This is a genomic window from Arthrobacter sp. 9V (assembly GCF_902506065.1).
In the GTDB taxonomy this organism is placed as follows: Bacteria; Actinomycetota; Actinomycetes; order Actinomycetales; family Micrococcaceae; genus Arthrobacter.
This window is the reverse complement of the sequence record NZ_LR732912.1, coordinates 3144198-3201427: the sequence shown is the minus strand read 5'-3', so window position 1 is coordinate 3201427 and position 57230 is coordinate 3144198. Positions and strand designations below refer to the sequence as shown.

Genomic DNA, 57230 nt, shown 5'->3' with positions numbered 1-57230 from the left:
AGTCCGGAAACACCGTCGGAAACCAGCTCATGGGCATCCGCAGTGCGGATGCTGATGGCTATGCACCAGGGGCCGGCGTCGTTTTCGTCCGGGGGATCCTCACAGGTGGACTCTTGCTGCTGGGCTCCATTGTTGCTGTCATCCTCTCAGCCCTCGGATTGATCGGGCTGGTCCTGTGGATTGCCCTGCCGCTGATGTTCCTCGGTGTTGTTTGGGCTGTCCTCGTGGTGATCTCCAACGCCTGGGACAAGGAGGGCAAGCTGCGGGGCTGGCAGGACATAGCGGCAAAGGCCTTGGTGTTCGACGTCAACGCGGGTCGCAATCCGGTGACTACCGGCGGCATACAAGGTCCGTACAGTTTCGCTCCCATGGATCTCCCGCCGGTCCAACCTGTGGCGTCGCCGGTACCATCCGGCCCGGCGACGGGTACGCGGCATAACACGAAGGTTCAAGCGGCTCCCGGGCAGGCCGCTCCGGCCCGGATTGCTTCCGGTCCAACGGCGCCCGCCCAGGCAACCCCCGTCGCGTCCCCTGCGGCGCCGGCCGTTCAGCCTTCGCATGATCCCAACCAATGGCGTCCGCCGTCGGCCTCATTCCCACCAGTACCGCGCACCACCGCAACGCCGCAAAACCCGGCGGAACAAGCCCCGGCCGTGCAGGCGCCGGCAGTTCCACAGGCAGTAACGCGCACGCCTCAAGATACCCTTGCTGTCACCGCCCACCCGGACGACGACGTAGAGCGCACCCAGATGCGCCCGGGTGCTGCCCGCGCCCAAGCCGTCTTGCGGATCCGCATTGACGATGGCCAGGACATCCAGTTGGGCGGCTCAGTTCTTCTCGGCCGTAACCCGGCACCGCAGCCCGGGGAATCGGTGGAGCAACTGTTGCCCGTTACTGACCCTGGCAGGTCCATTTCCAAAACACATCTGCATCTGCGCGTTGATGGCGACGGTGTGTGGGTCACAGACCGTCATTCCACCAACGGCAGTGCCGTCACCACACCCGACGGGTTGCAGACCAGGCTCCACCCGGGCGAAGCAAGCTTTGTCCGTCCCGGTTCCACCGTTCACTTTGGGGACCGTTCCTTCCACCTAGGACAAGCATGAACTCACAGCCGGCCACCCCCGCCAATGCCGAAGCGGGACCCGCTTCAGGGGGATCTGCTTTCCGACTCAGCTACGGGTATGGAACGGACCGCGGTCTGCGGCGTGAATTGAACGAAGACTCGTTCATAGCCTCAGACCCGGTGTTCGCCGTTGCGGACGGCATGGGCGGGCACGAAGCCGGGGAGATCGCAAGCGGCATGTGTGTCCGGGCACTGGGCAGCGCCCCTGAATTGTCCACAGGCGTGCGTACCGCGACAGCAGCGGACCTCCAGTCCTGCCTGTTGAAGGCCGACGCTGCCATCCGGGACGCCACAGGTGCCCGCGCAGGGACCACCCTGTCCGGAGTGGTGGTGGTGGAACAGATGGGCTTGCCTTATTGGCTGGTCATGAACATCGGCGATTCCAGGACGTACCGCCTCAGCCAGGGGGAATTCGCACAGGTAAGCGTTGATCATTCCGAGGTGCAGGAGTTGGTGGACTCGGGGGATATCACCGCCGAGCAAGCAACTGTCCACCCCCGCCGCCACGTGGTGACGCGTGCCCTGGGAACCGGCGATGAGACAGAGGCCGATTTCTGGTTGCTTCCCATCCAGGAAGGCGACCGGATCATGATCTGCTCAGATGGCCTTAACGGCGAATTGGGCGATGATCATATGTTCCGCATACTCAGCACCGTTGCCCATCCACAGGATGCTGTGGACGCGCTGATTCAGGCTGCTCTGAGGAGCGGCGGCAGGGACAACGTCACCGTCATCGTGGTGGACGCAAAGAACGTTTTGAACGACGCCGGGATCGCCATCACTGCGCCCCGTCCTGAAGTTTCCTCCGAGGTTGAAGAAGACACCCTTCCCCGGGCGTGGGTGAACGGCACCGATGAGGTTTCCGGGGCTGATCAGGAGGAAGGCATCGATGGCAAGCAGTAACGGCCTTTCACTGACCCGATACCAGCAGGGTGAGTGGTTTGGTGTTGTGCGGAATGGAACGGTGGTGCTTCTTGGCCCCGACACACCGCACGCTTTGATCGACACCGTCTGGGAGTTGCTGGCATCCGCACCGGAGGCCCACGAAGTCCTCCATGAGGTGACGGAGGCCTTTGGTGTTTCCCTGAGCCGTATCCCGCCCTTCGGGATTATTGATTCCAAAGACGCTCTCCGGGTGTTTCTCCGGGGAGACCTGGAACTCGTGGTGCAGTTGGGCGGAGGCGCCCAGCAGGGCGGCAGCGAGGAACGAGTCTCGGGGCGCGACGTCACCACGTGGACCGAACGCCGGCTCGCGGATGCCACCGCCTATAGCGTGCGGATCGGGGACGGCGCTGCCGTGAACAGCTCCGCCCTGAACAGCTCCACCCTGAACAGTCTCCCCGTGGGGGAGGGAGTGGTCCTCCTTTCATCCCTGGACGCCTCGGGCGGAACCTCAGGCCGTGCGGAAAGCGCGCCCGTAGTACAGCCCGCGACGGTGTCCGACGAGACCATGATCGGTTTCACGGAGGCGGACCTCGGCCTGACGATCGCACCCGGCCACACACCGCCGGAGGAGCCCTCAATGCCTGTGGAACCCACAGCGGCTGTGGAACCCGCAGCGCCTGTGGAACCTACAGCGGCTGTGGAACCTGCAGCGGCTGTGGAACCTACAGCGCCTGAGGAACCCGCAGCGCCTGAAGAACTGCCTGCATCTGAAGACCAGAGCGCATCTGAAGACGAGCCTGTGGCGGAGCGGGAGTCAGCTTCAGGGACGGATTCGGATACATCCGGCGTCCCGGTCCACACCAGTACCACGGATCCTTTACTTCCCTCGCTGGAAAACACCACCAACTATGACCATTTGTGGGACAAGACGGTGATGCGGAACATCGAGGATGCCGCTGTCCGCACGGATGAGGGGTCTGAGGATCACGGCTCGCCTGCTTCGACGGCACAGGAAGCCCAGACACCCCAAGCCCCAACACCCCCGGCTCTGAACCCGTCAGCCGAAGCAACAGGTGATCATGGTTCGCAAGGAGGGTCCGCCGTCGGGCCTGTTCCTGTTGCGCCGGCTTCTGCACCGCGGGTTCACGAGGAAAGTGTGTCCGCAGCAGCGCCGTCCAGTGGGCTGATTGACTCGGTTCCGTGGCTGCGCAGTGGTTCTTCCACTCCAGGATCCGCCAGTGAGCAGCAGGCTGCCCAGCCAGGCCCCGCAGCCCCGCCCGCGCCACAAGTACCAACAGCTTGGAATCCGGCCCCCCAGGACACCCCGCCGGATGAGGACTCGGATCATGACGGCCAGACCATCATGAAGAGCAGCCTTCCTACGGCAGTTGACGGAGGCGCCAAAGATGCTCCTGGCGGCACGGATGCGCCGGCGGTCGCAGGGCCCAGCGTTTTGGCACGAATGTGCTCCAAAGGGCACGCCAACCCGCCCACGTATCCGCAGTGTTCGGTATGCGGAATACCCGTAACGGGAGACGCGGTTCATGTACCACGTCCACGCCTGGGCAGGATGCGCCTTTCAACAGGTGAGCTGATTGACCTGGACCAGTCGCTCATCATTGGCCGGCAGCCCTCTGTGTCCCGTGTTCAGGGCGGCACCATGCCGCGTCTGGTCCAAGTGGACAGCCCGGGAGGTGACATTTCCCGCTCCCACGTTGAAGTCCGGCTGGAAGGTTGGCACGTCATGCTGTGCGATCTGAAGGCAACCAACGGAACCGTGCTCATCCGGGAGGGCCAGGCACCACGTCGGCTTGCCCAAAATGAGATGGCTATCCTGCTGGACGGCGACATCGCCGAGTTGGGTGACAACATTTCATTGCGTTTCGAGGAGATTCTTTGAGTTCCAAGAGGCCCCCTGCGCCGCCTCCACCCATTCCGGGTTTCAAGTACATCAGCCTGCTCGGCTCCGGTGGCTTTTCGGATGTTTACCTTTATGAGCAGGATCGCCCGCGCCGAAAAGTAGCGGTTAAGGTGCTGTTGTCCGATCTGAAGACCGAAGGGGCACGCCGCCGTTTCGAGTCCGAAGCGAACCTCATGGCCCAGTTGTCGTCACATCCTTACATCGTGACGATTTTCGAAGCCGAGATCACCGAAAACGGACACTCATACCTCGCCATGGAGTACTGCTCCAGGCCGAGCCTGGACGTCCGCTATCGTCGTCAGAGATTCAGCGTTGACGAGGTTTTGGCCGTCGGCATCCAAGTGGCTTCCGCCGTCGAGACCGCTCACAGGGCCGGTATTGTGCACCGCGACATCAAGCCTGCCAACATCCTGGTGACCGACTACAACCGGCCTGCCCTGACGGACTTTGGCATCTCCGGAACCATTGGCGCCGATACCGAGGATGACGCAGGAATGTCCATCCCGTGGTCCCCGCCGGAGCAGTTCCGCGGCGGCGCCGTAGATGGCGTTCCCGTAGATGTTTGGGCACTGGGCGCAACGTTGTACACGCTCCTGGCGGGTCGCTCGCCGTTTGTCCTCCCGGGACAGGACAACTCGCAGCGGGAACTGATCTCCCGCATTACCAACTCACCGTTGCCCAGGCTGGGACGTGCCGACGTTCCGGAGTCCCTGGAGCTGGTACTGGCCACGTCCATGGCCAAGTCGCCGGAATCCCGCTATTCATCCGCGCACGCTTTCGCGCTGGCACTCCAACGGATCCAGGCTGAATTGAACCTGTCCGTGACGCCTTTCGAGGTGCTGGAAGAACCCGGGCATGGCGACGAGCAGCATCCGGATGACAACTTCGAGGAAACCCGTGTCCGGAGCATCGCGTCGATCGATCCCGACGCTTCGGGAACAGCTACCACGGGCTCGGCACCTACGTTCCCGGCGCGAACCTTCCCGTCCACAGCTCCGGGCGGCACCCAGCGGCCCGCGCAGCCGGCTCAGCGGCCCGCCCAACCTTCCCAGCGGCCCGCCCAACCTTCCAGCACCGCGCAACCTGTCCAGCAGGCCGGTGCCACCGCTCCGCCGGTGTTCCACGCGCCGGCGTCGCCCGGATATACGGCACCGGGAGCGTACACAGCCCCCGGTGCCCAGTACGGCCCAGCCGAGCCGGACACTGCAGAATCCACGGTTCTGCGCGGCTGGCAGCCCTCGCAACCGCAGGATGATCCCGGGGCAACAGTCAGCCGTTCCACTGTTCCTGCCGGGGCCTCACCGGTAGGCCAGGAAGATGCTCCGCCGGCAGACCACAGCAAGCGCAACCTCTGGCTTGCTGCCTCCGGTGCCGCGGTGCTGGTAGTGGCAATCGTGGTTGGCGTGGTGTTGGGTGCGCAGGCGCAGCCCAAGGTGGCGCCGACGGAAACGTCCAGCAAACCACCGGCCGACGCTTTGAGCGACGGCAGTGTTCCGGAGGTCGCGGGAATGTCGGCAGCACGCGATGCCAAGGACCGCAATATCATCGTCTTCTCCTGGACGAACCCGCAGCCGATGCCGGGAGATGTTTTCAAATGGCGCGTCAAATCTGCGAAATCTGAAGGCGTCTACGAGAACAGCTCCACCGGCAAAGCGTTCCTCTCCGGGCTGGAGGAACCACCCATTTGCGTGCAGGCCATCATTGTCCGCGCTGACGGCTCCGCGTCACCCGGCGGGCCGGATTCCATCGCCTGCCTGGACGAGTAGCCGGCATATGCGAACAACTTTCCGCCAACCAAGGAGGCACAGATCATGGGGGATCTAGCAATAGATTTCTGTGGTGAATGGTACGAACCATCCGACGAGGACATCTTCGATATTGGACGCGAAGGTGACCTTGAAGTTGATGACAACCCGTACCTGCACCGGCGCTTCCTGCAGATAGCCCGTTACGACGGCATGTGGTGGCTCAGTAACGTGGGCAGCATGTTGTCCGCAACTGTGGCTGACGGTTCCGGCGGCATGCAGGCCTGGCTGGCTCCCGGTGCGAGGATCCCGTTGGTGTTCAGTCACACCAACGTGATTTTCACTGCCGGACCCACCACGTACGAATTTGCCGTGCACTTGAAGACGCCCTCCTTCCGGCATGAAGCCCGCGATGAGGATCAGGCGGGGGACACCACCATTGGACCGGTGGTCTTCACCGATTCGCAGAAGGCGCTCATTGTTGCCCTGGCCGAGCCCATGTTGCGTCGCGACGGCACCGGGTTCAGTGCCATCCCCTCATCTGCCGAGGCAGCCAAACGACTTGGCTGGGCGCTGACCCGTTTCAACAGGAAACTGGACAACGTTTGCGACAAACTGGACCGGGTAGGCGTAGTGGGCTTGCGCGGCGGCGTTGGAAAACTTGCCACCAACCGCCGCGCGCGACTGGTGGAACACGCCGTGACCTCGCACCTTGTGACCCCGGCTGACCTGCATCTTCTTGAAAAAATGAGTGGAGTCGACGAAGGATGAAGTTCCGCCTGACCTTGCGGCGTGACCCTGCGGAAGCAAAGGACCTCGCCGTAACGGTGGATGGTCGCGCCACCGTGGCTGACATTGCCACCGAACTGTGGGCGGCCGACCCCGCACGAAAGGGGACCGAACCGCCGTCGAACCTTTCCATCAGTGTGGACGAGGCTTTTGTTGGCGGCGGCCTCTCCGGCCACGTTCTGCGGCCCACGGACAACCTGCTGGAGTCCGGCCTGCGGCCCGGGTCCAAGGTCTCCCTGGCACAGGTGAGCGAGCAGTTCGCCTCCAACGGACACGCCAACGGCATTAGCCGGGGACCTGCGGCGGCGACGTTGCGCGTCATGTCAGGGCCCGACGTCGGACGCGAGTTTTCGCTGCCGTTCGGCACCAGCTACATCGGCCGGGACCGGGACGCCGACATCCGGTTGTCGGACCCTCTGACCTCCAAGCGCCATGCCCGCATCACGGTGGGCGAAACCGTGGAAATCGTGGATACGAACTCCGCCAACGGACTCCTCATGGATGGATTGCCGGTCACGCGGGCAACGCTGGAGTCCTCGGACACCGTGACCTTGGGCGATACCTCAGTGGGCGTTGTGGCCTTGTCCCGCAACCACGGCGGCGGCCCGTCGTCACCGCTGGTGGATTTCAACCGTTCGCCGCGTGTGCTGCCCAGATTCGAGTCGCCCAAGCGTGTACCGCCTGCCGGTCCCAAGCGCCCGGAACACCAGCCCTTCCCGTACATCATGCTGATTGCGCCGCTCCTGATGGGCGGCGTGCTGTTCGCGTTCACGCAGAACCTGCTGTCCGTGATTTTTATGGCCATGATGCCGCTGTTCATTGTGGGGCACTATGTGGACCACAAGATGCAAAGCAAGCGGCAGGCCAAGGAAGGCCACAAACAGTTCAAAGCCGCCATGCTGGCCTTCCGCGAGGACATAGACAAGCAGCAGAATATTGAGCGCGCTGTCAGGCTCCAGGAAGCGCCGTCCGTGAGCGATACGGTTGATGCCATCTACAAGCTCGGTCCCTTGCTTTGGACCCACCGGCCCGAGCATCAGCACTTCCTGGGGGTCCGCTTCGGGCTGGGCTCGGCACCCTCGCGCATCCAGTTCGAGGAACCCGGTGCCAACGAAACCGAGCCGCAGTACATGCGGGAGATCCAAGAGTGCCTCACACAGGTCCGTGTCATTGAGGGCGTTCCGATTGTCTCGCAACTGCGCACCTCGGGCTCGTTCGGCGTGGCCGGCGACCGCAGCGTGGTGGATGACGTAGCCCGCGGCATGGTCCTGCAACTGGTGGGGCTTCATTCGCCCGCTGAAGTCGTCCTCACAGCACTGACCTCGGCGCGTTCCCGTGAAAGGTGGGACTGGCTGCAATGGCTCCCGCATGTTGGTTCAGGCCACAGCCCCATTACCGGCGATCACCTGGCTGCCGGCCCCGGTGCCGGTGCTGCCTTGTTGTCCAGGCTCGAAAGCCTTATTGAAGAGCGCGAGTCCCTGGCCAAGGAGCCCGGACCGCACCCGCGCCCCGGACTCAAGAATGAGCACGAAGAGATTCCGGGGCCGGTGGTTCCGGCCGTCCTGGTGATCGTTGAGGACGACGCCCCCGTGGACCGCGGACGGCTGACGCGCTTGGTGGAACGCGGCCCCGACTACGGCGTGCACATCATGTGGGTGGCCGCCAACGTGCAGTCCCTCCCGGCCGCATGCCGTGACTTCCTGTCAGTGGACGGCGATCACGGCACCACCACGGGCCAAGTCCGCTTGGGCCGCCACACGTACCCGGTGAGTTGCGAAAGCCTCGATGCCGACCTCGCCACCCAGTTGGCGCGCATGATGTCGCCTCTGGTGGATGTTGGAAACCCGCTCGACGACGACTCCGACCTCCCGCGCGCCGTCTCCTACGCCACGTTGATCGGCAAGGAACTGATGGACAACCCCCAGGCTGTGGCCGAGCGCTGGCAGGAGAACAACTCCGTCCACGCAACGGCCGTGCCCAACCGGAAGGACAACGGCAGCCTCCGTGCGCTGGTTGGTTCCAAAGGTGTGGAACCGTTCTACCTGGACCTCAAGAATGAAGGGCCGCACGCACTGGTGGGTGGTACCACGGGTGCCGGCAAGTCCGAGTTCCTTCAGTCCTGGGTGATGGGCATGGCCGCCGCGTACAGCCCGGACCGCGTCAGCTTCCTGTTCGTGGACTACAAGGGCGGTGCTGCATTCGCCGACTGCCTGCATCTGCCGCACACGGTCGGACTGGTCACAGACTTGTCCCCGCACCTGGTGCGCCGGGCGCTGACCTCGCTCCGCGCTGAGCTTCACTACCGGGAGCGGCTCCTGAACCGCAAGAAAGCCAAGGACCTTCTGGCGCTGCAACGCGAAGCCGATCCTGAGGCGCCCCCGTACCTGATCATCATCGTGGATGAATTCGCCGCTCTGGCTACCGAAGTGCCCGAGTTCGTTGATGGTGTGGTGGATGTGGCCGCCCGTGGCCGTTCCCTGGGCTTGCACTTGATTCTGGCCACGCAACGTCCTGCCGGTGTGATCAAGGACAATCTGCGCGCCAACACCAACCTTCGCGTCGCCTTGCGAATGGCCGACGAAGTGGACGCAACAGACATTTTGGGTGTTCCCACCGCAGCCTACTTTGACCCGTCCATCCCGGGCCGTGGCGCTGCGAAGACCGGTCCCGGCCGCATCCAGGGCTTCCAAACCGGGTACGCCGGCGGCTGGACCACCGAAAAGCCGCAGCGTCCCAGGATCGACATCGTGGAGATGGCGTTCGGATCCGGCCCCACGTGGGAACCTCCTCTGGAGTCACAGGTGGAAGAAGAACCAGCCGGGCCCAACGACATTGCAAGGATGACCGGAAACATCATCCGGGCAGCTGACGTCCTGTCGATCGAACCTCCCCGGAAGCCATGGCTCAACGAGCTCGCCACCACCTACGACTTCTCCAAGCTTCCCAATCCGCGGACCGATGAACGCCTCCTGCTGGGTGTGGCAGATGACCCCGCCCACCAGGACCAGCCCACAGTGTTCTACGAGCCGGACAAGGACGGCAACATGGCCGTCTACGGCACGGGTGGATCCGGTAAGTCAGCGGCGCTGCGCGGGATTGCCATCGCAGCCGCTGTCACCCCGCGTGGCGGGCCCGTGCACGTCTACGGTGTGGACTGTGGTTCATCAGGGCTCAAAATGCTTGATGGCCTTCCCCATGTTGGTGAGATCATCAACGGCGACGACGTAGAGCGTGTTGGGCGACTCCTGCGCTGGCTCAAGGAAGTGGCGGATGACCGCGCTGCACGGTTTGCCGAGGTCCGGGCCTCCACCATCGTCGAATACCGGCAGCTGGCAAACCGGCCCGAAGAGAAGCGCATCTTCATCCTGGTGGACGGCATGTCCTCTTTCCGTGAGTCCTACGAGTACAGCAACTTGTCCGCGCTATGGGACATCTTCCTGACACTGGCCACTGACGGACGTCCCCTGGGCATCCACCTGGTAGTCAGCGGCGACCGCACCAACTCCGTTCCGGCGTCGCTCCTTGCTTCAATCCAGAAGCGGCTGGTCCTGCGTCTGAGTTCCGAAGACGACTACATGACCCTTGACGTTCCCAAGGATGTGCTCACCGCAGCCTCGCCTCCCGGACGTGGCTTGTTGGACGGGCTCGAAGTTCAGCTCGCCGTGCTGGGGGGCAACTCCAACCTTGCGCTCCAAGCCCGTGAAGTGGCCAAGCTCAGCCAGGCGATGCTCCGCCAAGGCCTCGAGCAGGCGCCTCAGATCCAGCGGCTCCCGGAGCTGGTGGACCTGGACATCCTCCCCGGCGGCGCTCCGGACAACCCCGTCATTGGTGTGGACGACGAAACACTGGGTTCGGCGGCCATCGCCGCCAAGGGATCCCTCCTGCTGGCCGGACCTCCCGGTGCAGGACGCACAGTGGCACTGGTCACCCTGGCCTACGCTTTGCGGCGTTCGAACCCGCGAACCGACCTGATCTACATTGGTTCCCGGCGCTCCGCAGTGGCATCCCTGAACATCTGGAGCAGGTCTCTGGTGGGTCCGGATGAGGTCTCGGACGTGGTGGATGACCTGATCGATAAAGCCGCGGACAACCCTGGAACCATGGCCATCTTCATCGAAGGCCTGACAGAGTTCACGGATACACTGGCGGAATCCGGCGTGGGACGTCTGGTAACGGCGGCCATCAAGGCTGATCAGTGGGTGGTAGGCGAGTCCGAAACCTCCACCTGGTCTCAGGCCTGGTCCCTTGCGCAGCCGTTCAAATCCGGACGCCGAGGGCTCCTGCTCAACCCCGGTGACGTGGAGGGCGATACACTGCTCAACACCTCCCTGGGCCGGATCAGCAAGGACTTCATCCCGGGTCGCGGGTACATCGTGGGACGTGGAAAGGTACGCAAGCTCCAAATCGCCATGCCGCCTGAAAACCGTAGCTAGGAGGCTACTACATGCGACACCCCCTCATTCCAGCCACGCTGCTTGCCGTTGGATTGCTGCTCGCGCCCGTTGCAGCCGCTGAAGCTGCCCCTTGCAACGGAAAATTCTCCTGCGCGCCCACTGAGGGTTCCGACGACCCAAAACCCACGCAACCCGGGCTGGCTCCGGAGGAGGATACAAAACCGCTGCCCCAACCGGAGCCGACCAGGGAGCGGGAGACGCATCAAGCTCCTGCACCCCCCGTGCAAGCACCTCCTCTTCAGGCGCCGCCTGTGCAAGCGCCTCCCGTTCAGGTTCCGCAGCAACCCGCGGTGCCCCAAGTGGTAACGGTGGCACCACAGGTGGCCGATCCGGCGTCGAACTCCGCCGATCCCGGCGCAAGCGCGGGGACCGCGTCAGCGTCAGCAACGCCATCGGATACGCCCTCCGCAACCCCCTCGGGGAGTACGGGGTCCGCGAGCGCAAGCCCGACTGTTTCCTCCAACTGGAACACACCGGTAGGCAAGGACAAGCAGACGCAGGCGGCTGCTATGGCGTCGAGCTCCTTCTCGGGTCCGAACATGCTGGGCCTCTTCGGGCTTCTGGGGGCTGTTCTCTTGGTGGGCTTGGGAGGGCTCGCTTTCGCACTGTGGAGCAAGAACCGGCTCTCCTCGCACTAACGGCTCTTTAATTGTCGGCGGGTTACGGCAAGATAGACCTGTGAGCACACCAGAGAATCCGGATCCGGTAGAGACCACAAGCCAGGAAGCCGCCGAGGCTCTCGTCGCGGAGGAGGGGACTCCGCCGTCGGAGACCCTGCGGGATGAGTACGAGCAATTGGCGGACCTCGTCCGTAAGTACCGTTACGCCTATTACCAAGAGGATGCGCCAACGGTTTCCGACGCAGAGTTTGATGAACTCTATCGCCGGCTGGAGGAACTGGAAGCGCTGCATCCGGAGCTTGTCTCCAATGACTCGCCCACCCAGGAAGTTGGTGGCGAGGTCTCTTCTGCTTTCGCAGCGGTGGAGCACCTGCAGCGGATGTACAGTCTTGACGACGTCTTCTCCTTGGACGAGCTCGAAGCCTGGGTCCGCAAGGCCGAAGCATCGGTGGCGAAGCTCGGCGATTCGGTCCCGCCCATCGCCTGGCTGACAGAGCTGAAGATCGACGGCCTTGCCGTCAATCTGCTGTACCGGGACGGGAAACTGGTCCGTGCTGCAACCCGCGGCGACGGCACCACGGGCGAAGACATCACGCATAACGTCCTCACCATCAAGGAGATCCCACGGCAGCTCAGTGGGTCCGGGTACCCCTCCGAGGTGGAAATCCGTGGCGAAGTTTTCATCCCTTCCAAGGCCTTCGTGGCGTTCAACGAAACGCTGGTTGCTGCCGGTAAGGCGCCGCTCGCGAACCCCCGCAACGCTGCCGCGGGTTCACTCCGGCAAAAGGACCCTGCGGAGACCGCAAAGCGCCCCCTCAGCATGTTTGTCCACGGCATCGGCGCCCGGGAAGGGTTGGATGCCAAGAGCCAATCAGAAACATACAAGCTCCTCGAAGAGTGGGGGCTCCCCGTCAGCCCGTACCTCAAGGTGCTGGATACGTTCGATGACGTCCTGAAGTACATTGCCGATTACGGGGAGCGCAGGCATAAGCTCCTGCACGAGATCGATGGCATTGTGGTCAAGATTGACGACTTCGCCACCCAGCGGGCGCTTGGTTACACGTCCCGGGTGCCCAGATGGGCTGCCGCGTACAAGTACCCGCCTGAGGAAGTCCACACCAAGCTCCTGGACATCGCAGTCAACGTGGGCCGCACGGGGCGTGTCACTCCCTTCGGCCTGATGGAGCCGGTGAAGGTTGCCGGATCCACCGTTGGGATGGCCACCCTGCACAATCAGGACGTAGTCAAGGCCAAGGGTGTCATGATCGGCGACATCGTGATTCTCCGCAAGGCGGGGGACGTCATTCCCGAGATCGTTGGGCCCGTGTTGGCGCTGCGTGACAAGCAGGATCCGCCGGTGCGCGAATTCGTGATGCCCACCGAATGTCCGTCGTGCGGCACTCCGCTGGCGCCGTCGAAGGAAGGCGATGTGGACATTCGTTGCCCCAACGCCAAGTCCTGCCCCTCGCAGTTGCGGGAGCGGGTGTTCCACCTCGCGGGCCGTGGTGCGTTCGATATCGAAGCGCTCGGGTGGGAAGCAGCCATTGCCCTTACCCAACCTGCGGAGCCGGAAACACCCCCGCTGACCAGCGAAGCCCGGCTGTTCAGCCTGACGCGCGATGACCTGAAGGACGTCCTGATCCGCAGGGAGAAGCGTTCCAAGGGCGTGGGTACAGGTGAGTATGAGCTGGTCCCGTACTTCTACACCAAGGGAACAGCAAAGTCTCCGTCCAAGCCCACAGCCACCACGGAAAAACTGTTTGTGGAACTGGAGAAAGCGAAGAAGCAGCCACTTTGGCGAGTCCTGGTGGCGCTCTCCATCCGGCACGTGGGGCCCACAGCCTCACGCGCCCTTGCCACCGCGTTCGGCAGTATGGACGCCATCCGCAACGCCACCGAAGAGCAGATGGCTCACGTCGATGGCGTAGGTCCCACCATTGCCGTGGCGCTCAAGGAATGGTTCGCCGTGGACTGGCACAACGAAATTGTGGACAGTTGGGCCGCTGCCGGGGTGCGTATGGAGGACGAACGGGACACATCCATGCCGCGGACGCTTGAGGGGCTCACTGTGGTAGTCACGGGCACCTTGCCCAACTTCAGCCGTGACGAAGCCAAGGAAGCCATCATCATCCGGGGCGGCAAGGCCTCCGGGTCCGTCTCCAAGAACACCAGCTATTTGGTGGCTGGTGAAAGTGCCGGCACCAAGCTGGACAAGGCCGAACAGCTTGGCGTCCCGGTGCTGGACGAGGACGGTTTCCGGGAGCTCCTGGCGAACGGACCGGCTCAGGCCGGAACTGTATCCGAAGGAGCAACTGAGGAAGCTGCTTTGGACGAAGCTGCCCTTGCGGAGGAAGCAACTGTGGTGGACGAAACAATTCCTGTGGACGAGCCATCAGCGGAAGCGGCGTCGCAATGACCGACGCAAAGGAACTGCTTGACGTAGCCAAGCGTGCAGCGGCTGCGGGTGCAGCCGTACTCGCTCAGCGCTCTGCCACCGGCACGGGCGGCAAGGGCCTGGAAACCAGCAACAAGGGTGAGGCGGGGGACTGGGTCACGGCTTTCGACGTCGCGGCAGAGAACGCGGTCCGCGAAGCGATCCTTGCCGAGCGTCCGCATGACACCATCACGGGGGAGGAACACGGAACTACCCGGCCCGAGCAGCCCTCGGGGTACCGATGGTCCATAGATCCCTTGGACGGGACCACCAACTTCATCCGAAACATTGTCTACTACGCCACCTCCGTTGCGGTGGCGGACTCCGACGGCGTCTGGCAGGCCGGCGTTGTTCACGCACCGGCGTTGGGCCGCATCTACTTCGCAGCCCGCGGGCTGGGCGCATGGATGGAGGCCGGGGGAGTAGTGACGCCTCTGGCCGGTCCGGTCCCAGGGCGGACGGGGCTCATTTTGGCAACGGGCTTCAGTTATGACCCCGCAACACGGGCCAGTCAGTCGGAGGGCCTCGCCGGGCTCATGGACGGTTTTGCCGATGTCCGGCGTCTCGGGTCGGCCGCCCTGGACCTTTGCCTGGTGGCAGACGGCACCTTTGACGCGTACGGGGAACGCGGCCTCAACGAACACGACTTTGCTGCAGGGGCCTTGATAGCGGAAGAAGCAGGGTGCTGGGTTCGCCGTCCACGCCTGGAAAGTCCACTAGCTGGTGGGCCAAGCACGGAGGACCGTTTGGCATCGTGGATGTGCGCCGGGGCCTTGGAGCTGTCCGGGAAGTTTCCACTATGACAATCCACCGGCAGTGATCCTCAACAGGTGACCCTCAATCGATGATCAAAGCACTCGCCATTGCCAACTACCGTTCCATCCGCGATCTTGCCATGGAGTTGCACGGCTTGGACATCGTTACAGGGGCCAACGGCAGCGGGAAGTCCTCCCTCTACCGGGCGCTGCGGCTGTTGGCCGAGTGCGCCGGAGGAGACTCCGGAAACGTAGTGGGCTCCTTGGCCCGGGATGGTGGGTTGGCTTCCACACTGTGGGCCGGCCCTGAGTCCATCAGCGAAGCCATGCGACGTGGCGAAGTACCCGTCCAAGGGACAGTCCGCCGCGAATCGGTCAACCTCAAACTGGGTTACTCCGGCGACGACTTCGGCTACTTGGTGGACCTCGGTATGCCGGTGTCCAGCGGCGCCGGTTTTGACCCGGAAACCGGCCGTTCCCGCCCCTCGGCTTTCAGCCTGGATCCTGAAATCAAACGGGAACAGATCTTCTCCGGCCCCGTTGCACGGCCGGGATCGCTGTTGGTGGACCGCAAGGGGAGCTTGGCCAAGCTACGCGGACCGGACGGCGAGTGGACTGAACTGTCCCGGCGGTTGGACACTTTCCAGAGCCTGCTGACGGAGGTCTCGGACCAGGACAGGGCACCGGAAGTCCTGCGTGTCCGTGACTCCGTCCGTTCCTGGCGGTTTTACGATCACTTCCGCACGGACGCCGAGGCTCCCGCGAGGCAGGCACAGCTCGGAACCCGCACACCCGTGCTCCATCACAGTGGCAAGGACCTCGCGGCTGCTCTGCAAACACTTCGCGAGGTGGGCTTCGAGCGGCAGCTGGATGCCGCCGTCGATCACGCCTTTCCCGGAAGCCGGCTGGAAATCGCCGTCACGGACGGACGGTTCAGCGTGGAGCTCCGTCAACCCGGAATGCTGCGGCCCATGAAAGCCGCCGAACTCTCCGACGGAACCCTGCGCTTCCTCCTCCTCACCGCAGCCTTGCTGACTCCAAGGCCACCGGAGCTCATGGTCCTGAACGAACCAGAGACCAGCCTCCACGTTGACCTGATGCCGGCTCTGGCCGGGCTGATCGTCCAGGCCAGTGCCAACAGCCAAATGATTGTGGTGACCCACTCCGAGGCCCTGCTCAAAGCCCTCCGTGAGAGCGGCGCCGCCCATGAGCATGAGCTCTACAAGGACCTCGGCGAGACCAGGATCAAGGGCCTGGGTGCGCTGGAAGGTCCTATGTGGAGCTGGCCGAAGCGATAAAACTGCGAGCCTTTGGCGCAGCTAGAACGCTGAACCGATGGACGTGAGCTCCTGCGGGGCGTTCCCGGCGTACTGGTTCTGCGGGCGTGCCAAGCCGTAGTGCCCGCGAAGGGTGGATGCGGTGTATTCCGTGCGGAACAGGCCGCGCTGCTGGAGGATGGGCACCACGTGGTCCACGAAGATCTCCAAACCGGAAGGAAGGACCGGCGGCATGATGTTGAAGCCGTCGGCAGCGCGTGCAATGAACCAGTCCTGGATGGCATCGGCCACCTGTTCCGGTGTCCCGGAGAAGGTCCGGTGTCCGCGTCCGCCACCGAGTCGGCCGATCAGCTGGCGGACTGTGAGCTGTTCGCGCCTGGCCAGCTCCACAATCAGCGTGTAGCGGCTCTTTGAACCTTCAATGTCGTCCTCGGTGGGCAGGTCCGCCGGCAGTTGCCGATCCAAAGGAAGATCCTCAGGGGCAACGCGCAGGGTCTTGGCCAGCTGCTCCCGGGCATACTCCGGTTTGATGAGCTGGTCCAGTTCACGCTCGAGCTTGAGGGCCTCAGCTTCGGTGGAGCCGATCACCGGGACAATTCCGGGCAGGATCTTGATCCCTTCCGGGTCACGGCCCGCCGCTGCGGTGCGTGCCTTCAGGTCTGCGTAGAAAGCCTGTGCGTCGGCGAGGGTCTGGTGCGCGGTAAACACGGCTTCCGCGTACTGTGCTGCCAGGTTTTTGCCGTTTTCCGAGGACCCGGCCTGGACGATCAGCGGATGGCCCTGCGGGGAGCGAGGGACGTTCAGCGGGCCACGGACGCGGAAGTGTTTGCCTTCGTGGTCCACCGTGCGGATCTTTGTATCGTCGCCCCAGACGCCATCAGCTTTGTCAGCCAGAACGGCGTCATCTTCCCAGCTGTCCCACAGCTTTTGGGCGACCTCAATGAATTCGGCGGCCCGTTCATAACGGACTGCGTGGGCCGGCTGGTCATCCACGCCGAAGTTCCGGGCGGCATCAGGACCGGCAGTGGTCACAACGTTCCAGCCGGCGCGGCCTCCGCTGACCCAGTCAACGGAGGCGAAGCGGCGGGCAAGATTGAAGGGATCGTTGTAAGTGGTGGACGCCGTGGCGATCAGTCCAATCTTTTGGGTCGCCGCGGCGAGGGCCGTCAACAGCACGGTGGGCTCCAGCTTCCCGGCGGGGCGCCGTCCCACTTCACCGAAAAGGACAGGGGAGTCGGCGAAGAAGATGGAGTCCAGCTTTCCTCGTTCGGCTGTACGGGCCAGATGCTGGTAATGCTCCACCTTGGTAGAGGCAAGGGGATCGCTCTCAGGCAGACGCCACGATGCTTCGTGGTGTCCGGTGCTCATCAGGAACGCGTTCAGGTGGAGTTGGCGGTCTGGCAAGGTCATGGTTGCTCCTCGAGTCAGGACGGTTTTGCGGCTGGTGTGTGGCAACTCAAGCACGGGTCCGGAGACGTCCGCCAGCGGCCCGACATGTCTTCGCAACAGCAGGAAACCGGGGTTCACTGCACGCAACGCAACTCAATTCGACGCCACGGGAGGCAACACAAAAAGCAGCCCATCCGGGACCGGGCGGCATAGCGCCCGGCAACCATTCCGACGTCGCGCGTTCTCAACGTGACTGATAGTTCCATCACCAAAAGGGGCTTTTGGAGCCTTTGGTGCATCAAGCCCCACTACCATTGGTAGGTGCTTTCCCCGATTACCGTCCGTCCCGCCCTGCCCGAAGACTACGACGCCGTTGCCCGGATTACGCAGGAGTCCTACGTCACTGCGGGGTACTACGGCGACGCTGATCACCCGTACCTGCAGAAGCTTCAGGACGTGGCCGGACGCGCGGAGCACGCCGAGATCCTGGTGGCGGAGCGCAACGGCGAGGTTATCGGCTCGGTAACGGCGGCACCGGCCGGGGGCGGCTTTTCCGATATCGGCCTCGAGGACGAACTGGAACTCCGTACCCTCGTGGTGGATCCGGCAGTCCAACGGTCGGGGGCCGGCCGCGCGTTGGTGCAGGCCGTCGTGGAGCAGGCAAAGTCCATGGACGGAATCAACGCAGTCTCCCTGACCACAGGTGCCACGTGGGAAAGTGCCAACGCTCTGTATGCGCGAACGGGCTTTGACCGTGCCCCGCACCGCGACTGGTTCGTCCCCGGGACCGACATAAAGCTGTTCGTTTACCGGCTGGACCTCCCGCAGTCATAAAGTTTCCTTCGTAAACGCCGGTCACCGGACCGTGCGAAGCGACAGGAAAGGCGCGGCATGCGCAAGACATTCGGCACGGGTTCGGTTTGGGAACAGACCCTTGGATATTCCCGTGCAGTCCAGGTGGACAACACCCTCTTCATTTCGGCCACGGCTGCTTCCGGACCTGACGGGATCGTTGGCGACGACTTCTATTCCCAGACCAAGTACATCCTGGAAAAGCTCGGCGCTGTTCTGGAAGATGCCGGCTTCTCCTACCAGGACGTTGTGCAGTCCAAGCTGTACCTGACGGACATCAGCAAGTGGGAAGATGCCGGCCGCGCGCACGGCGAAGTCTTCGGGGAGATCCGCCCCACCCTGGCCCTGGTGCACGTCCTGCCGTTCCTCGACCCGGAAATGTTGGTGGAGATCGAGCTGGTGGCGCAAAAGTCCGCCTAACCCACCCAACTGGGGGACAGTAAACGCTCCATTGGGCCTTCATAAGAGCGTTTGCTGTCCCTTACTTGGGTCAGCCGGGGATGCCGTAGCGGTGTTCCGGGCGGCCCGTGGTTCCATAGCGCAGTTGAATTTCGACGGCGCCGTCGTCGGCGAGCGAGGACAGGTACCTTTGCGCCGTGGCCCTGGACACGCCCACCCTCTCGGCCACCTCGGCAGCTGAATATTGCTCGCCGGGAAGCAACGACTCCAGGACCGCCGCTTCCGTGGCTGAGCGGGGTTTGGCTGACGGTGTGACGTCGCCTGGAATCAGGGAGCGTTTGGCGCGTTCTATGGTGACCTGGTCAACGGCTGTTTGCTGCCCAAGGATGCGGCGATACCGTGCATAGGATCTCAGCTGTTGGGAGAGGGATTCGGCGGTGAAGGGCTTCAGCATGTAGCCCAACGCTCCGCGCCGCAGGGCAACCTTGATGGATTGGGCATCAGAGGCGGCCGTCAGCATCACGGCGTCCACATCCAACTGACCCAACAGGTCCAAGCCGGAGCCGTCCGGCAGATAGACGTCCAACAGCACAAGATCGGGACGAAGACTGTGAATTGCCTGCAATGCCTGGGACACGGACCCGGCAGGCGCCAATGCCATGAAACCGGCCACGGAATCCACAAAGGCTGCGTGGAGCCTTGCTACATGGAAGTCGTCGTCCACAATCAACACGCGCAAATCCTCAGCCATTGTTGTCCTCCCTCAACGTTGCGTCCGCTCCAGTGCCCACAGGCCCCGCGCCCATCTGCTCCGTGCCCATCTGCTCCGTGCCCATCTGCTCCGCGGAATCCATGACGCCGGGGATAGTGGCCATGAACACGGCGCCCGGACCACCCTGTGTGCCGGGCTCCAGGACGCGGACATCACCGCCACGCCGCCGCGCAAGCTGCCGCACCAGTGCCAGCCCCAAACCGTGTCCAGCCCCCGAGCGTACCGGGTGTTCCGACGTCGTAAATCCTTCCGCGAAAATCTCCTCCGGTTCCAGGCTCCGCAAACCGTCTCCTGAATCGCCCACCACAATGTGCAATGTCCCGCCGGTTTGGGCGGCGTCGTCCAGCAGTTCAACCTCCACCCAACGCTCGGTTGAAGAGCCGGCGACGGCGGCGCTCACCGCGTTGTCGATCAGGTTGCCGAGCACTGTGGTGACGTCCTGCGGATCGGCCACGTGTCCACGGACCAGTGTTTCGGGTCCGACGCGGAGGGTCACGCCGCGCTCTGATGCCTCCACACCTTTCGCGCCAACGAACGCCTGAAGGTAGGTGTCCTGGAGCAGCTCAGCCTGTTCCACCGGGAACTTCAGCGGCCCGGTTGCCGAGATCCTGGCCAGGTACTCCTTGGCGGCATCGTGCTGGCCGATGCTCATGAAGCCGGCAATGGTGTGAAGTTGGTTGGCAAACTCGTGCCGTTGGGCCCGGAGTGCCGTGGACATGGTCCCTACGGCGTCGAGCTGGCGGGTGAGTTGCTGCAATTCAGTGCGGTCCCGCAACATGACCACCCAACCGAGGTCCTCCTGCCGGTGCCAGGCTTTACGGGCGCTGGCTACCAAAACGCGTCCGCCGGCCACTACTTCCACGGCTTCCGCATCACGTGCTGCCGGTCGGGTGAGCTGCTTGAGCTTTTCAGGGACCGGAGTGGATGACCAGTCCTGGCCAGTGGCGTCCGGCATGTCCAGGAGTCGTGCCGCGGCGGCGTTGAACACCGAGATGCGTCCGTCAGCGGCGATGCCAATGACGCCATCATCCACGCCTTGGAGTACGGCAACTTGATCGTGAACCAGGGTGCTGATCTCCTCCGGCTCCAGGCCTAGCGTGAGCCGCTGCAGCCTGCGCCGGAGCAGGAATGATGCCAGCACACCGGCAAGGAGGGCGCCGCCGGCGGTGAGGGCAATGGGTACGATGTCGCGGGCCAGGCTGTTGCTCAACGACTCCACGGAATAGCCCACACTGACTTCGCCCACAATCGTCGCAGAGCTATCCGGCGCGTAGACCGGCACCTTTGCCCCGGCCGAGGGTCCCAACGTTCCGGTGTTGCGAGTGGTGATTTCCTGCCCTCCAAGGGCAACTGTCGGGTCCGTACTGACGCGTTCACCCAGCCGTGCAGTCTCAGGATGGGCAAGCCTCAACCCGGTTTCATCGGTGATGACCACGAACAAGGCGCCGGTCCGGATCCGAACTGCCTCAGCGGCAGTTTGAAGGCTGCCGGCGGCGAGGACCTCCGGGGGAGGCGTTCCTTCTTCTTTGCTGATGGCTTGGACGCCGGATCGGATATCAGGATCCGCGGCGACGGTCCTGGCGAGGGTAAGTGCTTGATTTTCGGCTTCGGTACCGATGCGTTCGTACACGAGCCAAGCGTGGACGGTGCCGCTGAGCAGAACCACCAATAGGACAACACCCAGCTGGAGGAGAAGGGTTTGGGTGGAGAAACGCATACTGACTCGGCTGTTGCGCGGCACCTTTGCTCCTTTCCTCCTGATCCATTGAATCACTGAGCACAATGCGCAAAACGTTCGCAACGAGCAGTATTCCCAACAATTCCCCGAAACCCCCACCCGTGACGACCGCCACCATATCGTCTGTAGTGCGCATCACACCGACGTGGCGCCATTCACAGTAGTAAGGAGCCGGCCGTGCTGGTTTTGCTTGGATTCGCAATGATTGCGGTATTCATGGTCCTGATCATGACCAAAAAATTGACGCCCGTCCTGGCGCTGATCATCGTCCCCACCATCTTCGGCCTTTTCGCCGGAGCGGGCCTCGGCATCGGACCCATGGTCATGGATTCAATGAAGTCCATGACGTCCACGGCCGCGCTCCTCATGTTCGCCATCATCTACTTCGGTTTGATGATCGACGTCGGGCTCTTCGACCCCCTGGTGAAGTTCATCCTGCGCAAGCTGGGTAACGACCCCGCAAAGGTGGTCCTGGGCACCGCCATACTGGCAGCCGCAGTCTCCCTGGACGGCGACGGCTCCACCACCTTCATCCTCACCACAGCCGCCATGCTCCCGGTGTACCTGCGGCTCAAGATGAGTCCCGTGGTCCTCACCTGCGTGGCGGGCCTGGCCAACGGCACCATGAACATCCTGCCCTGGGGTGGCCCCACCGCCCGCGCAGCAACCGCGCTCAAGCTCGACGTCAACGACGTCTTCGTGCCCATGGTCCCTTCACTCATCGTCGGCCTGATCGTGGTTCTGGTCTTCGCCTGGTTGCTCGGCCTGCAGGAACGCAACCGCCTCCGCACCACCGCTCCCGAGATCTGGGGCGACGTCGCCGATCCTTCTGAAGCGTTCGACGGCGGCACTGGCCGCGGCGGTTCCGTCGCCGCCGGTTCGGGCTCAGGTTCAGGCTTTGGTGCAGGCCGCTTCGGCTTTGGCCGCAACGGCTCAACTGCCACTACACGCAAGCCGGGCACTGGCGGAGGCGCCGGCGTCGTGGTTCTCGAAGACCCGGCCACGCTGGTTGACGACCACGACACCGCCATGGCGGACACGGCACTGGACCCCAACCGCTCCACTCTGCGACCCAAGCTGTTCTGGTTCAACCTCGCCTTGACCGTGGCGGTCATGGTGGTCCTGGTGGCCAACATTGTTCCGCTGCCGTTCGTGTTCATGGTTGGCTCGGCGATCGCCCTGTTGGTCAACTTCCCCAAGGTCAAGGACCAGGGCGCACAACTGATTGCCCACGCACCGTCCATCGTTGCGGTTGTCAGCATGGTCATGGCTGCCGCAGTCCTCACCGGTGTCCTCAATGGCACGGGCATGGTCAAAGCAATGTCCGAGTGGCTCGTCCAGATCATCCCCGCAGACATGGGCCCGTTCATGGCAGTCATTACCGGCCTGCTGAGCATCCCCATGACGTTCTTCATGAGCAATGACGCCTTCTACTTCGGCGTCCTGCCGGTCCTCTCCGAAACCGCCGCCCACTACGGGGTGGATGCAGTGGATATGGCCCGTGCTTCCATCACCGGGCAGCCGTTCCACCTGCAGAGCCCCCTGGTTCCGGCTATCCTCTTGCTGGTCTCCCTCGCCAAAGTGGACTTGGGCGATCACCACAAGAAGGTTCTCTGGCGCACGGCAGTCATCTCGGTGGTCATGCTGGTTGTCGGGGTCCTGACCGGAGCAATCGGCATCGGCTGACCTGCCAACTTCCCGGGTGTCGAATTCGCGGGTCCGCTACCAATTCGCCGTTCAGCAACGGCGTATTGGGCAGCGGACCCGCGATTTGGCGTTAGGGCCTGTCTGCGGCCGAAGGGGCGGGGGCGGGACAAGCCAGCCATTCAGGTGGTCTTCTTTCGGGCAGCCGGATCCAAAGTGCATTCGCCCATCACCATGATGAAGCTGACATGCTTGGACGGCGTGAAGATCAAGACCTTGCCCCGAGGCGTCGACGCAGTGATCTCGATACCTGTGGTGTTGGCGCCCATGTTGTCGAAGATGTTTCCGATCGTGTAGCCCTTGGATTCCCAGTGAGCTTTCATCCGGCCCACAGCCGCCGACGGATCGTCCACGGGACCGCCTTTGATCTGGCGCTGATACAGTCGGCCGTCGGCCCGCGCGTGCACCCCGCAAGGCTCCGACACGTAATCTACTGTGTCATTGCGGTCCCACCCCGGCCACGTCGTGCCCGACTGCTGGACGGTGTCCTCCATGGCATCCATGAAGTCTGTGAACACCTCCTCGGCGCTCCGCTCTCCAGGTCCCGGCTCGTCGGGTTGTCCGCTATTTGGTGAACTCATGCCGCACCCCGTCATCATCAAGAACCCCACAACGAGTAGCGCGATCAAAAACTGCTGCGGGCCGAGCAGACGACCACGACCACGCGGGCGGAGTGGGGATGTCGTAGCCACTCAGGTGGTCTTCTTCCTGGCGGCCGGGTCCAAGGTGCACTCGCCAACCACTTTGATGAGACTCCCATTGCGTGTGGGTGAGAACTGGACCAGCATGCCCCTGGGCGTTCGTGCGTTGATCTGCATTCCGGTTGCGGGATTCACGTCATCGAAGATGTTTCCTATCGTGTAGCCCTTTGACTTCCAGTGGGCTTTCATGTGGTCCACCGCTGCTTGTGGATCATCAATAGGCCCGCCTTCGATCTGTGTCTGGTAGGCGCGGCCGTCGTCCCGGGTGCGAACTGAGCACGGGGGAGGGAAATAGCCGGATGTGTCCTGGCGGTCCCAGCTGGGCCAGTAAGCCCCTGAGTGCTGCACTGTGTCCTCCATCGCGTCCATAAACTCCGTGAACACCTCCTCGGCGCTCCGCTCTCCAGGACCCGGCTCGTCGGGTTGTCCGCTATTCGTTGAGTTCATGCCACACCCCGTCATCATCAAACACCCCACCGTGAGTAGCGCCATCAAAAAGCGCAACGGGCTTCGCAGGTTTTTCGGGCCGAATGGGCGGGGGCGGGACAAACCAGTCATTTAGGTGGTCTTCTTTCTCGCGGCCGGGTCTAAGGTGCATTCACCCATCACCTTGACGAAACTGACATGCTTCGATGGCGTGAAGATCAAGACCATGCCCCGGGGAGTCGAGGCGATGATCTCTATCCCGGTAGTGTTCGCGCCCATATTGTCGAAGATGTTTCCGATCGTGTAGCCCTGGAATTTCCAGTGAGCCTTCATTCGTTCCACAGCGGCCTGCGGATCATCGATGGGACCGCCTTCTATCTGGCGCTGATACAGTCGGCCGTCGGCCCGTGCGTGCACACCACAAGGTTCTGACACGTGATCCACTGTGTCGCTGCGGTCCCACCCCGGCCACGTCGTGCCCGACTGCTGGACAGTGTCCTCCATGGCATCCATGAATTCCGTAAACACTTCCTCGGCGGTACGCTCTCCGGGCCCCGGCTCGTCGGGTCGTCCACTATTCGTTGAATTCATGCCGCACCCGTTCATCATCAAACACCCTAGCGTCATCGATACGAACCATAGTTTGTTGCCGGGCTTTGTCTTTGTCATCTGTTCCGCACTTCCTCGAGTTCCTCCGGTGTGAGGTCGTCTTCTATTAGGGGCCCAATTCGAACCAGCTCGCCGTGGACTGCCATTACTTTCCTCTGGAGGGGCAAAAGCTTCTTGATTAGTTCACCGCGGCCGGTGGAGGTCAGGGCAATGTTCCGCGCTGACTCCGTCTCCGGGTCCAGGTAGCCGTGGCCACCGGTGGCTGCCAACACCGAATCCTCGCTGCCCTCGGCAGCCCAGCCCTTAGCATCATGGCCGGTGGTTCGTTTGTAGACCTTGCCGGTCTCGGGGTCGTAGCCGCCCTCAGAGGAGAAATTCTTGCCCCCGAACCACTCATCAGACGGACTCCACCGGCCCTCCCGTCCCCGCAACCCGCTACCGACGATTCCCAACGGTGCTACCCGGTCATCACCTGCCGCAGTCACATACACCTCCGGTTCCCCGGTCGCGTCCTTGGCCACGTGAAGGTCCGCCGCCGAGCCGATCTCCCGCCAGGCGATCCCCGCGGAACCGAAAAACGTCGCCGTCGCTACCTCGTGCTTGAGTGCCTTGAGCGCGTAGGAAGCCGTGGTGGTCCCGAAGGAGTGGGCCAGCACATTCAACCGGGGACGGGTGACGCCGTCAGATTCGCTCGCCCGAGTTTCGGTAAATCCATCCAACGCGACGGCCAGCTTAGCCCCACCCGTCTGGGCCAACGCCGTGGACAACACCTCAGTACTGGGCGGCGCGTCCGGGCTGTCATACCCAACCCAAGAAACCACCGCATTCGACCCTTTGTCCCCATTGATGAGATCAGCAAACACCTGCCCGTCGTACAAATCCTGGGCTGATTTCGTCCAGGATTCGAGCCCGTCTGCCACTGTGGTCCGCATGCCCGGTACGTTCCAAGTCACGTTGGTTGCCGTGTCCAAATCCCCGATCGCAACGGCCACGAACGGCTTGCCGTTCTCCTCCGGAGTGAAGGACATGATGCTCCGTTCCGGCGCCGCGCTCCGCCTGTCAGCAGGCTCCAGTGCGTCGTAGATCACCTGCAACGCGGCCTTGTCCGTCTCGCTGGTCCGGGGGTCCTTGAACACCGAATCCAGGTTCACCCGGTTCGCTCTCGCGCGGGCCTTGTACGGGACACCGTTCAGATTCCCGATCACCCCCGGCGCGGCCACCAGCAACGCCGCCTGCTGCTCGGCGGACAACCCCGCCCACCAGTCCCGAACTTGGACCACCAGCGGAGGCGAAGTAAAGCCCGAACGCAGGAAATCGGACTCGGCCATCCCGTAATCAAGCAACTGCCCAGGCGTCAACGTCCGCCATAACTCCAGCATCTCCAACGCCCCGGCAGCATCGCCTACTTCAGCGGTTTCCAAGTCCTTCAACCGCGAACGGGTCCGCTCCACCGCGGCATCGGTGACCATCCCGCCGTCGTAATACACCGGCACCGGCCCATCAACCGGGCGCACGCCATCAATCAGCCTGGCGCAATCGTGCTCGGCCTGCTCATGCCCGGCCGCCAGCGAAGAAACCCGCTGCCTTAACTCTCCGAGCTCCAGCGCCACCGACGCGCCGGAGCTGCCTCCCAAGGATTGCCGTTCCGGAAGCGCGTCAAAGGCTACAGCTTCCCCCAGATGCAGTTGTGTTCGCCGACGGAAATCAGCGATGTCCTCCAGCAGCACCCCCCGACGCCGGTTCAACTCCCGCACCGTATCCGCATACCCCATCAACGCCCGATACACGACAGCCAAACCCGCCCGAAGCCCCTCACTCACCCGGGCAGGCGTCCCGAAAGCAGCCAACAGCTCCGCCGCCTCCGGAGCCCGGTACGCATCACCCAGACCCGACCACTCCGACGCCGCAGCCTGCATCACATTTACAATCCCCTGAGCCTGCTCCAACAAAGGAACCGCAGCTTCCTCCAACAACCCAGGATCCGGCCACCCCTCCAACACCGACGCATCAATCCCATACACGGCTGGCCCCTAACCCACCGGAACCGAACGAAACCGGTCCACCCGAAAACCCGCGCCGGGCCAGCCATCCAAGCTTTTGGTTTGAGCCAAGGACGTCGTGATCATCTGCTCATCCCCGGCAACATAGGCGGCAATAGCAGCCTGTGCTCCACCAAAAACGTTGGCCGTCCGTTGCGCCAACGCCAGCAGACCAGGCATCAGTACTATCTCCGCGCAGAGCTGCACGGACACATAAACAGGGCCTTCACGGAGAACCCCGCTGACTTCATCACAGACCTGCCGAAGCCTTGCCTGCACCTGACCAAGCCCACTAGTGCGCTGCCTCGATGCAGCCACCGCGGCAAGCGCCCCGCCGGTATCAACGTCGTACACCAAAACAACAGCCTCCAAGATGTCGCCCCAAAACCCCGTAAATCGATCGAAATGACAAATTCGGGCAAGAACATATATCTAGGAGTGAACCTGAGGGCTCAAACGTGACGAAGAATCAGAAAGTCGGGGGCACCACCCCGTCGTCTGACCGGCACACCCAACCCAAGTAGACTGGTTCGGAAAACCATTTGAACTTTGCAGGGGAGATCCATGGCTGCGATCAACCGTGACGACGTCGCGCATCTTGCGCGTCTGGCTCACATTGAAATGAGTGCCGAAGAACTGGACAGGATGGCTGTTGAGCTTGCTGTCATCGTGGATTCGGTGAAAAGCGTGAGCGAAGCTGCGGGAGAGGACGTCCCCGCGACGTCGCACCCGATTCCGCTGACCAACGTGTTCCGCGAGGATGTTGTGGGCCATACGTTCACGGCCGAAGAAGCCCTGTCCGGCGCTCCGGATGCATTCGAGAACCGTTTCAAGGTCCCGGCAATCCTGGATGAGGACTAATCACTATGACTGAGCTGAACAACGAACTCATCCGCCACTCCGCCGCCGATCTCGCTGCGAAGCTGGCCACCCGCGAGGTTACCGCCGTCGAAGTGACGCAGGCGCACCTTGACCGCATCGCCCTTGTTGATGGTCAAGTTAACGCCTTCCTGCACGTTAATACTGAAGAGGCCTTGGCCGTCGCGGCCGAGGTTGACGCTGCCCGCGCTGCTGGCGGTTCTGCTGCCGAAGAGCTGCACGCCCTCGCCGGTGTGCCCATCGCCGTCAAGGACCTCATCGTGACGATTGGCCAGCCGACGACGGCTGGTTCGAAGATCCTTGAGGGCTGGCACAGCCCGTATGACGCCACCGTGGTGAAGAAGCTGCGCGCGGCCAAGATGCCCATCCTTGGCAAGACCAACCTGGACGAATTTGCCATGGGTTCCTCCACGGAGCACTCGGCTTACGGCCCCACCCGCAACCCGTGGGATCTGGACCGCATTCCCGGTGGTTCGGGCGGTGGCTCCGCTGCCGCCGTCGCTGCTTTCGAAGCGCCGCTGGCGCTCGGCACGGACACCGGCGGTTCCATCCGCCAGCCCGGCGCCGTCACCGGAACCGTTGGCGTGAAGCCGACATACGGCGCTGTCTCCCGTTACGGTGCCATTGCCATGGCATCGTCGTTGGATCAGATCGGCCCGGTTTCCCGTACGGTGCTGGACTCGGCGCTCCTGCAGGAAGTCATCGGCGGTCACGACCCCTTCGATTCCACGTCGCTGACGGATCCTTTCAATGATCTTGTTGCTGCCGCCCGCGTCGGCAATGTTGCGGGCATGAAGATCGGAATCGTCAAGGAACTTCACGGCGAGGGCTACCAGGCCGGCGTCGAGAACCGTTTCAACGAGTCCCTTCAGCTACTGAAGGACGCCGGTGCTGAAATCGTTGAGGTTTCCTGCCCCAACCTGAAGTACGCCCTGGGTGCGTACTACCTCATCATGCCGTCCGAGGTCTCCAGCAACCTGGCCAAGTTCGACGGCGTTCGTTTCGGCATGCGCGTCCTGCCCAAGGATGGTCCCATGACCATCGAGCGCGTTATGGGTGCCACGCGTGCCGCTGGCTTCGGCGACGAAGTGAAGCGACGCATCATCCTTGGTACGTATGCGCTGAGCGCCGGCTACTACGACGCCTACTACGGCTCTGCACAGAAGGTCCGTACGCTGATTCAGCGTGACTTCGACGCCGCGTTCGCGAAGGCCGATGTCTTGATCTCCCCGACGGCGCCCACCACGGCGTTCAAGCTGGGGGAGAAGCTGGACGATCCGCTGGCAATGTACCTGAACGACGTCGCCACCATCCCGGCAAACCTTGCCGGCATCCCGGGTCTGTCCCTGCCCGGCGGTCTGGCTGACGAAGACGGGCTGCCCGTCGGCATCCAGCTGTTGGCTCCTGCCCGCCAGGACGCCCGCCTTTACCGCGTGGGTGCGGTCCTCGAATCCATGCTTGAAGAGAAGTGGGGCGGCCCGATGCTTGCGCAGGCCCCTGAGCTTAGTTCAGCTTCAACCACCGCCGGAGGTTCCAACTAATGTCCGTCGACGCAACCCTGAGCTTCGAAGAGGCCATGGAGAAGTACGATCCCGTCCTGGGGTTCGAGGTCCACGTGGAACTCAACACCAAGACCAAGATGTTCTCCTCAGCGCCCAACGTCTTCGGTGACGAGCCGAACACCAACGTCAACGAGGTTGACTTGGGCATGCCCGGCGTCCTGCCCGTGGTGAACAAGGCTGCGGTGGAATCCTCCATCAAGATCGGCCTTGCCCTGAACTGCAAGATCGCCGAGTCCTGCCGCTTCGCCCGGAAGAACTACTTCTACCCGGACACTCCCAAGAACTTCCAGACGTCCCAGTACGACGAGCCGATCGCCTACGACGGCTACCTCGACATTGAGCTTGAGGACGGCACGGTGTTCCGCGTGGAGATCGAGCGCGCCCACATGGAAGAAGACGCCGGTAAGCTGACCCACATGGGTGGTGCTGCGGGCCGTATCCAAGGTGCCGACTACTCGCTGGTGGACTACAACCGTTCCGGCGTTCCGCTGGTTGAAATCGTCACCAAGCCCATTGAGGGAGCCGGTAGCCGTGCGCCCGAGCTGGCCAAAGCGTACGTGGCAGCAGTCCGCGAGATCGTGAAGAACCTTGGCGTTTCCGATGCCAAGATGGAGCGCGGCAACGTCCGTTGCGACGCCAACGTTTCCTTGCGCCCGCACGGCAGGGAAAGGTTCGGTATCCGTTCGGAGACCAAGAACGTGAACTCGCTGCGCGCTGTGGAGCACGCGGTCCGTTACGAGATTCAGCGCCACGCTGCCGTCCTGGATTCCGGCGAGCCGGTGATTCAGGAGACGCGCCACTGGCACGAGGACACGCGTTCGACGACGTCGGGCCGGCCTAAGTCCGATGCCGACGATTACCGCTACTTCCCGGAGCCGGACCTGGTTCCCGTTGTCGCCTCCCGTGAGTGGGTGGAGGAACTCCGCGCCACCCTTCCCGAGCCGCCGGCGGAGCGTCGCAAGCGCCTTAAGGAAGCCTGGGGTTACTCGGATCTGGAATTCCGCGATGTGGTGAACGCCGGAGTCATGGATTCCATCGAGGAGACAATCGCCGCAGGTGCGTCCGCCGATGTTGCCCGCAAGTGGTGGATGGGTGAGATCGTCGGCCGAGCCAAGGTTGCAGACGTCGACCCCTCCGAACTCGGTGTCACCCCGCAGGTCATCGTCGAGCTGAACAAGCTCGTTGAAGACGGCAAGATCAACAACAAGATGGCCACCCAGGTGCTGGACGGCGTGCTCGCCGGCGAAGGTACTCCGGCGGAAATTGTTGAGAAGCGTGGCCTCGCAGTAGTGTCCGACGACGGTCCGCTCCTTGAAGCCATCGATGCTGCACTGGCGGCGCAGCCGGATGTCGCGGAGAAGATCCGCGGCGGCAAAGTCCAGGCCATTGGCGCAATTGTTGGCGGTGTCATGAAGGCCACTCGTGGCCAAGCAGACGCTGGACGCGTGCGCGAACTGATCCTCGAGAAGCTCGGCGTTCAGGGCTAAGCCCCTCCGCTTCCCATCAAAGTAGGCCGCAGTAATTACTGCGGCCTACTTTGCTTTGGCCATGCATTCTTTGGGCGCACAATGGATGCATGGCCACTCTTTCACCGGGCATTCGTAAGACCCTTCTCGCCGGCGGAATCACCGTCGCCCTGACAGCTGGCGGTGCCGCCACAGTCTGGGCTGGCACCCAACCCAGCCCGTCGCCGTCGAGCCTTTCTGCTTCACCAAGCCCGTCCTCGTCCGCGTTCGCAAAGTCTGCAGAGGGCCGCGGGCAGGCAATCCACGGCGAACACGTGGTGAAGCAGCAGGACGGGAGCTATCGTACGGTTCTTACGCAAACCGGAACCCTTGAGTCCGTGAGCGATACAGAGATGACCGTGAAGAGCGAGGATGGCTTCACGCAACGCTATGCGATCAACACGGAAACGCGGATCAGCAAACTACCGGCCGATTTGTCAGAGCTTCGGAACGGCAGGGGCAAACCATCGCTGCCGTCGGCTACGGCTGCTGATCTCACGTCAGGTGATACAGTGCGGGTCAGCGGCACAAAGAACGGTGAAACCGTGACGGCAATGCGAGTTGTGTCCGGCGAACTGCCTGCCGGTCTCAAGGGCCACGGACATCAGCGCGGGCACGGGCCCAAGTAACCGGGCGTGCCGGTACCTACAGCGCAACAGTTCTGAAGCCCAGGTTGCCGCTTGCTGAGTCGGGTGTGTTTGAGCTGCGCGCTGCGAGGCGGTAACGGTTGCAGTAGGAATCGTGGCAGAGGTACGAGCCGCCCCGCATCACCCTGCCGCGGCCGATGGACGGGCCCTTGGGGTTCTCCACTGTTCCCTGCGTGAGGCACGTTTTGTAGTACTTGGGCAGGAACCAATCGCTGCACCACTCCCAGACGTTCCCGCTGGTTTGATACAACCCATAGCCGTTGGGGTGGAAGGACTTGGCAGGTGCGGTGGTGAGGTAGCCGTCGTTGATCGTGTTGCGGGAAGGGAATTCGCCTTGCCAGATGTTGCAGTTGTGAGCGTCTTGGCCCGGAGCATCGTTATGCAGGTCATTGCCCCACGGATAACGATGCCCGGCCAACCCGCCACGTGCCGCGTATTCCCACTCAGCTTCCGTGGGTAGCCGACGGCCCGCCCATTCGCAGTAGGCCAAGGCGTCGTTGTGCGAGACGTGGGTGACGGGGTGATCGGGGATCTCGGACCAACTTGAGAGTGGCCCAGCCGGGTGCGACCAGTCCGCCCCGCGGACGTTGAGCCACCACGGAACATTGTTGACCCGGTTGAGGATGTCCTGGGTCTCGGCTTTCACGGCCAGATGGAACACCGCCGACGTTCCGAAGATTTCCGACTCCGTACGATGCCCGGTGGCATTGACGAACTCAGCGAACTCTTCATTGGTCACAGTGGCGGCGCTAATCCGAAATTGTGCGACGAACACTTCGTGCACGGGTGACTCGCCGTCGTCGTCGTAGCCCTCGTTGAAGGGATCGCCCATTGCGAAGGTTCCTGCGGGGATGACGACGTCGGATGCTTCCTTTGAGGGCCGGGCACTTTGAGCTGAGGTGCCGGGTATCGGTCGATCGGCAATCGCCCGAAGGGGGAGGGACTTCCCCGAGCCGGAATGTGCCCGGGTGCCGGCCCCTGGGCTACAGCAATCTGCCATCTCAACCTCCTGCCTTAATTTCACCTGCTAGTACTTTAGCGGGCGCCCCCGTTTCCGCCCCTCGCACCACTTGTACGGCGGGGCCGCACCCGTTTCCGCCGGGCGCGCCGGTTCGTACGGGTGCGCCAGGCGCGAAAGGGGCGCGAGGGCAGAGCGTCCGAGGCGCCGCTGAACTCCGTGCGTAGTGATTAAACGTGATTTCCACGAGCAGTTTCGATCATGATCTTGCAAAAGGAGACGCGGGTCACTTATGGTTTGTTAAACGGTTAACGAGCGTGGCCTGAATCACAGAAGTGGCGCAGGCTCAGCACTTGAGGAGACAACATGAACTCGACGACGGAACAGGCTCGGGCAGTGCCCGAAGCTCGCCGAGTCCCGGGCCCGCCAGGTGGAATCGCCTCCGGATCCGGTCCGAAGAAGCGGAAGAGAAGCAAGGTCCCGCAGCAGAGTTTCCGGTCCCGCCTACGACGCGACAAGCAGATGCTGCTCATGATGCTGCCTGGGGTGGCCTTCCTGCTTCTCTTCTTCTACATCCCCATCCTTGGCAACGTCATCGCCTTCCAGGACTACCAGCCGTATCTGGGCATCGGTGACAGCCTCTGGGTGGGCTGGCAGAACTTCGTGGACTTGTTCGGCAATCCGGATTTTGTGCACGCTTTCTGGAACACGCTCTACTTGGCTGCCTGGCAGCTGGTGTTCCTCTTCCCTGTGCCGCTGGTCCTGGCGCTGATTGTGGATTCACTCGTCAGCACCAGGGTCCGCCGGATCTTCCAAAGCATCGCCTACCTGCCGCACTTCCTGTCCTGGGTGCTGGTGATCGCGTTCTTCCAGCAGATGCTGGGCGGTGCAGGCTTCGTCAACAACCTGCTTCGGGACTGGGGGATGGACCCCATTCCCTTCATGACCAACCCGGAAACCTTCCCGGTCATGGTGGTGGTCCAGATGATCTGGAAGGACGCCGGCTGGGCCATGATCATCTTCCTGGCAGCCCTTGCAAGCATTGACAACTCGCTTTATGAAGCTGCAGCGGCTGACGGTGCCGGACGTTGGCGCCGAATGTGGCACATCACGCTTCCAGGGCTGAGGCCTGTGATTGTCCTGCTGCTGATCCTGCGCATCGGCGACATCCTCTCGGTGGGCTTTGAGCAGTTCATCCTGCAACGGGATGCAGTGGGAGCAGGCGCCGCGGAAGTGCTGGACACCTTCACCTACTACACCGGCGTAGTGGGAGGCGGCTGGAGCTCAGGCGCGGCAGCAGGCCTTGCCAAGGGCGTGGTCAGCGCGTTGTTGATCTACGGCGCCAACAAACTTGCCCACCGTTTCGGCGAAGACGGAATCTTCGCAAAACAAGTGCGCTGAAAGCCACGCTGACCCGCGCGCCCGCCGCACAAGGAGAACCCCATGGCAACAACACTCTTCACCAAGAAACCCCGGGAACTTACGTACAATGCCAAGCGCCCGGTGTGGAAGGAAAAGCCTTCCGCGCTGTATCAAACGGTCAAGGCGGTAGTCCTGATCGTGTTCAGCTTGTCCATCCTCACTCCAATACTGCTGGTGGTTTCAACCTCCCTTGCCGACACGGAACAACTGGTGAAAGCCGGCGGGTTTGTGCTCTGGCCGGAACGTCCAACATTTGAGGCCTACGCCACCATCTTCAAAGGCCCCATGGTTCTGCAATCGCTTGGGGTCAGCATGCTGATCACGGCAGTGGGAACCATCCTCGCGCTCTTCGTCACCATCACCATGGCCTATGCCACCAGCCGTACGGTGCTCTTTGGACGGCCGGTGATCCTCGCAGTCCTGTTCACGCTCCTGTTTGCGCCAGGCCTCATCCCGTCCTTCCTCATGATCCGCCAACTCGGCCTGCTGGACTCGTTGTGGTCGCTGATCCTTCCGGGCATTTTCGGAGCTTTCAACTTTGTGGTCATGCGGTCGTTCTTCATGAACATCCCGGCCGAACTCATCGAAAGTGCCAGGATCGACGGCGCCAACGACTGGCAAATTCTGTGGCGCATCGTGATGCCGCTGTCCAAAGCCGTGATCGCCGTCGTCGGTCTCTTCTATGCGGTGGGTTTTTGGAACTCTTTCTTCAACGCACTTCTCTACATCAACGATCACAGCAAGTGGCCCATTCAGCTGCTCCTTCGCAACTTCGTGGTCCAGGGCAGTGGTGCAGCGGATCAGCTGGGAATCACCACCACCCCGCCGCCGCAGTCCATTCAGATGGCAGTGGTGGTGGTAGCGCTGGTCCCGATCCTGATGGTTTACCCATTCCTCCAAAAGCACTTCGCCAAGGGCGTCATCACCGGCGCCGTCAAGGGCTAGGCCCACCAAAAGCACAATCAAAAGCACGCCAACCAAAAGCACTCAAACCTTCTAGAAACGCATGTAACCAGAAAGGGTTATGCCATGACGCGCACTACCTCTCAGGCTGGGTTCAGCCGCCGCGGTTTCCTTGGCCTGGCAGGCCTGGCCGTGACCGCTGCAGGCTTGTCCGCCTGCGGTGGCGGCGGGGCCGCGGGCAATGGAGGCGCCGCAGCCTCCGCCTCGGTCAAGTTGCCCACGTACAAGGAATTCACCGGCGTCACTCCTGACATTGCCGGCAACGCCAAGGGCCTCCAAGCCGGCTACTTCAGACTGCCCAATGCTGTGCAGTCCGTAAAGACGCCGCCGCTCAAGGGCAAGGTGACCGGCTTGACTGAAACCTTCGACACCATGAGCCCGGGCCTGAAGGACAACCCCTTCTGGCAGCGCCTCAACGCCAAACTCGGTGGTGATTTGGAGCTGCAAATCGCCGAAGACATCGGAGACGGCTACCCGGCGAAGTTCGCCACCGTTCTAGCCAGTAACGATCTCCCGGACATGATGTGGGTTCCGCCCAACCAGGGCATCCCCAACGTCGGTCCCATGCTGGAAGCCAAGTTCCAGGACCTGACGCCCTACCTCTCCGGTGACGCCGTCCTTGAGTACCCCAATCTGGCCGCACTTAAACCTGATTCCTGGAAGACCGCCGTCGTGAACGGGAAGATCTGGGGTGCGCCCATCCCGAGCACCCCGTTCGGACAGGTGTACTTGGGCAACCACGATATGTGGGCGAAGGTGGGTGGCTTTGAAGCAGCCAGCGCCGACGAGTTCCTCGAGAAGGCCAAGGAGTTGACCCGGCCGGCCGATCAGCAGTACGCGCTGGAACCGGCCTACATCAACGCCCTCCACATGGTCACCGAATGGTTTGGTGCTCCGAACAGCTGGGCGGTCAACAAGGACCGCACCCTCACCCATCTTTACGAAACCGATGAGTACCTGGCCGGTGTGGAGTTCACGGCCAAGATGTTCGCAGCAGGTGTCTTCTACCCGGATTCCAAAGCAACTGACATCCGTTCACGCGTAGCCAACGGCAGCGTGGGGGCCCAGGTTGTGGTGGGCCCCCACGACATCCGCAGCTACCGTGCATTGAACAAGGACACCCGGTTCGACATTCTCATCCCGTTCAGCGCCGACGGCAAGGTCAAGCCCGTCTACGACATGGGCTATGGAACCGTAGGCTTCACGCCGTTCAAGAAGGCCGAGGAGGGCAAGATCCGCGAATTGCTCTCGCTCATCAACTACTTGTCCGCCCCGTTCGGAACTGTGGAGTACATGCAGAAGAACTTCGGCGAACTGGGCGAGGACTACACCATTGACGGCTCCGGTAATCCGGTACGCACTGAGACAGGGACAACCAACGCTCCGGGCCTGGTCTCGGCATTGAACATCATGTCCAGCCCCGAAAACGTCATCTTCAACCCGGGATTCGACGACGACACCCGGTACGTCAGCCAGCAGGAAGAAAAACTCCTCGAATTTGCGTGGCGCAACCCCACCAACGGTTCCTACTCGGACACCAACGCCAAGGTGGGTGCCAAGATCACCAAGCAACTGCGCGACAAGGTTGTGGACATCATCACCGGCCGCGCCAAGATCGACGAACTCAAGGACGCGGTGAAGCGCTGGAAGAGCGAAGGAGGGGACAAAATGCGCGACGAGTACCAGGCCGCGTTGGACCCTGACGCTCCCGTCTTCAGGAGCTAGCCTCAAAACAACAACGAACCACCGCGATCCAAAGAACACAGCAGGGGGAACCATGGCAAAAACGAGCAACACCGGAGTCAGGCCAACCATCCGTATGGTGGCCGAACTGGCCGGCGTCTCCACCGCCACGGTCTCCTATGTCTTGTCAGGCCGCCGGGGCGATGGCGGCCCCGGGGTTTCGGATCCGACGGCGGAGAAGGTCAAGGCAGCTGCTGAGCGGCTTGGCTACCGCCCCAACCAGGCGGCCCGGGCCATCCGCACCGGCCGGACCAACACCGTGATCCTGTCGCTGACCATGCTTTCGGATCCTTGGTCCTTGTCCGTCATTGAGGCAGTGCAGAAGGCGGCGGGTCCGCTGGGGATCACGCCGATGATCCTGGGTGACGCCGATTGGGTCAAGGTGCTCGGCACGCACAATGCCGATGCTGTGTTCGTGGATGCAGTCCGTCCTGAACAGCGGGATGCCCTTCGTCAGCTTGCGCAGCACGGAACAACGTTGGTGGTTTTTGACGAGGAAGTACAAGCCGAGGGTTTTGACGTCATCCGTTCCATTGCCGGGCCGGGCTGCCGGATGGCCGTGGAGCACCTGCTCCACGGCCATCGCAGGATCGCTTGTTTGACTCCTGCCACGCCGGACGGCACATCCGGCGGCACCAGGTACCGTGCCTATGCCCAGGCGCTGGAACACGCGGGCGTCGAAGAACGCGAAGATTTTGTGGGCCTCTTCGATGGCACCAGTGCCGGGGCGTACGCTGCGGCAACCCGGCTGCTCACCATGCCGGACCGCCCCACGGCCATCTACGCCACCACGGATTACGCAGCGGTCAGTGCCATCAATGCCGCCCAGCGCTTGGGCCTGGCGGTAGGTGCGGACGTGGACATCATCGGCGTGGGCAACACCGTGGAGGGCGAACGGATGTCGCCGTCCCTGAGCACCGTGGGCCCGGTTGACTTCTTCGACAAACTCGCACGGCTGCTCCTGCAGCGGGCAACGGGCCCGGCTGACCCCGCAGCTGCTACGGCTGAGACCCCCGGTGTCCTCGACTTCCCCTGGCACTTGTTCGTGCGCGAATCCGCGCCGCACCGCAGTGCCGCAACCAGACTTTACTAAGAACAGCAGAAGGATATTGCACACCATGGAAAAGGATTTGAAGGTCGGCATCGTAGGTTTTGGCCTGCGGTCAGGGCTGTGGAAGCACGCCCATAAGCCGGGCCAAGGCTCGGAGGTTACCGTTGTGTGTGACCTGAGCGAACGTGGCCGGGCGGACGCGGCTGAACGCATCCCATCGGCGCGCGTCACGGAAGACCTTGAAGAACTGCTGGGCAGCGGGATCGACGCTGTCCTGGTCCTGACCCCCGATAACCAGCACGCTGCCGTCGCCGTTCGCACGCTCAAGGCCGGCATTCCCACCTTCTGCGAGAAGCCCCTGGATATCACGGTTGAGGCGGCGGACCGGATCCTGGCAACGGCCTACGAAACCGGAACCCGCCTGTACGTTGGCCACAACATGCGCCATATGCCGGTTGTTGTGCAGATGCGCGAACTCATTGAAGAAGGCCGCATTGGCGAGGTCAAGGCGGTCTGGTGCCGGCACTTTGTAGGGCATGGCGGTGACTATTACTTCAAGGATTGGCATGCCCAACGTGCCAACGTAACCTCGCTCCTGCTCCAAAAAGGCGCCCACGACATCGATGTGATCCACTGGCTTGCCGGCGGCTACACCAAGCGGGTTGCCGCCGTCGGGGATCTCGCCGTCTACGGCGACGTCACCAACCGGAGCAATAACGCCGGTAAGCGCATGGGGGATTGGTTCTCCATGGACAATTGGCCGCCCACGGAGCAGAAGGACCTGGCGGAGGTGATTGATGTGGAGGACATCTCCATGATGAACATGGTGCTGGATAACGGCGTGCTGGCCAGCTACCAGCAGTGCCATTTCACTCCGGACTATTGGCGTAACTACACCGTGATCGGTACCAAAGGCCGCATTGAGAACCTCGGCGACGGGCCCGGCGAGAGCATCAACGTCTGGACCAGCCGTTCGTCCGGTTACGCCGCTCCTGATGAAGTCATCACCATCAAGGACGGCGAAGGCGGCCACGGCGGAGCGGATCCACGCTTGATCGAGGAGTTCCTGCATTTCGCGTCCCGGGGCGGCCGGACCACCACTAGCCCGATTGCCGCGCGGCAGGCAGTAGTGGCCGGTATCCTCGCGGCGGAATCTCTCCGCGGTGACGGCTCTGCCCGCGAGGTACCGGAGCTCCCTGCCGAACTGGTGGAGTATTTCGACGCCGGTCAGCCCGCCTTGGTCCGCGACTGACGCCACGACCCGGGGGTCAGCTCGGGCTGGAGAGCTCCACAAGCTCGGTCATGACGGTTTGAAGTGACTCGCAAACCGTCATGACCGATTTCCGTTTGAGCGTCTCGGGCCGGGCAAGGATGTCGATCTTGCGCACCGAGTTCACTCCGGACAGCGGACGCAGCACCACACCGGCATCCAGTACGCGGCGCGCGGTGAAGCGCGGAAGCAGCCCGATCGCGCCACCGGCGGACACCAGCGCCGCGACGGTGGAGTAGTCGTTGATGCGGTGCAGTACCTCGGCCGGCCTGCCACTCACGGCAACGACGGCGGCCAGCACGTCAGCGGGCGAGTACCCATCGCGGCTGGTCACCCATGGTTCATCCACGACGTCGGAGGGCTCCAGTTCGCGCCGGGCCGCCAGCGGGTGATCTGCCGGGAGGGCAATATCCAACGGCTCGTCAGCCAAGGGAATCATCGCTACTTTGTCCTCGGGCCAGGACGGGCTGTTATCCATCCTGTGCGCCAAAACCAGGTCATACCGGGCGGCCAACCCGGGGAAGTCCTCCTGGGCCACGTCCTCATCCGAGAGTCGCAGGCGTGGTGACTTGCCGCCGTCGGACGCTGTCCCGGACGCCAAATGCGCTGCCAACGGAGCGAACAGTGCCTGGCCCGCGCTGTGAAAAGCGCTCACACTCACCGGCGCATCAGGAGCGTCGTGATACGCGCCGATCGCAGCGCGCGCATCGGCCATGGCGTTGACGACGGCGGCACCCGCCTCGGCGAGCACGCGGCCTGCGTCGGTGAGGACCAAGGCCCTGCCTTCTTTGCGTGTCAACGGCACGTCCACGGACTTCTGGAGCAGCGCGAGCTGTTGCGAAACTGCAGAAGGAGTCACCATAAGGGTCTCCGCGACGGCCTTGACGCTGCCAAGGTCTCCAAGCTCACGAAGCATCTGCAACTGGTGAATTTCCATTAGCAAATCCTAAATCGTTGATTGAGAAGAATCTAGTTGTGCTAAATCGTTACCGGCGCTCTAATGGACTCAGCAGCAGCGAAGCAGCCCAGGCAGTGAGGAATCCCATGAAGGCTCTCTACAAATCCGGACCCCACGCAGGGTTCGAACTCGTCGAACGTCCCGAGCCCGAAGCGGGCCCCGGCGACGTCAAGATCCGTGTGATGACCACCGGCATCTGCGGCACCGACCTCCACATTCAAAGTTGGGACGCCTGGGCGCAAAGCATCATAGAAACGCCGCTCATCGCCGGGCACGAGTTCTATGGCGAAGTCGTGGAAATCGGCGAGGACGTGCGGGACGTCAAGGTGGGGGACAGGGTCTCCGGCGAGGGCCACGTTGTCTGCGGTATCTGCCGTAACTGCCGTGCCGGACGCCGCCAGATGTGCATCCACACCGTCTCGGTGGGAGTGCAGCGCGATGGTGCATTTGCTGAATACGTCGTGATTCCGGAGACCAACGTCTGGGTGCACCATGACGAGTCCGTCACCCCTGAACTCGGTGCCATCTTCGACCCCTTCGGCAACGCTGTCCACACCGCATTGAGCTTCCCGTTGGTGGGCGAAGACGTCCTCATCACCGGCGCCGGACCCATTGGCCTGATGGCAATCGCCGTCGCCCGCCACGCCGGTGCCCGCAAGATCGCCATCACTGACGTCTCAGCCCCGCGGCTGGAACTGGCCCGGCAGATGGGCGTGGACCTCGCCGTGGACGTCTCCAAGATGCGCGTCCGCGAGGCGCAGCAGGAACTGGGCATGCGTGAAGGCTTCGACATCGGGCTGGAAATGTCGGGACACCCCACGGCCCTGCCTGAGATGATCGACAACATGAACCACGGCGGACGCATCGCCATGCTCGGCCTTCCCAGCCAGTCCATCGACATCGACTGGGGCAAGGTAGTCACCCACATGCTCACGCTCAAGGGCATCTACGGCCGCGAAATGTTCGAGACCTGGTACGCCATGAGCGCCATGTTGTCCTCCAACCCGGTGCTGCACCGCAGTATCTCGGCAGTGGTCACCGACAAGCTGTCCGCCTCGGATTGGGAAAAGGGTTTCGAGATCGCCCGCAACGGCACCGGCGGAAAAGTTGTCCTCGACTGGACCGAACTGTAACCGGACCGAACCGTAGCCTGGCCCACCGGCACCCGGACCCAACCAAGACTTTAGGAGCACCATGTATTCAGCCATCAAAGACCAGCTGCAGGGCGAATTGGACGAGATCCGCAGCGCCGGACTCTTCAAGACCGAACGCCACATCGATTCCCCCCAAGCCAGCCACATCGCCGCCGGCCAACTGGGCCAGCCGGCCAACAAAGTCCTGAACTTCTGCGCCAACAACTACCTCGGCCTGGCAGATCATCCGGACATCATTTCCGCAGCCAAGTCCGCCATGGACGAGCGCGGCTTCGGCATGGCCTCTGTGCGCTTCATTTGCGGCACTCAGGACTTGCACCTAGAACTCGAGACCCGCGTCTCCAAGTTCTTGGGAACCGAAGACACCATCCTCTTCTCAAGTTGCTTCGACGCCAACGGCGGCGTCTTCGAGTCGCTGTTCGGCCCCGAAGACGCCATCATTTCGGACTCGCTGAACCACGCGTCCATCATTGACGGGATCCGCCTGAGCAAGGCCAAGCGCTTCCGCTACGCCAATCAGGATATGGCCGATCTCGAAGCCAAGCTGGTTGAAGCCGAGGGCTCCCGCCGGAAGATCATCGTCACGGACGGCGTGTTCTCCATGGACGGCTACCTGGCACCCCTTGAAGCCATTTGCGATCTCGCCGAGAAACACGACGCCCTGGTCATGGTGGACGACTCCCACGCCGTCGGCTTCATGGGCCCCACCGGCGCCGGCACCCCTGAGCATGCAGGTGTTTCCGAGCGCGTGGACATCTATACCGGCACCTTCGGCAAGGCCCTTGGCGGCGCCTCCGGCGGATATGTTTCCGGCCGCGGCGAGATCGTGGCGATGCTCCGTCAGAAGGCCCGGCCCTACCTGTTCTCCAACTCCCTTGCCCCGGCAATTGTTGCGGCCACCATCAAGGCGATCGAGCTCGTGCAGGAATCCGGCGAACTCCGGACCCGCCTGTTCGAGAACGCGTCACTGTTCCGTCGCCGCATGAGCGAGGAAGGCTTCGAGCTCCTCGACGGCGAGCACGCCATCATCCCCGTCATGTTCGGTGACGCCGTCATGGCTGCCAAGGTGGCTGACGAGATGCTCAACAACGGCGTCTTCGTCACGGCCTTCAGCTTCCCTGTGGTGCCCAGGGGCGCAGCGCGGATCCGCGTTCAGCTCTCCGCTGCGCACAGCACGGACGACGTCGAAGCGTGCGTTCAGGCGTTCGTCAAGAGTCGCGCCGCAGTCGCCTAAGCCAACGCTCACTCACATCCCCAGGGCTTAAACCCAACGGTCTCTCACTTGCTTGACGAAAGTGAGAGACCGTTCGGCTGAAGGGCTAGGGATGTGAGAGAGGATCGGGTCTGACAGGATGGACCCATGGCTTCGAATTATGACGTGGTAATCGTTGGCGGCGGTATTGCGGGTCTGTCCTTGGCAGCGGCTCTGGTGGGCCGATGCACTGTTGCACTCGTCGAAGCTGAACAGTCCCTGGCTTTCCACACGTCCTCCCGCTCCGCCAGGCAACTGATACCGAGCTACGGTCCGGCTGTAGTGCAGGAGCTGACCCGGCGGACGCTCCACCTGCTGGGGGAGCGGGATGCGCGGGCCGCCGAACCCATCCTCACACCCCGTGGCTTCATGCTGGTGGGAGACGAATCGACGGTACAGGCCGAGGCCAGCGGCAACATGCACGCCATCACCCACGACGAAGCGATGCAGCTCTGCCCCGCCCTCAAGCCGGATTCCTTCACGGCGGCCGGCCTCGATGACGGCTCCTTCGGCTGCAACGCACCCCTGTTGCTGGAGGAACACCGCAGGACGGCCGAAGCTGCAGGTGTGGACATCATCACCGGTGCCAAAGTGCACTCCGCCCAGCGCTTGGGGAGCGGCTGGCAAGTGGGGGCAGGCACCGAAGGGTTCCAGTCCGGCGTCGTGGTTAATGCGGCAGGTGCTTGGGCGGACGAGCTGGCCGTCATCAGCGGCGTGGAAAAGCTGGGATTGCAGCCCTATAGGCGTACCGCTGCGATCGTCAACGTCCAGACCCCATTGGCGCCGGAAACACCCATGGTCTGCGCCGCCGATGACACCTTTTACTTCCGCGCCGAGGGCAATCAGGTGCTCATTTCTCCGTCTGAAACCGTGCCGAGCGGAGCCGAGGACGCCAAGCCCTACCCCGGGGACGTGGAAACGTTGATAGCCAAACTCAACACTGTCACATCCTTGGGCATCGGCTCAGTGGAGCGTGCCTGGACGGGCCTCCGGACGGAAGCTGCCGACGGAATTCCCGTAGTGGGTTTCGACGCCGAAGCGCCCGGCTTCTTCTGGCTCGCCGGCCAAGGGGGCTACGGTTTCCAAACGTCCTCAGCGATTGCCGAACTGGCGGCGGCACTGATTCTTGGCGAAGTACAGGATGACAGTCCGGAATCCCGGACAGCGGAGCAGCTGGCAGCCGTACGCTGGTCCATCCGGCGCTGAACAATAGGCTCATGAGCGGAAACACGAACGGGCAAAGCAGCGCCGGGCCTGCCACATTGATCACCAACATCGGCGAATTGATGACCCAGGACCTCGAATGCAGGGTCCTGAAGGATGCAGCCGTGGTGATCGAGGGCGAGCGCATTGCCTGGGTGGGGTCAAGCAAGGATGCCCCGCCAGCCGATCAACGCGTTGACGCCGAGGGCCGCGCCGTCCTGCCCGGCTGGGTGGATTCGCACTCTCATCTGGTCTTCGCAGGGGACCGCACAGCTGAATTTGAAGCCCGCATGGCCGGCCAAAGCTACAGTGCCGGGGGAATCGCCGTGACCACAGACGCCACCCGTAGCGTCAGTGACCAGGAACTCACCTGCCTTGTGCGGGAGCGTGTGGCTGAAGCAGTCTCCCAGGGAACCACATACCTGGAGAGCAAGACGGGCTACGGACTCGATGTCAAGAATGAGGCTCGCAGCGCCCGCATCGCTGCAGCTGAAGTGGACGAGGTCACCTATCTTGGGGCTCATTTGGTGCCCGCAGGTTCTGATCCCGAGGAATACACGGATCTGGTGTGCGGCCCCATGCTCGATGCCGTCCTGCCGCATGTCCGCTGGGCTGATGTGTTCTGCGAGCGCGGCGCGTTCACCGAAGACCAGTCGCGGCGTGTTCTCTTGGCTGCCCGGGACGCCGGCCTGGGGTTGAGGGTGCACGGTAACCAGTTGGGTGAGGGGCCGGGCGTGGCATTGGCTGTTGAGTTCGCGGCTGCAAGCGTGGACCACGTGAATTACCTCTCGGACAAGGACATCTCCGCGCTCGCAGGAACGTGGGCCGGGTGGGACCCCGCCACAGGCCAGGGAACCAAGGGCACCACTGCAACCTGTCTCCCTGCTTGCGATCTTTCAACCCGCCAACCCTTGGCGCCGGGCCGTGAGCTGATTGACGCCGGAGTGCAGATTGCGCTGGCTGCCAACTGCAACCCAGGCACCTCGTACACCAGTTCCATGGCCTTCTGCGTCACCACGGCCGTCCTCCAGATGCACTTGAGCGTCCATGAGGCCGTCCGTGCGGCAACGTATGGCGGCGCCTTGGCGCTGGGCAGGGAGTCCGGTAACGACGTCGACGGCGAACGGGCGGTGGGTTCGCTCGCCGTCGGACATCGGGCGGACTTGCACATGCTCAAGGCGCCGTCGGCCACGCATCTTGCATACCGTCCGGGGATCCCGCTGACTCATGGGGTGTGGCGGGCGGGTGTGCGCGTGGTCTAGCGAAAGACCCGACGGCGAAAATTTGGCTTCTTTGGGAGGCTGGGGAGGGCGGTGTTCCGAGTGGAACACCGCCCTCCTTTCGTTTGAGGTTTGGGACGGGATGGTCCCGCAGAGTTGATCGGTCTTTACCCATGGATGATCCTTGTGAGATCGAAAATGATCGTTTAGTGTTTCTATAGATCAGAAAACGTCATTAGCTGAGCGGGAGCGGAAACACGATGAGCGAGAACACACTGGGCGCCTTCATGGAAGAAGAGCTGGTTTCCCAACCCGAGGTCTGGCAGCGCGCGGTGGATCAGGCCCACTTGGAACAGTTGCTTCCTTCGGACGGCCAGCGCATTGCCGTCATCGGCTGTGGCACGTCCTGGTTCATGGCTCAGAGCTACGCCGCCGCCCGCGAATCCACCGGCAAAGGGGTCACAGATGCATTCGCCGCGTCCGAGGCTTTCCTCAACAGCAACAGCGCCGGCCGGCAATACGACGCCGTTGTGGCCATCACCCGGTCAGGCACCACCACCGAGGTGCTGCAGGTTCTGGCTGAGTTGAAGGGGATCGTCCCCACCATTGCGATCATCGGCGACACTTCTTCGCCGATCGTCGAGCTGGCAGACGTGGTGATTGGACTCCCATATGCCGATGAGCGGTCCGTGGTGCAGACCCGCTTCGCCACCACAGCACTGGTGTACATGCTGTCCAGCCTTGGCATCGATGTGCAGCAGGCTATCGACGATGCCCGCGACGCGGTGACTGCCCCGGTCTCCGAGGAACTCCTGGATGCCGAACAGTTCACCTTCCTTGGTACTGGCTGGACCGTTGGATTGGCCCACGAGGCCGGCTTGAAGATGCGCGAAGCCGTGCAAGGGTGGACCGAGTCCTACCCTGCCAAGGAATACCGTCACGGCCCTATCTCCATTGCGGCTCCCGGACGTGTCACCTGGCTGTTCGGAGCCCAGCCCGAGGGTCTTGACAGTGACATGGCCGTCACCGGCGCACTCTACATCCACACGGAAAAGCATCCGCTGGCTGAACTTGCACGTGTCCACAAAGTCACACTGGAGCGCGCACGCGTTCGTGGACTGAATCCGGATCTACCCCGCAACCTGACGCGCTCCGTTATTCTCGACGCCTCCGCCTAGGCACCGATCATGGTTCTCGGATCCGCGGAATCAGCGGTCCTTTCCTTCGATGTTGGCGGTACAGACATCAAGGCTGGTTTGGTGGATGCAAGGGGGGCCGTCCTGGGCATGCGCCGCGTCCCCACGCCGTTGGACCCGGCCCGCCCGGGCGAAGCTGTTCTTGACAGGCTCGCTGAACTGAAAGACGAGTTGGCCTCGGAGTTCCCTCAGGCCCCTGCCAAAGCGGCGGGAATCATCGTCCCCGGAATCGTTGACTCAGTGGCAGGAGTGGGCGTCTACTCCGCCAACCTCGGGTGGCGTAACTTCCCGTTCACCGCAGAGGCTGAAAAGCGGCTGGGCATCCCCGTTGCCTTTGATCACGATGTCCGTTCCGCTGCCGCCGTGGAGCACAGCTTCGGGGGGTCCAAAGAGTACAGGGACGTTGTGGTGATGGTGGTGGGAACCGGCATTGCCGCAGCTGTGTTCTCAGGCGGCAAGGCTGTTACCGCCGGCGGTTTCGCCGGCGAACTGGGCCACGCCCAGGTTCCGGACCCCGACGCCGGACACGGCACCACCGGCTCCACCATTTTGGAAGCAGTAGGCTCAGCCGGAGCCATTGCCAAGCGGTATCACAGGGCTTCGGGAAACAGGGTTGACGGTGCGCGCGGCGTTCTTCTGCGGGCGAGCGCAGGGGATTCAATCGCTGCCAGGATCTGGGCTGACGCCGTTGATGCCCTGGCGTTCACCATCTGCCAATGCGTGAACATCATCGGAACTGAAGCCGTGGTACTGGGCGGAGGCCTCGCTGAAGCCGGAGACGATCTGCTTGAGCCGCTGCGTAAACGTGTTGACGGAATGCTGGACTTCCAGCGCAGGCCCCAACTCATCCGTGCCCAGTTGGGACAGGACGCCGGGTTGCTGGGCGCGGCCCTGAACGCCCGGGCACTTCTGGAAGCCGCACGACCGGAAGAAACACGACTGGAAGAAACACGATTGGGAGGCACACCTTGAAGCGAGCCGATGTGAACCGCATCATCACCGTCACTGCCAACCCTGCAATTGACATGACCTACACCGTCCACGGGATCACCGAGGGTTCAAGCCACCGAGTGCCAACGCCCTTGAGCCGGGCCGGCGGTAAGGGCATCAACGTAGCCCGGGTCACCCACCAACTCGGCTACCCCGTGCTCGCCATTGCCCCCACCGGCGGTGCGGCAGGGCAGACCTTGGCGGCCGAACTATGGACCAGCGGCGTGCCGCACACGCTGGTGGGAGTCGCGGCCGAGACCCGGCGCAGCATCGCCCTGGTGGACACCGTTGCGGGGGAAACGTCCATCTTCAATGAAGAGGGCCAAGCACTTCTGCCGGACGACTGGCGCTCCCTCCGGATGGCCGTGGTTGAGGCCGTGAGCGGAAACCGGAACCTGCAAGCCTCCGTGCTGGTGGGTTCGGGAAGTCTACCGCCGGGCGCGCCCGCGGACTTTTATCCGGAACTGGTACGCCTGGCTCACGACGCCGGCATCCCGGCCATCATCGACACCTCCGGCCCCGGAATCATCGCCGCAGCCAAAGCCGGCGCCGACATCCTCAAGCCGAACCATCACGAGCTCGCCGAGGCGACGGGGGAGTCCAGCCTTGAAGCGGCCGCCCTCGCGCTGATCGACATGGGTGCCCGCACCGTCCTGGTCAGCGCCGGCGCGGACGGCATGCTCGCCTTCGACCACGCCGCCCCGGGCGGTTACTGGAGCGCACGCCTGCCCGAAGCGCTCAGCGGCAACCCCACAGGGGCGGGCGACGCCGGTGTGGCGGCTGCCGCCGTCGCACTCGCCGAAGGCATCACCGAGCCGCGGGAGATTCTTCGCCGGGCCACCGCGTGGTCTGCAGCAGCTGTGCTCATGCCGGCCGCAGGTGAAATCTCGCCGCGTTACCAGGAGCTTCAGGACACATTGATCGTGGCATGGGAGGAGACCCGGTGACACTGGTCAATACACGCGAACTCATGGACAGGGCTGCCGCCGCGGGCACGGGGCAGGGCGCGTTCAACATCATCCACATAGAAACGGCCGAAGGCCTGGTGGCCGGGGCGGAAGCAGCCGGCGTTCCGCTGATCCTGCAAATCTCGGAGAACTGCGCCAAGTATCACGGTGGACTCGAACCCATTGCAGCGGCCGCCCTGGCGATTGCCCGTTCGGCTGCCGTCCCCGTCGCGCTCCACCTGGACCATGCAGAATCCGAAGACCTGGCGCTCGCCGCCGTGGACCTGGGATTCGGTTCGGTCATGTACGACGGCGCACATCTGCCGTACGAATTCAACGTCGAAGTCACACAACGGGTCGCCACCTACGCCCACGAGCGCGGTGTCTATGTTGAAGCGGAGCTCGGAAAAGTGGGTGGCAAGGACGGAGCCCACGCTCCCGGCGTCAGAACAGATCCCGCCGAGGCCAGCGCATTCGTCGAGGCAACAGGCGTGGACGCACTCGCCGTGGCGGTGGGCTCATCCCATGCCATGACCGAACGCAATGCCGCCTTGGACCTGAACCTCATTACCAGGCTGAAGACCACGGTGGGAAAGCCACTGGTCCTCCACGGCTCTTCCGGTGTGACAGATGACATGCTCATGGCTGCTATCCGCGCGGGTATGACTAAGATCAACGTATCCACACATTTGAACGGGTTCTTTACCCGCGCCGTCCGTGAGTATCTCGATGCCAACCCTGCAGTGGTGGATTCCCGGAAATACATCAAGGCCGGCCGGGATGCCCTTGTGCTGGAGTCCGCACGTATGCTGACGCTGTTCGCCAAAGCGAATTAGCTCGAACCCGCGAAAGGCTCGTCATGACCCGCACCGATCGGCTGACCGCCATACTCGACCTCCTGGCCGAGTCCGGCCATGTGGAAGTCGAGGACATCGTGACACGCCTGGGCGTCTCCCCTGCCACGGCACGCAGGGATCTTGACAGCCTGGCCAAGCAGCGGTTGCTGAGCCGGACCCGCGGCGGTGCCACTACCGGTTCCGTGGCATACGACCTCCCCGGCCGTTACAACCGTGATGACCATGCTGAGGCCAAACAGGAAATTGCCCTGGCCGCTTCGGCGTTGATCCGGCCCGGGGCAGTCATTGGCCTGAGCGGCGGGACAACCAACACCGCGCTGGCTCAACTGCTGTCCACCCGCGAGGACCTCAACGCACCCTCAAACCGGCCCACCCTTACCGTGGTGACCAATGCGATCAACATCGCCTCGCAGCTGGCGGTCCGCCCGAACATCAAAATCATGGTCACCGGCGGGATCCTCAACCCGCGCTCCTACGAGCTGGTGGGTCCTTACACGGACGTCATCATGCAAAAAGTTGCCTTGGACATTGCCTTTATTGGCGTTAACGGGGTGGATCCGGATCTTGGACCCACCATCACCGACGAAGGTGAAGCAATGGTCAACACCGTGATGGCACGCCGGGCCACGGAATCCTACGTTGTGGCCGACTCCTCCAAAGTGGGCCGCCGTTCCTTTGCGGCCATGTCAGGCTACGATTTCAGGCACCTCATCACGGACTCCGGTATCAGCGCCGAACACAAAGCTGCGTTTGAAGCCAAAGGAACGGAAGTCATCGTCGCACCAGCCGGCTGAGGCTGTTCAGGGACACCTAGAAACGCATCCGTGGGGCGTGCAGCACCGAGTCGTCCACTTCCCTGGGCACCCACTGGCTGAACGGTATATCCAGGCTGTACTGCTCGTCGTCGTTCCTAACCAGTGTGCGCAACTCGGCGTTGTCCGGGTTGTTGAGCGACTCGAAGTATTCCACCGTCCAGTGGAACCACCGCATGCAGAACAGGCGCATGGTCAACCCGTGCGTCACCAGGAGCGTGTTGGGAGCGTAGGTGGGTTTCTGCCAATGCCTATAAAGTGTCTCCATGAAAGATGACACCCGGTCATAGACGTCCGAGCCGGACTCACCTTCACGGAACCGATAGAAAAAGTGGCCGTAAAGGTTGCGCAATTCTTTCTGGTCCTCGATGTCCCCGGCGATCTGGAAGTTGGCCCAGTCCTGTTCGCGAAGCCGTGGTTCCTCGATCACCCTCTCCACCAATGAGCCAAGGTTCATGGCTTCGAGGGTTTGGTAGGCGCGCAGGTACGGGGAGACGTAGACGCACACTTGCTCTCCGTCGAGCTTTAGGCGCAAGTCCTCCCCGGCAATTCGCGCCTGCTCCACTCCCAGGTCCGTTAAGGGGATCCGGTAGTCCGGCACGCGGTTATAGATGGTGGTGTCGGCATTAGCGGCCGACTGTCCGTGCCGGATCATGAAGATTCTCTCAGGGGCGCCCATCCCACCAAGCATAGGGTGCTCCCACGTGTGGTCCGGCAAGGTGTGCGGTTCCCGGCAAAGTGGCAGGTAGTAAGGGCAAGATAGGTACATGTTCCTTGCTTCCCGCCGCCGTCTGCGAGCCGAAGTACTTATTGTGCTGGGCTTGTCCCTGGGCCAGTCGGCCGTTTACTCCGTGGTGCAGTTGCTGGACAAGATGTCGCGGGCACCCTTGGCTGATGCCACCTCAACGCTGAACAGATCCCAAAGCACCCGCGAGTACTTTGACCTCACTTATCAACTTCTGGACATCGTGTTCGCGCTGGTGCCCGTTGCCTTGGTTTTCTATTTCCTGTCCACCTACCTTCCCGGCGCCAAGGATGGCGTGGCCGCCTCAGCATTTGCCCGGCTGGGTTTCAACTTTGCCCGGCCCGGCAAAGACCTCCTCCAAGGTGTTGGCCTGGCTGCTGCGATTGGCATCCCGTCACTCGGGCTCTACGCCGCCGGCCGTGCCTTGGGAATCACCACCGCCATTGTGCCCAGTGGGCTGGACTCCTACTGGTGGACGGTGCCGGTGCTCATCCTCTCCGCCATGCGCCACGCGATAGTGGAAGAAGTGATCGTGGTGGGCTACCTCCTGGACCGCTTCGGCAAGTTCGGGTGGAGCGCGCCGGCAGCAATCGTGGTCAGTGCTCTCCTGCGCGGAAGCTATCACTTGTACCAAGGCTTCGGACCGTTCATAGGGAACGTGGTGATGGGCTTGGTTTTCGCGTGGATCTACACAAAAACCAAGCGCGTGATGCCCTTGGTCATTGCCCACGCGCTGCTGGACATTGTGGCGTTCGTAGGATTCAGCCTGTTCGGCAAGGCAGTAGGCCTGGGCTAGCAGTGGTGGTTAAAAGTATCCGGCCGCCATCGGTGGGTGACGTCATTGGCACCCGCTGATGGCGGCCGAAGATTAGCCCGGACACGGCTGCTCAGGGTTGGAGCCAGCCCGGATGGATGGAACTTCTCAGATGGTGACAGCTCCGGAAGCGGTTTCGAAAGTTACTGACATGATGCCCGGAGTCCCATGCGGGGCCATCCACTGGACAGCAACATCCTCAAGCGGCTTTTCCACCGGCTCGCCCAACCACTCCGTGACACGTTCAGCCGAGCCCGCAATGGTGAGGCTGGACATCTTGACGTCACTCTCGTAGATCCTGGACGGGTGCAACGACGGGTCGCCTTCCCACTTGAGGAGGTAGGGCACCTGGGGATCGGCGATCAAGCCGAGGATACCAATCTGCTGCCATACCAGTTCGCGGCCGTCGGGGAACTTGCGGTTGCCCGGAACAGCGGAGCGGCCAAGGCGGTCTTCAAACGGGGCGAGGTCGTCAACGGCGACGCACCAGCCCATCCAACCGCCACCGGCAGCCGAGCGTGCACGGACAGCTTGGCCAAAGGGTGCTTTGTCAGAAGCGGGGTGGTCCAGGACCTCCACCACTTCCAGGTACTTGTTATCCGCAAGGGGAATGATCATGTTCCGGGTGCCAAAGCGCGGGTGCACTCCGCCCCGGACAGCGTCCACTCCCAATGCCGCGGAAATTCGTTCGGTAGTGGCCAAAAGGCCATCTCGTTCACAGGCGTAAGAGACGTGATCCATGCGCATGGCTTCATCTTGGCACTTTGTGATCGGGGTCTCAGCTAAGTCAAGCCTAACCAACATGGGATGTGTGCAACTTTCGCTATGGGCGTCATGAAACGACGTTCAGGGACCGAAAGATTCCCCCGACGTCATAAAGCTGTCTTAGTCTCCGGACTCTTCCTAGACTGGCCCCAACCCGGCTGCACCACATTGTCTGCCAAACCCATGCGCCACGAACAGGAGAACTCCATGTCCCAAGGATGGTCTTTCGAAACCCGCCAGATCCACGCAGGGCAGGAGCCTGATTCCGCCACCGGAGCGCGCTCGCTCCCGATTTACCAAACCACGTCTTTCGTGTTCCCCAGCGCCGAGAGCGCTGCCAACCGCTTTGCCCTGGCCGAACTTGCTCCCATCTACACGCGCATCGGCAACCCTACGCAGGACGCCGTGGAGCAACGGGTCGCCAGCCTGGAGGGTGGGCTCGGGGCTCTCCTGCTCAGCTCCGGCCAAGCGGCTGAGACCTTCGCCATCCTGAACATCGCCGAAGCCGGCGATCACATCGTGGCCAGCCCCAGCCTCTACGGCGGAACCTACAACCTGCTGGCGCACACCCTGAAGAAGTTCGGCATCTCTGTCACGTTTGTCCAGGACCCGGACAACCTGGAGCAGTGGCGTGACGCCGTTCAGCCGAACACCAAGTTGTTCTTCGGCGAGGTTGTCTCCAATCCCCGCCAGGACGTGCTGGATATTGAAGGCATCGCACGCACGGCCCACGAGGCAGGCGTGCCCCTGATCGTGGACAACACCCTCTCAACGCCCTACCTCATCCGTCCCATCGAGTGGGGCGCGGACATTGTGGTCCACTCTGCCACCAAGTATCTGGGTGGCCACGGTTCCGCAATTGCAGGCGTGATTGTGGACTCCGGCAACTTCGATTTCGGCAAGGACCCGGAGCGCTTCCCCGGCTTCAACACCCCGGATCCCAGCTACAACGGCCTGGTGTACGCCCGGGACTTGGGCAAGGACGGCGCCCTGGGTGCCAACCTGTCCTACATCCTCAAGGCCCGCGTCCAGCTTCTCCGCGATCTGGGCTCGGCTGTGTCCCCGTTCAATGCCTTCCTCATTGCCCAGGGCCTGGAGACCCTGAGCCTGCGCGTGGAGCGCCATGTTGCCAACGCCACCAAGGTGGCTGAGTGGCTTGAAGCCCACGACGACGTCGAGTCGGTGGCCTATGCGGGCCTGCCGTCCAGCCCTTGGTACGACCGCGGGCGGAAGTACGGCCCCAAGGGTACGGGCGCAATCGTTGCTTTCAACATCAAGGGCGGCGTGGAAGCGGGCAAGCGGTTCGTGGACGGACTGGAGTTGCACTCGCATGTTGCCAACATCGGTGACGTCCGTTCGCTGGTCATCCACCCGGCGTCCACCACCCACAGCCAGTTGACGGCGGAACAGCAGATCATTGCCGGCGTCAACCCCGGCTTGGTGCGCTTGTCCGTCGGAATCGAACACGTGGATGACATCATCGCGGACCTTGAGGCCGGCTTCCGGGCCGCCAAGGGCGCCTGATCCCTCGCGTTAATGCACTGACCTGACTGCCGCCCGCGCCGACGATTATTCGCCGGGCGGCAGTTAAGGGTGCTCGTTTGTGAACGAAGAGCCCCAAAACCGTCACAGTGTTGTCACATTCTTCGCCATAACCACCCTGTGTTTCCTAGACTCTTCGTATTAGGTCATGAGTGCCAGCACACAGCCCCGGCTTGCTGGCCGGCAACCCTCCTCCGCGGTGGGGTGCCCCGGGTGAAGACCTGGCCTGTTCGCACGCAAGGCGACGGGCAAGCGCGAGGTTAAGGTGTCAAAGGAATGACCATTACTGCTACAGCCCTTCCAAAATCCGGAGAAGAAGACGGAACCGTCAAGTACGCCGGCATCGGGCCGCTGGAACTTGAAGCCGGTGGTTTCCTTCCCGACGTCGTCCTTGCTTACGAGACCTGGGGGCAGCTGAACGCCGATGCCTCCAATGCTGTGCTCATCCAGCATGCGCTCACGGGCAGCACGCATGTAGCCCGCGGAGCCACGGACGAAGAAGGTTGGTGGGAGCAGCTGGTTGGGCCAGGTGCCACGATCGACACCAATAGGTTCTTCGTCATCTCCATCAACATAGTGGGCGGTTGTTACGGCAGCACCGGCCCGTCATCACAAGCACCGGACGGACGTCCCTGGGGCTCGCGGTTCCCGTTGGTCACCCTTCGCGACAGCACGGAAGCCGAGTCCCGCCTCGCCGATGCCCTGGGAATCGATGCCTGGCACGCTGTATTGGGCGGATCCATGGGCGGCGCGCGCGCCCTTGAATGGGCGGTGACATTCCCCAACAGGGTCAAGCGCTGCGCCGTCATTTCGGTGGGCGCCTACAGCACAGCCGAGCAGATTGCCTTTGCCCAGGCCCAAACCCTGGCCATCAGGCAGGATCCGAATTTCAACAACGGAGACTACTACGGCGGTTCCGCGCCGGAGCACGGCCTGGCATTGGCCCGGCGCATCGCCCACATCACGTACCGCTCGGCATTGGAACTGGACTTTCGCTTTGGCCGGCAAGCCCAACATCAGGAAACTCCCCTCGCCGCCGCCGTCTTGGGGGAGCGCGGACGCTACCAAGTGGAAAGCTATCTGGACCACCAGGGCACCAAACTGGTCCGACGCTTTGATGCCAACAGCTACATCGCCATCACTGAAGCCCTGATGTCCCACGACATCGCCAGGGGGCGCGGCTCGCTGGAACAGGCATTGTCCGGCACCACGGCCGAATTTTTCGTGGCGGCAGTGGACAGCGACAGGCTCTACTTCCCGACCCAGTCACGGGAACTCGCCGCTGCGCTCCCTGGAGAAGTGCCGGTTCACGTCATTGAGGCACCAATCGGACATGATGGCTTCCTCACAGAAATCGGCCAGCTCTCAGCGCAGCTCCGCGAAGCCTTTTTCGCCTAAACTCCCGAACTGCCAACCTGGTCAAACGCACGGCAGGTCAGGTGCAGGCAGTTCAGCCATTCATGATCTCGCCGCGCTGCCGCATGTAATCCTCCATGGCGATCTCGCCGTTGCTGAACTTCGCGTCCAGCTCTGCCAGCTTGCGCGCCCGGTAGCCCTGCGGCTCCGAACCGCCCGCTGAGGGGAAGGGGCTGGGCGAGGAAGGGCTCGACGGCGGCCCGGACTGCGGGGCGTCGGTTGCGCGGCGGATGGTGGTGGGCTCCGGCGGGTATCCCGGGTACTGCTGCTGTGGGTAGCCCTGTCCGGGGAACTGCTGCGGTGGGTAGCCCTGCGAAGCGTCATACGGTCCCGGGTACTGTTGCGGATACCCGGGGCCGGGCAGATTCTGTTGCGGATAGCCGGGGCCGGGGAAGTTCCCGTTCTGGATCCGACGCGCCCTGGAGCGGTTGTACATGCGGATTCCGAGGGGAATCAGCCACGAGCAGACGATGATCCAGAAGATCAGATTGTTCACAGTGCAGGCCTCCTAGGTCTTATCCCAGCTTAGTCCTGCCGGCATGGGCCGGTCCCGTCACGTCACAGCAGCGTGGTCTCCATGCCCAGGAACCGGCCGTAGCGTTCCACCTCCCTTTGCAGGGCGCCCTGTTCTGCCGCAGTTGCCGGACGGTTCATTCGGACATCCAGTTGGCAGGCTCCGCCGGAGAATCCGTGCCGCCACCATCCGGCCAGGCGTCCGTCCAGCAAGACCACGTGCATAGGTCCGTTGTCCTCGGGGAAGTATGGCGCTACGCCGCCGAGGAAGTGCCGGGACTGTGAGTAGCCCATCACGTATTCGTCGTAGCACTGGATGAGGTCGACGCGGGGGAGCGCAGGGTCCTTAACCGCCAGAGGGTGTTCGTTGGCCAGAGACTCAACCTCCTCGGCAGCCAGATGATACTGAATCCCTTCAAGCTCAATGGTGCCCAGGCTGCCGGGAGAAATGTCCTGGGCTACCTGTATTCCGCGCTTTACATCTTTCATGGTCAGTCCGGACCATGCCGCGCAGTCCTTGACCGTTGCGGGGCCACGGCTGCTGAAGTAGCGGAGCGTCAACTGTCCAAGGGAATAGTCGCGGATCTCAGGGGTTGGCGGCGTGGGAGTCGAGCCCGGAACGCGTTCCTCGAAGAGGGCGTACGTCTGCTTCAAAGCACCGCCTGAGGACCGGACGGGGGACCCGCTGACCAGGACGCGGCTGATTTCGGCATGCATGAGGTGGTAGACGAAGCCAAGGCCTTTGCTGGGAAAACCGGCCTGTCCCAGGACTTCGGCGAGTTCCTCGCGCGTCTTGTGGGCCCCGCCCGCCACGGCAGTAGCCAGGATGTGGCCACTTCTGGCGGCGGCGTCCTCATCCACACCTGTTTGGCGGTACATGCCTTTGTTGCCCTGATGGAGGCGATCTGCGGACAATCCCATCAACCAGCCGAGATCGTCCCGGTGCACAAAGTGCCACGTGGGCCGGAGGATATGGGTCCGCAAAATAATCCCGTCAGCTACGTCCCGCTCAACGTCTGAGGCCGTGACAATCGGTGAATCGTTGGCGGAGCTTCTCTGTGCGAGCGTCCACCTCGCGTAAGGGAACTCCTGTGACTGGACTGCCAGGAGGTTGCGGACTGCATCCGGCGGACTTCCTGCGTGGGGAGGCCGCAACTGTTGCCGCCGGAGTCGCATCCGGCGGATGCTCTCCGTTGGCAGCGAGCTGTCAGCTGTCGCGGGGGAATTCACAGTGCAGGTTCATGACAGCGGAGGTAATTCACAGGGCGGCCGGTCACTTCAGCGGCGAGGCAGCATGGTGCCGGTGGAGCCGAAGACGGGTCCCGGCGTCGGGCGTTTTGGCGTGATGCCGTCGCCGGAGGATTGGTGACGAAGCCGGCGGATCACCCACGGCACAAAGTACTCGCGGGCCCACACGAGGTCCGACGACCTCGCCTCACGCCAGGTGCGTGGCGGCAGGGACTTGGGCATCAGGGGTTCAAGCGTGTGCTGGACGTTCAATGCATCAAGGACCATCATGGCGATGGTGTGGTGGCCCAGCGGCGAGAAATGCAACCGGTCGGCATCCCACATTTGCGTGTCCGCGAGCTGCCGCAAGGACCACATGTCCGCGATGATGGCGTCGTGGCGTGCAGCCACCGTACGGAGGTTCTCGTTGTAAATGGCCACCTTGCCGCGGATGCGCCCCAAGACAGATGATGCCGTATCCGGACCGTTGAAAAGCACCACGGTAGCGCCGTCGGAGCTTAACTCAGCAACGGCGGCGTCAAGCTTTTCGGCCAACAAATCGGGGTCGCCGCCAGGTCGGATGAGGTCATTGCCGCCGGCTGAAATGGACACGAGGTCCGGCTGCAGTTCCAAGCAGGGGCCGATTTGTTCATCCATGATCTGCTGCAGCAGCCTGCCCCGGATGGCCAGATTGGCATAAGCGAAGTCTTCCAGGCCACGGCCCAGCTCCTCTGCAACGCGGTCAGCCCAACCACGGTTGCCGCCCGGGTTCCGGGGCTCGGGGTCTCCGATGCCCTCGGTGAAGGAGTCACCCAGTGCCACATAACGGGTCCACGGGTGCTTTTGAACGGCCTCGCCCGGCTTCAGTAAACGGTTGTTCTCACTCACGTTCATATCCTGCACCGTGACGACGACCCTACGCCACCGTAGGTTGTTACTTGTGGGTAACTGCAAGAATGGAGCCATGACTGAAGCACCCAACTT

The 57230-nt window shown here is 62.8% G+C and carries 49 protein-coding genes, 1 pseudogene and 1 riboswitch (2 of these 51 cut by a window edge); of the genes and pseudogenes, 34 read left to right on the top strand and 16 right to left on the bottom strand.

Features of this window, described 5'->3' with window-relative positions; genetic code table 11:
- The 6 genes in view from BACI9J_RS14760 to BACI9J_RS14735 are tightly spaced (at most 45 nt apart) and all read left to right on the top strand, a layout consistent with a single transcriptional unit that may run on beyond the window.
- Positions 1-1106, top strand: the 3' portion of a protein-coding gene (locus tag BACI9J_RS14760; protein WP_159735036.1) for an RDD family protein. Its footprint begins 514 nt before the window's first position; only the last 1106 of its 1620 coding nucleotides appear in the window; its start codon lies off the left edge, out of view; its stop codon occupies positions 1104-1106.
- Positions 1103-2029 (top strand): PP2C family protein-serine/threonine phosphatase, encoded by a 927-nt coding sequence (locus tag BACI9J_RS14755; protein WP_159735035.1) that lies wholly within the window; start codon positions 1103-1105, stop codon positions 2027-2029. The genes BACI9J_RS14760 and BACI9J_RS14755 overlap by 4 nt, the downstream gene beginning before the upstream one ends.
- Positions 2016-3911, top strand: coding sequence for an FHA domain-containing protein (locus BACI9J_RS14750; RefSeq protein ID WP_159735034.1), 1896 nt, complete (start codon positions 2016-2018; stop codon positions 3909-3911). Before BACI9J_RS14755 ends, BACI9J_RS14750 begins: the two co-directional genes overlap by 14 nt.
- Entirely contained in the window at positions 3908-5698 is a 1791-nt protein-coding gene (locus BACI9J_RS14745) for a serine/threonine-protein kinase (RefSeq protein ID WP_159735033.1), read from the top strand. Before BACI9J_RS14750 ends, BACI9J_RS14745 begins: the two co-directional genes overlap by 4 nt.
- Before the next feature lie 45 nt (positions 5699-5743).
- Positions 5744-6448: a hypothetical protein gene (locus tag BACI9J_RS14740; RefSeq protein ID WP_141283662.1), complete on the top strand. Its 705-nt coding sequence runs from the start codon at positions 5744-5746 to the stop codon at positions 6446-6448.
- Entirely contained in the window at positions 6445-10899 is a 4455-nt protein-coding gene (locus BACI9J_RS14735; RefSeq protein ID WP_159735032.1) for an FtsK/SpoIIIE domain-containing protein, read from the top strand. The genes BACI9J_RS14740 and BACI9J_RS14735 overlap by 4 nt, the downstream gene beginning before the upstream one ends.
- Before the next feature lie 289 nt (positions 10900-11188).
- On the opposite strand, the gene BACI9J_RS14730 is transcribed toward BACI9J_RS14735, so the two are convergent.
- Positions 11189-11461, bottom strand: a complete 273-nt coding sequence (locus tag BACI9J_RS14730; RefSeq protein ID WP_159735031.1) for a hypothetical protein — start codon at positions 11459-11461, stop codon at positions 11189-11191.
- Positions 11462-11598: 137 nt separating this feature from the next.
- Here BACI9J_RS14730 and ligA point away from each other — a divergent pair, with 137 nt between their 5' ends.
- The 3 genes from ligA to BACI9J_RS14715 are packed head-to-tail and all read left to right on the top strand — an operon-like array spanning position 11599 to position 16027.
- Complete coding sequence (ligA, locus tag BACI9J_RS14725; RefSeq protein ID WP_159735030.1) at positions 11599-13956, top strand: NAD-dependent DNA ligase LigA; 2358 nt, start codon at positions 11599-11601, stop codon at positions 13954-13956.
- Positions 13953-14777 (top strand): inositol monophosphatase family protein, encoded by an 825-nt coding sequence (locus tag BACI9J_RS14720; RefSeq protein ID WP_159735029.1) that lies wholly within the window; start codon positions 13953-13955, stop codon positions 14775-14777. Before ligA ends, BACI9J_RS14720 begins: the two co-directional genes overlap by 4 nt.
- A gap of 41 nt (positions 14778-14818) precedes the next feature.
- Positions 14819-16027: an AAA family ATPase gene (locus tag BACI9J_RS14715; protein WP_159735028.1), complete on the top strand. Its 1209-nt coding sequence runs from the start codon at positions 14819-14821 to the stop codon at positions 16025-16027.
- A 21-nt stretch (positions 16028-16048) separates the two neighbouring features.
- Here the strand turns inward: BACI9J_RS14715 and BACI9J_RS14710 are convergent, their stop codons facing one another.
- Entirely contained in the window at positions 16049-17416 is a 1368-nt protein-coding gene (locus BACI9J_RS14710) for an LLM class flavin-dependent oxidoreductase (RefSeq protein WP_159735027.1), read from the bottom strand.
- Between the two features lie 300 nt (positions 17417-17716).
- Here BACI9J_RS14710 and BACI9J_RS14705 point away from each other — a divergent pair, with 300 nt between their 5' ends.
- Together BACI9J_RS14705 and BACI9J_RS14700 are read left to right on the top strand one after the other, a co-directional pair.
- Positions 17717-18229 (top strand): GNAT family N-acetyltransferase, encoded by a 513-nt coding sequence (locus tag BACI9J_RS14705; protein WP_159735026.1) that lies wholly within the window; start codon positions 17717-17719, stop codon positions 18227-18229.
- A 57-nt stretch (positions 18230-18286) separates the two neighbouring features.
- Positions 18287-18667 (top strand): RidA family protein, encoded by a 381-nt coding sequence (locus tag BACI9J_RS14700; protein WP_159735025.1) that lies wholly within the window; start codon positions 18287-18289, stop codon positions 18665-18667.
- A gap of 70 nt (positions 18668-18737) precedes the next feature.
- Here BACI9J_RS14700 and BACI9J_RS14695 read toward each other — a convergent pair whose 3' ends face one another.
- On the bottom strand, positions 18738-19397 hold the full coding sequence (locus BACI9J_RS14695; protein WP_159735024.1) for a response regulator: 660 nt from the start codon (positions 19395-19397) through the stop codon (positions 18738-18740).
- Positions 19390-21135, bottom strand: coding sequence for a sensor histidine kinase (locus BACI9J_RS14690; RefSeq protein WP_159736488.1), 1746 nt, complete (start codon positions 21133-21135; stop codon positions 19390-19392). Before BACI9J_RS14690 ends, BACI9J_RS14695 begins: the two co-directional genes overlap by 8 nt.
- 198 nt (positions 21136-21333) lie before the next feature.
- Here BACI9J_RS14690 and BACI9J_RS14685 point away from each other — a divergent pair, with 198 nt between their 5' ends.
- Positions 21334-22842, top strand: a complete 1509-nt coding sequence (locus BACI9J_RS14685; protein WP_159735023.1) for a CitMHS family transporter — start codon at positions 21334-21336, stop codon at positions 22840-22842.
- Between the two features lie 140 nt (positions 22843-22982).
- Here the strand turns inward: BACI9J_RS14685 and BACI9J_RS14680 are convergent, their stop codons facing one another.
- The 5 genes from BACI9J_RS14680 to BACI9J_RS14660 form a co-directional block, all read right to left on the bottom strand.
- Positions 22983-23441, bottom strand: a complete 459-nt coding sequence (locus tag BACI9J_RS14680; protein WP_159735022.1) for a hypothetical protein — start codon at positions 23439-23441, stop codon at positions 22983-22985.
- 111 nt (positions 23442-23552) lie between these two features.
- Positions 23553-24008 (bottom strand): hypothetical protein, encoded by a 456-nt coding sequence (locus BACI9J_RS14675; RefSeq protein WP_159735021.1) that lies wholly within the window; start codon positions 24006-24008, stop codon positions 23553-23555.
- Positions 24009-24119: 111 nt separating this feature from the next.
- Positions 24120-24656 carry a hypothetical protein gene (locus BACI9J_RS14670; protein ID WP_159735020.1) on the bottom strand — a complete coding sequence of 179 codons (537 nt, stop codon included), beginning with the start codon at positions 24654-24656 and terminating at the stop codon, positions 24120-24122.
- Positions 24653-26617 carry an alpha/beta hydrolase gene (locus BACI9J_RS14665; RefSeq protein ID WP_159735019.1) on the bottom strand — a complete coding sequence of 655 codons (1965 nt, stop codon included), beginning with the start codon at positions 26615-26617 and terminating at the stop codon, positions 24653-24655. Before BACI9J_RS14665 ends, BACI9J_RS14670 begins: the two co-directional genes overlap by 4 nt.
- Positions 26618-26626: 9 nt before the next feature.
- Entirely contained in the window at positions 26627-26992 is a 366-nt protein-coding gene (locus tag BACI9J_RS14660) for a DUF6507 family protein (protein ID WP_236558702.1), read from the bottom strand.
- Positions 26993-27199: 207 nt separating this feature from the next.
- Here BACI9J_RS14660 and gatC point away from each other — a divergent pair, with 207 nt between their 5' ends.
- The 4 genes from gatC (at position 27200) to BACI9J_RS14640 (ending at position 31210) form a co-directional block, all read left to right on the top strand.
- Positions 27200-27496: an Asp-tRNA(Asn)/Glu-tRNA(Gln) amidotransferase subunit GatC gene (gene gatC / locus BACI9J_RS14655; protein WP_159735017.1), complete on the top strand. Its 297-nt coding sequence runs from the start codon at positions 27200-27202 to the stop codon at positions 27494-27496.
- Positions 27497-27501: 5 nt separating this feature from the next.
- The gene (gatA, locus tag BACI9J_RS14650; protein WP_159735016.1) at positions 27502-29055 is read left to right on the top strand and encodes an Asp-tRNA(Asn)/Glu-tRNA(Gln) amidotransferase subunit GatA; all 1554 of its coding nucleotides are present in this window, start codon (positions 27502-27504) and stop codon (positions 29053-29055) included.
- Positions 29055-30563, top strand: a complete 1509-nt coding sequence (gatB, locus tag BACI9J_RS14645; RefSeq protein WP_159735015.1) for an Asp-tRNA(Asn)/Glu-tRNA(Gln) amidotransferase subunit GatB — start codon at positions 29055-29057, stop codon at positions 30561-30563. Before gatA ends, gatB begins: the two co-directional genes overlap by 1 nt.
- A gap of 89 nt (positions 30564-30652) precedes the next feature.
- Entirely contained in the window at positions 30653-31210 is a 558-nt protein-coding gene (locus tag BACI9J_RS14640) for a hypothetical protein (protein WP_159735014.1), read from the top strand.
- A 16-nt stretch (positions 31211-31226) separates the two neighbouring features.
- Here the strand turns inward: BACI9J_RS14640 and BACI9J_RS14635 are convergent, their stop codons facing one another.
- The gene (locus BACI9J_RS14635) at positions 31227-32228 is read right to left on the bottom strand and encodes a formylglycine-generating enzyme family protein (RefSeq protein ID WP_159735013.1); all 1002 of its coding nucleotides are present in this window, start codon (positions 32226-32228) and stop codon (positions 31227-31229) included.
- A gap of 324 nt (positions 32229-32552) precedes the next feature.
- On the opposite strand from BACI9J_RS14635, the gene BACI9J_RS14630 reads away from it, so the two are divergent.
- The 5 genes from BACI9J_RS14630 to BACI9J_RS14610 all read left to right on the top strand — a co-directional run bounded on the left by BACI9J_RS14630 (position 32553) and on the right by BACI9J_RS14610 (position 38617).
- Positions 32553-33587, top strand: coding sequence for an ABC transporter permease (locus BACI9J_RS14630; protein ID WP_159735012.1), 1035 nt, complete (start codon positions 32553-32555; stop codon positions 33585-33587).
- 42 nt (positions 33588-33629) lie between these two features.
- Positions 33630-34553 (top strand): carbohydrate ABC transporter permease, encoded by a 924-nt coding sequence (locus BACI9J_RS14625; protein ID WP_159735011.1) that lies wholly within the window; start codon positions 33630-33632, stop codon positions 34551-34553.
- 84 nt (positions 34554-34637) lie between these two features.
- Complete coding sequence (locus tag BACI9J_RS14620; RefSeq protein ID WP_159735010.1) at positions 34638-36296, top strand: sugar ABC transporter substrate-binding protein; 1659 nt, start codon at positions 34638-34640, stop codon at positions 36294-36296.
- Between the two features lie 52 nt (positions 36297-36348).
- Complete coding sequence (locus BACI9J_RS14615; RefSeq protein ID WP_159735009.1) at positions 36349-37407, top strand: LacI family DNA-binding transcriptional regulator; 1059 nt, start codon at positions 36349-36351, stop codon at positions 37405-37407.
- Between the two features lie 16 nt (positions 37408-37423).
- A complete protein-coding gene (locus BACI9J_RS14610) occupies positions 37424-38617 on the top strand; it encodes a Gfo/Idh/MocA family protein (RefSeq protein ID WP_159735008.1) in 1194 nt (397 codons plus the stop codon).
- Between the two features lie 16 nt (positions 38618-38633).
- On the opposite strand, the gene BACI9J_RS14605 is transcribed toward BACI9J_RS14610, so the two are convergent.
- The gene (locus tag BACI9J_RS14605) at positions 38634-39572 is read right to left on the bottom strand and encodes a LysR family transcriptional regulator (RefSeq protein WP_159735007.1); all 939 of its coding nucleotides are present in this window, start codon (positions 39570-39572) and stop codon (positions 38634-38636) included.
- 107 nt (positions 39573-39679) lie between these two features.
- On the opposite strand from BACI9J_RS14605, the gene tdh reads away from it, so the two are divergent.
- The 9 genes from tdh to BACI9J_RS14560 all read left to right on the top strand — a co-directional run bounded on the left by tdh (position 39680) and on the right by BACI9J_RS14560 (position 49206).
- On the top strand, positions 39680-40726 hold the full coding sequence (gene tdh, locus BACI9J_RS14600; protein ID WP_159735006.1) for an L-threonine 3-dehydrogenase: 1047 nt from the start codon (positions 39680-39682) through the stop codon (positions 40724-40726).
- 61 nt (positions 40727-40787) lie between these two features.
- Positions 40788-41981, top strand: a complete 1194-nt coding sequence (locus tag BACI9J_RS14595) for a glycine C-acetyltransferase (RefSeq protein WP_159735005.1) — start codon at positions 40788-40790, stop codon at positions 41979-41981.
- A 126-nt stretch (positions 41982-42107) separates the two neighbouring features.
- A complete protein-coding gene (locus BACI9J_RS14590) occupies positions 42108-43205 on the top strand; it encodes an NAD(P)/FAD-dependent oxidoreductase (protein ID WP_159735004.1) in 1098 nt (365 codons plus the stop codon).
- Positions 43206-43216: 11 nt separating this feature from the next.
- Entirely contained in the window at positions 43217-44464 is a 1248-nt protein-coding gene (gene hutI / locus BACI9J_RS14585) for an imidazolonepropionase (RefSeq protein ID WP_159735003.1), read from the top strand.
- 218 nt (positions 44465-44682) lie between these two features.
- Positions 44683-45600, top strand: a complete 918-nt coding sequence (locus tag BACI9J_RS14580) for an SIS domain-containing protein (RefSeq protein ID WP_159735002.1) — start codon at positions 44683-44685, stop codon at positions 45598-45600.
- 9 nt (positions 45601-45609) lie between these two features.
- Positions 45610-46590, top strand: a complete 981-nt coding sequence (locus BACI9J_RS14575; RefSeq protein ID WP_159735001.1) for an ROK family protein — start codon at positions 45610-45612, stop codon at positions 46588-46590.
- Entirely contained in the window at positions 46587-47555 is a 969-nt protein-coding gene (locus BACI9J_RS14570; protein WP_159735000.1) for a 1-phosphofructokinase family hexose kinase, read from the top strand. The genes BACI9J_RS14575 and BACI9J_RS14570 overlap by 4 nt, the downstream gene beginning before the upstream one ends.
- Positions 47537-48391, top strand: a complete 855-nt coding sequence (locus tag BACI9J_RS14565; protein ID WP_159734999.1) for a class II fructose-bisphosphate aldolase — start codon at positions 47537-47539, stop codon at positions 48389-48391. Before BACI9J_RS14570 ends, BACI9J_RS14565 begins: the two co-directional genes overlap by 19 nt.
- 23 nt (positions 48392-48414) lie before the next feature.
- The gene (locus BACI9J_RS14560; protein ID WP_159734998.1) at positions 48415-49206 is read left to right on the top strand and encodes a DeoR/GlpR family DNA-binding transcription regulator; all 792 of its coding nucleotides are present in this window, start codon (positions 48415-48417) and stop codon (positions 49204-49206) included.
- A 112-nt stretch (positions 49207-49318) separates the two neighbouring features.
- Here BACI9J_RS14560 and BACI9J_RS14555 read toward each other — a convergent pair.
- A pseudogene (locus BACI9J_RS14555) lies at positions 49319-49879 on the bottom strand (histidine phosphatase family protein); the annotation flags it as partial.
- Positions 49880-49991: 112 nt separating this feature from the next.
- On the opposite strand from BACI9J_RS14555, the gene BACI9J_RS14550 reads away from it, so the two are divergent.
- Positions 49992-50765, top strand: a complete 774-nt coding sequence (locus tag BACI9J_RS14550; RefSeq protein ID WP_159734996.1) for a CPBP family intramembrane glutamic endopeptidase — start codon at positions 49992-49994, stop codon at positions 50763-50765.
- Positions 50766-50891: 126 nt separating this feature from the next.
- On the opposite strand, the gene BACI9J_RS14545 is transcribed toward BACI9J_RS14550, so the two are convergent.
- On the bottom strand, positions 50892-51530 hold the full coding sequence (locus BACI9J_RS14545) for a VOC family protein (RefSeq protein WP_089594306.1): 639 nt from the start codon (positions 51528-51530) through the stop codon (positions 50892-50894).
- Between the two features lie 201 nt (positions 51531-51731).
- Here BACI9J_RS14545 and BACI9J_RS14540 point away from each other — a divergent pair, with 201 nt between their 5' ends.
- Together BACI9J_RS14540 and metX are read left to right on the top strand one after the other, a co-directional pair.
- Complete coding sequence (locus BACI9J_RS14540) at positions 51732-53072, top strand: bifunctional o-acetylhomoserine/o-acetylserine sulfhydrylase (RefSeq protein WP_268891966.1); 1341 nt, start codon at positions 51732-51734, stop codon at positions 53070-53072.
- Between the two features lie 162 nt (positions 53073-53234).
- Positions 53235-53351, top strand: a riboswitch (SAM riboswitch).
- Positions 53352-53366: 15 nt separating this feature from the next.
- Positions 53367-54488: a homoserine O-acetyltransferase MetX gene (gene metX / locus BACI9J_RS14535; RefSeq protein ID WP_159734995.1), complete on the top strand. Its 1122-nt coding sequence runs from the start codon at positions 53367-53369 to the stop codon at positions 54486-54488.
- Between the two features lie 52 nt (positions 54489-54540).
- Here the strand turns inward: metX and BACI9J_RS14530 are convergent, their stop codons facing one another.
- The 3 genes from BACI9J_RS14530 to BACI9J_RS14520 form a co-directional block, all read right to left on the bottom strand.
- Positions 54541-55002, bottom strand: coding sequence for a hypothetical protein (locus BACI9J_RS14530; protein ID WP_159734994.1), 462 nt, complete (start codon positions 55000-55002; stop codon positions 54541-54543).
- Positions 55003-55064: 62 nt separating this feature from the next.
- On the bottom strand, positions 55065-56195 hold the full coding sequence (locus BACI9J_RS14525; RefSeq protein ID WP_159736486.1) for a winged helix DNA-binding domain-containing protein: 1131 nt from the start codon (positions 56193-56195) through the stop codon (positions 55065-55067).
- A 102-nt stretch (positions 56196-56297) separates the two neighbouring features.
- Complete coding sequence (locus tag BACI9J_RS14520; RefSeq protein WP_159734993.1) at positions 56298-57140, bottom strand: SGNH/GDSL hydrolase family protein; 843 nt, start codon at positions 57138-57140, stop codon at positions 56298-56300.
- Between the two features lie 70 nt (positions 57141-57210).
- Here BACI9J_RS14520 and BACI9J_RS14515 point away from each other — a divergent pair, with 70 nt between their 5' ends.
- Positions 57211-57230, top strand: the 5' portion of a protein-coding gene (locus tag BACI9J_RS14515; protein ID WP_159734992.1) for an alpha/beta hydrolase. It continues 631 nt past the right edge of the window; the window shows 20 of its 651 coding nt (coding positions 1-20); its start codon is at positions 57211-57213; its stop codon lies beyond the right edge, outside the window.

What these genes read in the sequence shown, in the direction of transcription:
- BACI9J_RS14755 (WP_159735035.1), top strand. Translation starts at nt 1,103, where the DNA reads ATGAACTCACAGCCGGCCACCCCCGCCAATGCCGAAGCGGGACCCGCT.
- BACI9J_RS14750 (WP_159735034.1), top strand. Translation starts at nt 2,016, where the DNA reads ATGGCAAGCAGTAACGGCCTTTCACTGACCCGATACCAGCAGGGTGAG.
- BACI9J_RS14740 (WP_141283662.1), top strand. Translation starts at nt 5,744, where the DNA reads ATGGGGGATCTAGCAATAGATTTCTGTGGTGAATGGTACGAACCATCC.
- BACI9J_RS14735 (WP_159735032.1), top strand. Translation starts at nt 6,445, where the DNA reads ATGAAGTTCCGCCTGACCTTGCGGCGTGACCCTGCGGAAGCAAAGGAC.
- BACI9J_RS14730 (WP_159735031.1), bottom strand. Translation starts at nt 11,461, where the DNA reads ATGTTCGGACCCGAGAAGGAGCTCGACGCCATAGCAGCCGCCTGCGTC.
- BACI9J_RS14720 (WP_159735029.1), top strand. Translation starts at nt 13,953, where the DNA reads ATGACCGACGCAAAGGAACTGCTTGACGTAGCCAAGCGTGCAGCGGCT.
- BACI9J_RS14715 (WP_159735028.1), top strand. Translation starts at nt 14,819, where the DNA reads ATGATCAAAGCACTCGCCATTGCCAACTACCGTTCCATCCGCGATCTT.
- BACI9J_RS14710 (WP_159735027.1), bottom strand. Translation starts at nt 17,416, where the DNA reads ATGACCTTGCCAGACCGCCAACTCCACCTGAACGCGTTCCTGATGAGC.
- BACI9J_RS14700 (WP_159735025.1), top strand. Translation starts at nt 18,287, where the DNA reads ATGCGCAAGACATTCGGCACGGGTTCGGTTTGGGAACAGACCCTTGGA.
- BACI9J_RS14695 (WP_159735024.1), bottom strand. Translation starts at nt 19,397, where the DNA reads ATGGCTGAGGATTTGCGCGTGTTGATTGTGGACGACGACTTCCATGTA.
- BACI9J_RS14690 (WP_159736488.1), bottom strand. Translation starts at nt 21,135, where the DNA reads ATGCGTTTCTCCACCCAAACCCTTCTCCTCCAGCTGGGTGTTGTCCTA.
- BACI9J_RS14680 (WP_159735022.1), bottom strand. Translation starts at nt 23,441, where the DNA reads ATGAGTTCACCAAATAGCGGACAACCCGACGAGCCGGGACCTGGAGAG.
- BACI9J_RS14675 (WP_159735021.1), bottom strand. Translation starts at nt 24,008, where the DNA reads ATGAACTCAACGAATAGCGGACAACCCGACGAGCCGGGTCCTGGAGAG.
- BACI9J_RS14670 (WP_159735020.1), bottom strand. Translation starts at nt 24,656, where the DNA reads ATGACAAAGACAAAGCCCGGCAACAAACTATGGTTCGTATCGATGACG.
- gatC (WP_159735017.1), top strand. Translation starts at nt 27,200, where the DNA reads ATGGCTGCGATCAACCGTGACGACGTCGCGCATCTTGCGCGTCTGGCT.
- gatA (WP_159735016.1), top strand. Translation starts at nt 27,502, where the DNA reads ATGACTGAGCTGAACAACGAACTCATCCGCCACTCCGCCGCCGATCTC.
- gatB (WP_159735015.1), top strand. Translation starts at nt 29,055, where the DNA reads ATGTCCGTCGACGCAACCCTGAGCTTCGAAGAGGCCATGGAGAAGTAC.
- BACI9J_RS14640 (WP_159735014.1), top strand. Translation starts at nt 30,653, where the DNA reads ATGGCCACTCTTTCACCGGGCATTCGTAAGACCCTTCTCGCCGGCGGA.
- BACI9J_RS14635 (WP_159735013.1), bottom strand. Translation starts at nt 32,228, where the DNA reads ATGGCAGATTGCTGTAGCCCAGGGGCCGGCACCCGGGCACATTCCGGC.
- BACI9J_RS14630 (WP_159735012.1), top strand. Translation starts at nt 32,553, where the DNA reads ATGAACTCGACGACGGAACAGGCTCGGGCAGTGCCCGAAGCTCGCCGA.
- BACI9J_RS14625 (WP_159735011.1), top strand. Translation starts at nt 33,630, where the DNA reads ATGGCAACAACACTCTTCACCAAGAAACCCCGGGAACTTACGTACAAT.
- BACI9J_RS14620 (WP_159735010.1), top strand. Translation starts at nt 34,638, where the DNA reads ATGACGCGCACTACCTCTCAGGCTGGGTTCAGCCGCCGCGGTTTCCTT.
- BACI9J_RS14615 (WP_159735009.1), top strand. Translation starts at nt 36,349, where the DNA reads ATGGCAAAAACGAGCAACACCGGAGTCAGGCCAACCATCCGTATGGTG.
- BACI9J_RS14605 (WP_159735007.1), bottom strand. Translation starts at nt 39,572, where the DNA reads ATGGAAATTCACCAGTTGCAGATGCTTCGTGAGCTTGGAGACCTTGGC.
- tdh (WP_159735006.1), top strand. Translation starts at nt 39,680, where the DNA reads ATGAAGGCTCTCTACAAATCCGGACCCCACGCAGGGTTCGAACTCGTC.
- BACI9J_RS14595 (WP_159735005.1), top strand. Translation starts at nt 40,788, where the DNA reads ATGTATTCAGCCATCAAAGACCAGCTGCAGGGCGAATTGGACGAGATC.
- BACI9J_RS14590 (WP_159735004.1), top strand. Translation starts at nt 42,108, where the DNA reads ATGGCTTCGAATTATGACGTGGTAATCGTTGGCGGCGGTATTGCGGGT.
- hutI (WP_159735003.1), top strand. Translation starts at nt 43,217, where the DNA reads ATGAGCGGAAACACGAACGGGCAAAGCAGCGCCGGGCCTGCCACATTG.
- BACI9J_RS14580 (WP_159735002.1), top strand. Translation starts at nt 44,683, where the DNA reads ATGAGCGAGAACACACTGGGCGCCTTCATGGAAGAAGAGCTGGTTTCC.
- BACI9J_RS14575 (WP_159735001.1), top strand. Translation starts at nt 45,610, where the DNA reads ATGGTTCTCGGATCCGCGGAATCAGCGGTCCTTTCCTTCGATGTTGGC.
- BACI9J_RS14565 (WP_159734999.1), top strand. Translation starts at nt 47,537, where the DNA reads ATGGGAGGAGACCCGGTGACACTGGTCAATACACGCGAACTCATGGAC.
- BACI9J_RS14560 (WP_159734998.1), top strand. Translation starts at nt 48,415, where the DNA reads ATGACCCGCACCGATCGGCTGACCGCCATACTCGACCTCCTGGCCGAG.
- BACI9J_RS14550 (WP_159734996.1), top strand. Translation starts at nt 49,992, where the DNA reads ATGTTCCTTGCTTCCCGCCGCCGTCTGCGAGCCGAAGTACTTATTGTG.
- BACI9J_RS14545 (WP_089594306.1), bottom strand. Translation starts at nt 51,530, where the DNA reads ATGCGCATGGATCACGTCTCTTACGCCTGTGAACGAGATGGCCTTTTG.
- BACI9J_RS14540 (WP_268891966.1), top strand. Translation starts at nt 51,732, where the DNA reads ATGCGCCACGAACAGGAGAACTCCATGTCCCAAGGATGGTCTTTCGAA.
- metX (WP_159734995.1), top strand. Translation starts at nt 53,367, where the DNA reads ATGACCATTACTGCTACAGCCCTTCCAAAATCCGGAGAAGAAGACGGA.
- BACI9J_RS14525 (WP_159736486.1), bottom strand. Translation starts at nt 56,195, where the DNA reads ATGCGACTCCGGCGGCAACAGTTGCGGCCTCCCCACGCAGGAAGTCCG.
- BACI9J_RS14520 (WP_159734993.1), bottom strand. Translation starts at nt 57,140, where the DNA reads ATGAACGTGAGTGAGAACAACCGTTTACTGAAGCCGGGCGAGGCCGTT.